Origin of the sequence: Hydrogenophaga bisanensis, assembly GCF_042665135.1 — a bacterium.
In the GTDB taxonomy this organism is placed as follows: domain Bacteria; phylum Pseudomonadota; class Gammaproteobacteria; order Burkholderiales; family Burkholderiaceae_C; genus Hydrogenophaga; species Hydrogenophaga bisanensis.
Genome location: NZ_JBHTBX010000018.1, coordinates 1 through 55,925, shown reverse-complemented (window position 1 = coordinate 55,925; position 55,925 = coordinate 1). Strand labels below are relative to the sequence as shown.

General features: G+C 64.5%; 51 protein-coding genes (1 of these 51 running past the window's edge). 17 read left to right on the top strand and 34 right to left on the bottom strand.

Annotation, left to right across the window (positions count from 1 at the left end; translation table 11 throughout):
* Positions 1-543, top strand: the 3' portion of a protein-coding gene (locus ACFQNJ_RS18250; protein ID WP_382260102.1) for a hypothetical protein. The gene continues 510 nt to the left of window position 1, outside the view; only the last 543 of its 1,053 coding nucleotides appear in the window; its start codon lies beyond the left edge, outside the window; its stop codon occupies positions 541-543.
* Between the two features lie 512 nt (positions 544-1,055).
* On the opposite strand, the gene ahr is transcribed toward ACFQNJ_RS18250, so the two are convergent.
* Together ahr and ACFQNJ_RS18240 are read right to left on the bottom strand one after the other, a co-directional pair.
* A complete protein-coding gene (gene ahr / locus ACFQNJ_RS18245) occupies positions 1,056-2,072 on the bottom strand; it encodes an NADPH-dependent aldehyde reductase Ahr (protein ID WP_382260100.1) in 1,017 nt (338 codons plus the stop codon).
* Between the two features lie 201 nt (positions 2,073-2,273).
* Positions 2,274-2,918 carry a cation efflux transmembrane domain-containing protein gene (locus tag ACFQNJ_RS18240; protein ID WP_382260098.1) on the bottom strand — a complete coding sequence of 215 codons (645 nt, stop codon included), beginning with the start codon at positions 2,916-2,918 and terminating at the stop codon, positions 2,274-2,276.
* Positions 2,919-2,993: 75 nt separating this feature from the next.
* Here ACFQNJ_RS18240 and ACFQNJ_RS18235 point away from each other — a divergent pair, with 75 nt between their 5' ends.
* The 3 genes from ACFQNJ_RS18235 (at position 2,994) to ACFQNJ_RS18225 (ending at position 5,754) form a co-directional block, all read left to right on the top strand.
* Complete coding sequence (locus tag ACFQNJ_RS18235; protein ID WP_382260096.1) at positions 2,994-3,443, top strand: Cd(II)/Pb(II)-responsive transcriptional regulator; 450 nt, start codon at positions 2,994-2,996, stop codon at positions 3,441-3,443.
* A gap of 195 nt (positions 3,444-3,638) precedes the next feature.
* Complete coding sequence (locus tag ACFQNJ_RS18230) at positions 3,639-4,547, top strand: carbohydrate porin (protein ID WP_382260094.1); 909 nt, start codon at positions 3,639-3,641, stop codon at positions 4,545-4,547.
* A gap of 118 nt (positions 4,548-4,665) precedes the next feature.
* Positions 4,666-5,754 (top strand): LacI family DNA-binding transcriptional regulator, encoded by a 1,089-nt coding sequence (locus tag ACFQNJ_RS18225; protein ID WP_382260092.1) that lies wholly within the window; start codon positions 4,666-4,668, stop codon positions 5,752-5,754.
* A gap of 20 nt (positions 5,755-5,774) precedes the next feature.
* On the opposite strand, the gene gloA2 is transcribed toward ACFQNJ_RS18225, so the two are convergent.
* On the bottom strand, positions 5,775-6,164 hold the full coding sequence (gene gloA2, locus ACFQNJ_RS18220) for an SMU1112c/YaeR family gloxylase I-like metalloprotein (RefSeq protein WP_382260090.1): 390 nt from the start codon (positions 6,162-6,164) through the stop codon (positions 5,775-5,777).
* Between the two features lie 105 nt (positions 6,165-6,269).
* Between gloA2 and ACFQNJ_RS18215 the strand changes: the two genes are divergently transcribed.
* On the top strand, positions 6,270-7,058 hold the full coding sequence (locus ACFQNJ_RS18215; RefSeq protein WP_382260088.1) for a hypothetical protein: 789 nt from the start codon (positions 6,270-6,272) through the stop codon (positions 7,056-7,058).
* A gap of 31 nt (positions 7,059-7,089) precedes the next feature.
* Here ACFQNJ_RS18215 and ACFQNJ_RS18210 read toward each other — a convergent pair whose 3' ends face one another.
* A complete protein-coding gene (locus ACFQNJ_RS18210) occupies positions 7,090-8,022 on the bottom strand; it encodes a cyanophycinase (protein WP_374643200.1) in 933 nt (310 codons plus the stop codon).
* A 104-nt stretch (positions 8,023-8,126) separates the two neighbouring features.
* On the opposite strand from ACFQNJ_RS18210, the gene ACFQNJ_RS18205 reads away from it, so the two are divergent.
* Complete coding sequence (locus tag ACFQNJ_RS18205; protein WP_382260086.1) at positions 8,127-12,614, top strand: CHASE domain-containing hybrid sensor histidine kinase/response regulator; 4,488 nt, start codon at positions 8,127-8,129, stop codon at positions 12,612-12,614.
* Positions 12,615-12,620: 6 nt separating this feature from the next.
* Here the strand turns inward: ACFQNJ_RS18205 and ACFQNJ_RS18200 are convergent, their stop codons facing one another.
* The 3 genes from ACFQNJ_RS18200 to ACFQNJ_RS18190 form a co-directional block, all read right to left on the bottom strand.
* Positions 12,621-13,310 carry a response regulator gene (locus ACFQNJ_RS18200; protein ID WP_382260084.1) on the bottom strand — a complete coding sequence of 230 codons (690 nt, stop codon included), beginning with the start codon at positions 13,308-13,310 and terminating at the stop codon, positions 12,621-12,623.
* A 117-nt stretch (positions 13,311-13,427) separates the two neighbouring features.
* Positions 13,428-15,014, bottom strand: coding sequence for an ATP-binding protein (locus ACFQNJ_RS18195; RefSeq protein WP_382260082.1), 1,587 nt, complete (start codon positions 15,012-15,014; stop codon positions 13,428-13,430).
* Positions 15,011-15,937 carry a transporter substrate-binding domain-containing protein gene (locus tag ACFQNJ_RS18190; RefSeq protein ID WP_382260080.1) on the bottom strand — a complete coding sequence of 309 codons (927 nt, stop codon included), beginning with the start codon at positions 15,935-15,937 and terminating at the stop codon, positions 15,011-15,013. The genes ACFQNJ_RS18195 and ACFQNJ_RS18190 overlap by 4 nt, the downstream gene beginning before the upstream one ends.
* Positions 15,938-16,162: 225 nt before the next feature.
* On the opposite strand from ACFQNJ_RS18190, the gene ACFQNJ_RS18185 reads away from it, so the two are divergent.
* The 8 genes from ACFQNJ_RS18185 to ACFQNJ_RS18150 all read left to right on the top strand — a co-directional run bounded on the left by ACFQNJ_RS18185 (position 16,163) and on the right by ACFQNJ_RS18150 (position 26,665).
* Entirely contained in the window at positions 16,163-17,176 is a 1,014-nt protein-coding gene (locus tag ACFQNJ_RS18185) for an ABC transporter substrate-binding protein (protein ID WP_382260078.1), read from the top strand.
* Positions 17,173-20,568, top strand: a complete 3,396-nt coding sequence (locus ACFQNJ_RS18180) for a PAS domain-containing protein (protein ID WP_382260076.1) — start codon at positions 17,173-17,175, stop codon at positions 20,566-20,568. Before ACFQNJ_RS18185 ends, ACFQNJ_RS18180 begins: the two co-directional genes overlap by 4 nt.
* A 15-nt stretch (positions 20,569-20,583) precedes the next feature.
* The gene (locus ACFQNJ_RS18175; protein ID WP_382260074.1) at positions 20,584-22,905 is read left to right on the top strand and encodes a PAS domain S-box protein; all 2,322 of its coding nucleotides are present in this window, start codon (positions 20,584-20,586) and stop codon (positions 22,903-22,905) included.
* Positions 22,902-23,333: a response regulator gene (locus tag ACFQNJ_RS18170; protein ID WP_374642361.1), complete on the top strand. Its 432-nt coding sequence runs from the start codon at positions 22,902-22,904 to the stop codon at positions 23,331-23,333. Before ACFQNJ_RS18175 ends, ACFQNJ_RS18170 begins: the two co-directional genes overlap by 4 nt.
* A gap of 21 nt (positions 23,334-23,354) precedes the next feature.
* Positions 23,355-23,795, top strand: a complete 441-nt coding sequence (locus ACFQNJ_RS18165) for a universal stress protein (RefSeq protein ID WP_382260071.1) — start codon at positions 23,355-23,357, stop codon at positions 23,793-23,795.
* Between the two features lie 159 nt (positions 23,796-23,954).
* Positions 23,955-25,652, top strand: a complete 1,698-nt coding sequence (locus ACFQNJ_RS18160; protein WP_382260069.1) for an FAD-dependent oxidoreductase — start codon at positions 23,955-23,957, stop codon at positions 25,650-25,652.
* Between the two features lie 17 nt (positions 25,653-25,669).
* Positions 25,670-25,894 carry a DUF2783 domain-containing protein gene (locus ACFQNJ_RS18155; protein ID WP_374642367.1) on the top strand — a complete coding sequence of 75 codons (225 nt, stop codon included), beginning with the start codon at positions 25,670-25,672 and terminating at the stop codon, positions 25,892-25,894.
* A 138-nt stretch (positions 25,895-26,032) separates the two neighbouring features.
* Positions 26,033-26,665, top strand: coding sequence for a hypothetical protein (locus ACFQNJ_RS18150; RefSeq protein WP_382260067.1), 633 nt, complete (start codon positions 26,033-26,035; stop codon positions 26,663-26,665).
* An 83-nt stretch (positions 26,666-26,748) separates the two neighbouring features.
* On the opposite strand, the gene ACFQNJ_RS18145 is transcribed toward ACFQNJ_RS18150, so the two are convergent.
* The 8 genes from ACFQNJ_RS18145 to ACFQNJ_RS18110 form a co-directional block, all read right to left on the bottom strand.
* Positions 26,749-29,049, bottom strand: coding sequence for an ATP-binding protein (locus ACFQNJ_RS18145; RefSeq protein WP_382260065.1), 2,301 nt, complete (start codon positions 29,047-29,049; stop codon positions 26,749-26,751).
* A complete protein-coding gene (locus tag ACFQNJ_RS18140; protein WP_382260063.1) occupies positions 29,049-29,558 on the bottom strand; it encodes a putative pterin-binding protein in 510 nt (169 codons plus the stop codon). The genes ACFQNJ_RS18145 and ACFQNJ_RS18140 overlap by 1 nt, the downstream gene beginning before the upstream one ends.
* Before the next feature lie 40 nt (positions 29,559-29,598).
* The gene (locus ACFQNJ_RS18135) at positions 29,599-30,702 is read right to left on the bottom strand and encodes a protein-glutamate methylesterase/protein-glutamine glutaminase (RefSeq protein ID WP_382260061.1); all 1,104 of its coding nucleotides are present in this window, start codon (positions 30,700-30,702) and stop codon (positions 29,599-29,601) included.
* A 15-nt stretch (positions 30,703-30,717) separates the two neighbouring features.
* Positions 30,718-31,338 carry a chemoreceptor glutamine deamidase CheD gene (gene cheD, locus ACFQNJ_RS18130; protein ID WP_374642376.1) on the bottom strand — a complete coding sequence of 207 codons (621 nt, stop codon included), beginning with the start codon at positions 31,336-31,338 and terminating at the stop codon, positions 30,718-30,720.
* A gap of 64 nt (positions 31,339-31,402) precedes the next feature.
* Positions 31,403-32,281, bottom strand: a complete 879-nt coding sequence (locus tag ACFQNJ_RS18125) for a CheR family methyltransferase (protein ID WP_382260059.1) — start codon at positions 32,279-32,281, stop codon at positions 31,403-31,405.
* Positions 32,282-32,332: 51 nt separating this feature from the next.
* Positions 32,333-34,537, bottom strand: coding sequence for a chemotaxis protein CheA (locus ACFQNJ_RS18120; protein ID WP_382260057.1), 2,205 nt, complete (start codon positions 34,535-34,537; stop codon positions 32,333-32,335).
* 30 nt (positions 34,538-34,567) lie between these two features.
* Complete coding sequence (locus ACFQNJ_RS18115) at positions 34,568-34,930, bottom strand: response regulator (protein ID WP_382260055.1); 363 nt, start codon at positions 34,928-34,930, stop codon at positions 34,568-34,570.
* A 53-nt stretch (positions 34,931-34,983) separates the two neighbouring features.
* Positions 34,984-35,427 carry a hypothetical protein gene (locus tag ACFQNJ_RS18110; protein ID WP_382260053.1) on the bottom strand — a complete coding sequence of 148 codons (444 nt, stop codon included), beginning with the start codon at positions 35,425-35,427 and terminating at the stop codon, positions 34,984-34,986.
* Positions 35,428-35,596: 169 nt separating this feature from the next.
* On the opposite strand from ACFQNJ_RS18110, the gene ACFQNJ_RS18105 reads away from it, so the two are divergent.
* Positions 35,597-36,730: an ATP-binding response regulator gene (locus ACFQNJ_RS18105; RefSeq protein WP_382260051.1), complete on the top strand. Its 1,134-nt coding sequence runs from the start codon at positions 35,597-35,599 to the stop codon at positions 36,728-36,730.
* Positions 36,727-37,356 carry a response regulator gene (locus tag ACFQNJ_RS18100; protein ID WP_374642388.1) on the top strand — a complete coding sequence of 210 codons (630 nt, stop codon included), beginning with the start codon at positions 36,727-36,729 and terminating at the stop codon, positions 37,354-37,356. Before ACFQNJ_RS18105 ends, ACFQNJ_RS18100 begins: the two co-directional genes overlap by 4 nt.
* A gap of 15 nt (positions 37,357-37,371) precedes the next feature.
* On the opposite strand, the gene fliR is transcribed toward ACFQNJ_RS18100, so the two are convergent.
* The 13 genes from fliR to fliF form a co-directional block, all read right to left on the bottom strand.
* Positions 37,372-38,139 carry a flagellar biosynthetic protein FliR gene (gene fliR, locus ACFQNJ_RS18095; protein ID WP_382260048.1) on the bottom strand — a complete coding sequence of 256 codons (768 nt, stop codon included), beginning with the start codon at positions 38,137-38,139 and terminating at the stop codon, positions 37,372-37,374.
* A gap of 34 nt (positions 38,140-38,173) precedes the next feature.
* Entirely contained in the window at positions 38,174-38,443 is a 270-nt protein-coding gene (fliQ, locus tag ACFQNJ_RS18090) for a flagellar biosynthesis protein FliQ (protein ID WP_374642394.1), read from the bottom strand.
* Positions 38,444-38,450: 7 nt separating this feature from the next.
* Entirely contained in the window at positions 38,451-39,227 is a 777-nt protein-coding gene (gene fliP, locus ACFQNJ_RS18085) for a flagellar type III secretion system pore protein FliP (protein WP_382260046.1), read from the bottom strand.
* Entirely contained in the window at positions 39,224-39,562 is a 339-nt protein-coding gene (locus tag ACFQNJ_RS18080; protein ID WP_382260044.1) for a FliO/MopB family protein, read from the bottom strand. The genes fliP and ACFQNJ_RS18080 overlap by 4 nt, the downstream gene beginning before the upstream one ends.
* A 13-nt stretch (positions 39,563-39,575) precedes the next feature.
* Positions 39,576-40,013, bottom strand: a complete 438-nt coding sequence (gene fliN, locus ACFQNJ_RS18075) for a flagellar motor switch protein FliN (protein WP_382260042.1) — start codon at positions 40,011-40,013, stop codon at positions 39,576-39,578.
* The gene (gene fliM, locus ACFQNJ_RS18070; protein ID WP_374642399.1) at positions 40,003-41,007 is read right to left on the bottom strand and encodes a flagellar motor switch protein FliM; all 1,005 of its coding nucleotides are present in this window, start codon (positions 41,005-41,007) and stop codon (positions 40,003-40,005) included. Before fliM ends, fliN begins: the two co-directional genes overlap by 11 nt.
* Positions 41,008-41,034: 27 nt before the next feature.
* Positions 41,035-41,613, bottom strand: a complete 579-nt coding sequence (locus tag ACFQNJ_RS18065) for a flagellar basal body-associated FliL family protein (protein WP_382260039.1) — start codon at positions 41,611-41,613, stop codon at positions 41,035-41,037.
* A 161-nt stretch (positions 41,614-41,774) separates the two neighbouring features.
* Positions 41,775-43,145 carry a flagellar hook-length control protein FliK gene (gene fliK, locus ACFQNJ_RS18060; RefSeq protein WP_382260037.1) on the bottom strand — a complete coding sequence of 457 codons (1,371 nt, stop codon included), beginning with the start codon at positions 43,143-43,145 and terminating at the stop codon, positions 41,775-41,777.
* Complete coding sequence (fliJ, locus tag ACFQNJ_RS18055; RefSeq protein ID WP_382260035.1) at positions 43,142-43,615, bottom strand: flagellar export protein FliJ; 474 nt, start codon at positions 43,613-43,615, stop codon at positions 43,142-43,144. Before fliJ ends, fliK begins: the two co-directional genes overlap by 4 nt.
* Positions 43,612-45,090 (bottom strand): flagellar protein export ATPase FliI, encoded by a 1,479-nt coding sequence (fliI, locus tag ACFQNJ_RS18050; protein ID WP_382260033.1) that lies wholly within the window; start codon positions 45,088-45,090, stop codon positions 43,612-43,614. Before fliI ends, fliJ begins: the two co-directional genes overlap by 4 nt.
* Positions 45,077-45,790 (bottom strand): FliH/SctL family protein, encoded by a 714-nt coding sequence (locus tag ACFQNJ_RS18045; protein WP_374642406.1) that lies wholly within the window; start codon positions 45,788-45,790, stop codon positions 45,077-45,079. The genes fliI and ACFQNJ_RS18045 overlap by 14 nt, the downstream gene beginning before the upstream one ends.
* Positions 45,774-46,769: a flagellar motor switch protein FliG gene (gene fliG / locus ACFQNJ_RS18040; RefSeq protein WP_382260031.1), complete on the bottom strand. Its 996-nt coding sequence runs from the start codon at positions 46,767-46,769 to the stop codon at positions 45,774-45,776. The genes ACFQNJ_RS18045 and fliG overlap by 17 nt, the downstream gene beginning before the upstream one ends.
* A 30-nt stretch (positions 46,770-46,799) precedes the next feature.
* Entirely contained in the window at positions 46,800-48,491 is a 1,692-nt protein-coding gene (gene fliF, locus ACFQNJ_RS18035; RefSeq protein ID WP_382260029.1) for a flagellar basal-body MS-ring/collar protein FliF, read from the bottom strand.
* 181 nt (positions 48,492-48,672) lie between these two features.
* On the opposite strand from fliF, the gene fliE reads away from it, so the two are divergent.
* Positions 48,673-48,993 (top strand): flagellar hook-basal body complex protein FliE, encoded by a 321-nt coding sequence (fliE, locus tag ACFQNJ_RS18030; protein WP_382260027.1) that lies wholly within the window; start codon positions 48,673-48,675, stop codon positions 48,991-48,993.
* A gap of 12 nt (positions 48,994-49,005) precedes the next feature.
* Here fliE and ACFQNJ_RS18025 read toward each other — a convergent pair whose 3' ends face one another.
* From ACFQNJ_RS18025 to ACFQNJ_RS18000, 6 genes are all read right to left on the bottom strand, one after another.
* The gene (locus ACFQNJ_RS18025; RefSeq protein WP_382260025.1) at positions 49,006-49,311 is read right to left on the bottom strand and encodes a flagellar protein FliT; all 306 of its coding nucleotides are present in this window, start codon (positions 49,309-49,311) and stop codon (positions 49,006-49,008) included.
* A gap of 2 nt (positions 49,312-49,313) precedes the next feature.
* Positions 49,314-49,748, bottom strand: coding sequence for a flagellar export chaperone FliS (gene fliS, locus ACFQNJ_RS18020; protein ID WP_382260023.1), 435 nt, complete (start codon positions 49,746-49,748; stop codon positions 49,314-49,316).
* 220 nt (positions 49,749-49,968) lie between these two features.
* A complete protein-coding gene (fliD, locus tag ACFQNJ_RS18015) occupies positions 49,969-51,393 on the bottom strand; it encodes a flagellar filament capping protein FliD (protein ID WP_382260021.1) in 1,425 nt (474 codons plus the stop codon).
* A gap of 125 nt (positions 51,394-51,518) precedes the next feature.
* Positions 51,519-52,658, bottom strand: coding sequence for a flagellin (locus ACFQNJ_RS18010; protein ID WP_382260019.1), 1,140 nt, complete (start codon positions 52,656-52,658; stop codon positions 51,519-51,521).
* Positions 52,659-52,712: 54 nt separating this feature from the next.
* Positions 52,713-53,942, bottom strand: a complete 1,230-nt coding sequence (locus ACFQNJ_RS18005) for a flagellin (RefSeq protein WP_382260017.1) — start codon at positions 53,940-53,942, stop codon at positions 52,713-52,715.
* A gap of 54 nt (positions 53,943-53,996) precedes the next feature.
* The gene (locus ACFQNJ_RS18000) at positions 53,997-55,157 is read right to left on the bottom strand and encodes a flagellin (RefSeq protein WP_382260015.1); all 1,161 of its coding nucleotides are present in this window, start codon (positions 55,155-55,157) and stop codon (positions 53,997-53,999) included.
* Between the last annotated feature and the right edge of the window lie 768 nt (positions 55,158-55,925).

Genomic DNA, 55,925 nt, shown 5'->3' with positions numbered 1-55,925 from the left:
CTCTCAGCGGCATACAAGGGCTTGCAAGCACTGCTGCTGCGACAAGGGGCCATTGATTTCAGAAGTGGCCAGGCCTTCGACCAAACGGTGTTCTTCGACGAAGACGTCGATATCCATCACATCTTTCCGCAAGATTGGTGTGGCAAGCAAACCCCAAAGATCTCGCCAAGTCTTTACGACTCCGTCATCAACAAGACGCCGCTCGGCTACCGCACCAACCGCATCATTGGCGGCGTGGCACCCTCTATCTATCTGAGCAAACTGGAAGCTGGCAAGCTTGGCCCCAGGGGTCAAATCGTGGAGCCGCCCATAGCCAAAGACACGCTTTCTAGATATCTCCAAACGCACTGCATACCAGTGCCGGAGCTATACGCCGATGACTTTACCGGTTTCATGAAGGCACGCCAAAAGCTGCTTCTTGACTTGGTGGTCAGCGTCACCAAGAACGCCACTCCGGCAGGCACTATTGCCGACGATGAGGGCGAAGAACTTCCTCTGGCCATTGCCCACGACAGTGGTCTTGAACTTACTGAATCCGAATAATCAACCTGTTCAGCGTGACCGGGGCGCTCTACATCCGCCCCCCCGATTTGGTGGGCCTCATCAATGGCATGTCGATGCGCGTCATGTTCATCGTGGCCGTGTGGCTTGGGGGGATTTGCCGCCCAAGCTGAAGGCCGAGGAGCATGAATATTCGCGTGCATAGACCTGATCCGCCGCTGAAAGGCTATGCGCAGCAATCGGCTCAATTTACTTAGCGTAAGGCGAGAGCAGGCCTTGCTCGTCTCCAGTTAGGCTCCGAATTCCTCGAAGCCACGGCAGCACTGGTTCGAATGCACGCACAGCGGTCCCCGGCAGATGACCGAATGCTCTCCGGCAGGCAAAGCCGCGATAGCGAATGACGGCACCGGGTCGAAAACCGTCTTAGGCGGGTCAGGTACGACCGGCCGCTCTCAGCCTTGACCTGACATTCGGAACTTGAGTACCTCGAGATCAGGTTGCCGTCGCTGTTCGGCAGGCTCCTGCATCCCGGGGCCAAGGCGTTATCGCCCGGCTCAGGCAAAGTCCGCGTCTAGCACCACGCGGTAGCGCGCCTGGCCGTTTCGCAGATGGGCAATGGCGTCGTTGACCCGGGACATGGGGAAGTGCTCCACCTGAGGTGCGATGCCGTGGCGCACGCAGAAATCCATCATCTTCATCAGCGTCACTGGTGAAGCGGTTGGTGATGCAGACATGCTTCTTTGCCACGACAGCAGGCTGCCGGTGCGCAGCTTCATGGCTTCCGTCACCACCCCCACCAGGTGCATTCGTCCTTTGGGTGCCAGGGTGCCGATCAGCGCGTCCCATTCGAGGCTGGCACCGACCGTGACCATCAGAAAGCCCAGTTGGCCCGCGAAGGCTTTGAGTTCATTCTGGTCCACGCTGGAGATGGTGCGGTGCGCACCCAGGGCCAAAGCCTCTTCCCGTTTGGAGGCGCTGGAGGTGAACGCCGTGACCTCGCACCCCCAGGCCTTCGCGAACTTGACCGCCAGGTGGCCCAATCCGCCGATCCCCACGACACCCACGCGGTCGGTGGGCTTGATGTCATGAATCACGAAGGGCAGAAATGCAGTTCCACCGCCGCACATCAGCGGACCGGCGGATGCCGGGTCCAGACCCTCGGGCAGAGGCAATGCCCAGCTCCAGTGCGCGCGCACCTTGTCTGCAAAGCCACCATGGCGGCCGACGATGGTGGGCTGGCGTGTCGGGCACAGGTTCTGCTCGCCACCCAGGCAATACGCGCAATGCTGGCAACTGCTGCTGTGCCAACCCAGGCCGACGCGCTGTCCCAACGTGCGCCCTTTGACATGCGTTCCCGCCGCCACAATCGTGCCCACGACCTCGTGCCCCGGCACGACGGGATAGCTGACGGGAAACCACTCACTGTCGACCATGGCGAGGTCAGAGTGGCAGATGCCGCAGTGTTCCACGGCGATCTCGACCTCCTCCGGGCCCAGCGCACCGGGATCGAAGTCGAAACGTTGCAGCTCAGCCCCTTTGCCGGGCGCCGCCCAACCGCGAAACATGGTCATCACGCTCTCCTGAATCTGTCCGTTCACCTGAACGGCAGGCAAGCGTACCGTGATGGGAGGTGACCAAGGGTGGTCCTTGTAACCCGCGCGACTGGGCGGCGTGTGGCCCTTGGTTCACCAATGGCTTCAGGCGCTTGCGACCAGCGCATCCCGCACGCGCATCAGCAGTCCGATGTCGGGTCCGGCCGTCGTGCAATGCGCTCAATGGACGTGACCGCGGTGATCTCCGTTGCGCAGTTCGTGGCGGGCCTGCCGCAGCACCTGCCAGCCGCCTTGCAGCGCCAAACCCGCCATCAGGGACGCCACCAGCAGGTCCGGCCAGGACGCGCCGGTGCCAAAAACCCCCAGGGCGGCCAGAAACACCGCCAGGTTGCCGATGGCGTCGTTGCGCGAGCACAGCCAGACGCTGCGCATGTTGGCGTCGCCCTCGCGGAAGGCATACAGCATCCAGGCCACCGAGACATTGGCCAGCAGGGCGATCAGGGCCACGACGCCCATGGTCGGCGCGTCCGGCACTTCGCCGTGCCAGAGCGACCACAGGGCGCTGCCCAGCACGTAAAGACCGAATCCCATCATGCTGAAGGCCTTGAGGATGGCGGCCCGGGCGCGCCAGGCCAGGGCCGAGGCCAGCACGGCCAGCGATACGCCGTAGTTCAGCGCGTCGCCGGCAAAGTCGATGGCATCGGCCAGCAGCGACAGCGATCCGGCCGACAGGCCGGCGCCGATCTCGATCAGGAACATGGTGGCGTTGACCCACAGGGCCACCCACAGCACGCGTCGGTAGCGCCCCAGGTCGGCCACCTGGCCGGGAGCGGGGCATTCGTGTTCACAACAGTTGGCAGACATGGCAACTCCTTGACAATGCCTCTATTGAAAACCCTGTAGTGACTCCAGAGTCAAGTCATTGATGAGGTGAGGCTGATGCGCATCAAGGAACTGTCACAGGCCACCGGTGTGGACGCCGAGACGATCCGGTACTACGAAAAAGAAGGCCTGCTTCCGGCGCCGGCTCGCCAGGAGAACGGCTACCGCGATTACAGCGACCGCCATCTGGAGCGGCTTTCCTTCATCCGGCATTGCCGGGCGCTGGAAATGCCACTGGCCGATGTGCGGCGACTGCTGGGCGCCCTGGATGCACCGGGAGAGCCTCACCCCGATGTGGACCGTCTGGTGCAGGCGCAGATCGATCGGGTGCGGGCCAGGCTCGAGAGCATGCGCGCGCTCGAGAAGCAATTGCTGCTGCTCAAGGCCAGTTGCGGGCGTTGCGATGAAGAGGGTGCCGATTGCGGCATCCTCAAGGAACTGGTGGCCGCTGCCCATGGAGAGGCTTGTGCCTGCCATGGAAATGCTGCGCAAGTGACAGCGACATAACTCAATGCATACGTTTGCATAATTCACGTTTTCCCTGTCGTCCGTTACCTGCAACAGAACATTGGTTACGTACTGGTTACGATGCCGATTTGAGGGTTTTCACCGAAATGCAATCGTTTGCATGATTGGTTCAATTCGAGGGCTTTTCCAGCGAAGGAAAAGAGCCAACCATCCCAAGACCCTCGGAGACGCTTCATGCAGACCATCCTCAAGAGCGCGGCGCTGGCCGCCACCCTGGCCGCTTCGGCCGCCCACGCCCAGGTGGCGTTCGACGCCAACCTGGAACTGGACACCACCTACACCAACGAGGTGAAGAACGCCACCAACGCCCGCGACAGCGATCTGGCGCTCGGTGGCCGTATCGAGGTCAACGCCGGTGCCAAGGCCACCAACGGCGACGCCTTCGTGGCGGCACGCGCCAGCCTGCTGCTGAAAAAGGATGGCGACACCGGTGTCGATGACATGTGGGTGCAGTTCGGCAACAAGACGCTCGATGCCAAGCTCGGCCGCTTCGAGGCCGTGGATCTGTTTCCCCCCGGCAAGGATGTGCTGATCGAAGAGGCCGGCTACTCGGCCTACAAGGGCAACGCGCTGCGCGGCCGGTTCAGCAAGGACACCTTCCATGCAGCATTGGGCGTCAACGCGGGCACCGGTTTGCGCTTCGAGCTGGGCCTGGTGCAGACCAAAGAGCAGGGCGAGGCCAAGGGCGTGCGTCCGGTGCTGGTCTACTCCAACGGCCCGCTCACGCTCCGTGGCGGCTTTGAGTCGGTCAAGACCGTCGGCGGCGGTGAGTCCCAGACGGGTGTGGGTTTCTCGGTGGGCTACGCCCTGAACAAGGACACCACCCTCAACGTCAACCTGGCCAAGAAGGAAGACGACAAGGGCTTTGGCGTGAACATCGTGACCGGTCCGCTGGGTGTTGGTTTCATCCATGGCAAGGGCGCCACCGAGGCGCAGAAGGTCAACACGCTGTACGCCGGCTATTCCCTGCCGCTGATGGGCGTCAAGGGCGCCATGATCACGCCCGCGGTGAGCTACTCCAAGGGTGGCCCGGGCACGGATGACCAGGTCGGGGTGCGCGTGCGCATCAACTACGCTTTCTGAGGCGCACTGGACCTCGTACCGAGGTCCGCTCATTTTCTTCAAGGACAAGGTTTGTGGTCCGGTTCTCATGGGGGACCGGACCTTTTTTCATGCTGCAGTGCAATGGAATAATGAGCTCATGCCGCGCAAAGCCACCTCACCACCATCGGGCGCCACCACCGACGCTGCAGACCAGGCACGGCCCAGGGGGCCAGAGTCCGGGTCTGCGCGTCAACGTGTCCAGATGGCCGACATTGCGCGCATGGCGGGGGTATCCGCGTCCACCGTGTCACGCGCGCTCAGTGGAAGTCCGCTGATTCCCGAAGCCACGCGGCAGCGCATCACCGAACTGGCGCGCTCGCTGAACTACCAGATCAACGTCGGTGCCGCCAACCTTCGCAAGCGCGACACCCGCACAGTGGGCGTGGTGTTGCTGGGTGAATCCCTGCAGGCCATCTCCGACCCCTTCATCCTCAGTATCCTGGGTGCGGTGGGGGATCGCCTCGATGAACTGGACATGAGCCTGCTGCTGTCGCGGCTCAAGCACGGGCAGCCGCAGCAACTGGCCCAGCGCTATGACAGCGGCCAGGTGTTGGGGCTCATCGTCATTGGCCAGACGGGCTGGCACGACGAGCTCAATCGCCTGGCGGCGCGGGGCGTGCCGATGGCCGTCTGGGGCGCCTGCCTGTCCGACGCGCTGTACCCCGTGGTGGGCGGGGACAACGAGCAGGGCGGGTATCTGGCAGCCAGTCACCTGATCCGGCGGGGTTGCCAGCGCATCGCTTTTTTCGGCGACCGCGAACACCCGGAGGTGGCGTTGCGCCACCAGGGCTATCAGAGGGCGCTGGCGGAGGCGGGACTGACGGCCGATGCCGCCCTGTACCTGCCTTACCGATTCGGTGACGAGGGCATTCGCGCCACCGTGGATGCGTGGCTGGATGGACAGCCCGAATTCGACGCGGTCTTCGCCGCCAGCGACGTGGCCGCCATGGCGACGACGGCCGCCTTGGGTGACCGCGAATTGCGGGTACCTCAGCAGGTCAAGGTCGTGGGCTATGACGACATTGCGTTGGCCGGGCACCTCCGTCCTTCGCTCAGTTCGGTCCGACAACCCGCCCGCGAGGCTGGCCGGGCGCTGGTGGACCTGCTGATGGAAGCGGCAGACGGCTCAAAACACCGTACCGTCATGCTGCCAGCGGTGCTGGTCGAGCGGGAAAGCAGCCGCTGACCTCCGTGCCCTGGGGTCACTCAGGGCTGCTCGTACAGTTCGATCGGCAGCCCGTCCGGATCGGCCAGAAACGTGAACCGGCGACCGGTGTATTCGTCCACCCGAACCGGCTCCACGGGGATGCCACGATCTTCCAGCCATGCCTTGCAGGCGGCAACGTTGTCCACCGAAAAGGCCAGATGGCGCAGTCCCCGGGCCTCCGGCCGAGTGGGTCGTGGCGGCGGTGATGGGAAGGAAAACAGTTCGATCTGCTCGCCGGACGGCAGGGCCAGATCCAGTTTCCAGGACTGCCGCTCGGCCCGGTAGTGCTCGGCCACGATGCGCAGCCCGAGCACATCGACGTAGAAGGCCTTGGACACCGCATAGTCCGAGCAGATGATGGCCACGTGGTGGATGCGCTTCAGTTGCATGGTGGTCTGGGCAGCAAGAACAGATGGTCACAATTGTGGCGTTTTCTGCCGGAAATACCCTCCTATGATGCGCCGGTTACAGCCACATTTCGTTGGAGAGAAACCATGTCCCAGGCCGCTGTCCGCTCACTGCTGCTGTCTTCCCTGACCTTTGCCTGCCTGACCGCCGTGCAGGCCCAAAGTCTGTCGCCCAGCCTTCCCGACGCGCCAAAGCCGCCAAAGCCCTCCCTGCCGACATCACCGGCGGCGCCCAAGGTGGTCAAGGCGCCCAAGCAACCGGATACCGCGCTGCCGGCAACCACCCGGGTGACACCGGCCCAGCCCGCCAGCCTCAGCACGGAACTGGCCAAGGCGGGCCTGGCACAACAGGGCAACCTCTCGCCCACGGCTGACCAGGTGGCCGCTGCCTCGGCCAACGTGCAGTCCATGCGGGCCAGCGGCATGGGCTGGGGTGCCATCGCGAACTCCCTGGGGGTGCGACTGGGTGATGTGGTCAGCGGGTTGAACCGGTCCCCCAGGGCCACGCAGGTGCAGGAGGCCAAGGCTCAGCGCCTGTCAGCGCCCGGCCCGGTGTCCGGGGAACTGGATGCGGCCTCGACGTCGCCAGGCAAAGGGCTGGGCCTGACCCGCCGCGATGGCAGCGATGTGGGCAGCATGGGCCAGGGCGGCCAATCGGCTGGCAAAGGTAATGGCAACGGCAATGGCGCCTCGTCGGCGGGCGGCCGTCAGGGGGGCGCCAGTGCCGGTGGCGGAAATGGCGCGTCCAGCGGCGGTGGAAAAGGCAACGGGGGTGGAAACGCCGGAGGCCGAGGGGGTGCCGGCGGGGGCAACGGCAACAACGGTGGTGGCAAAGGAGGTGGTAACGGCGGCGGCAATGGGGGCGGCAAACGCTGATAGCCCCCCAGGAGGATCCGCCGTCGCGCCCTCAGCCCCGGATGGGGCCTGGCGTCACGAGCTGGTCCACCGCTTCGCGCAAGGCGACCGGCACCTTGGGTGACCAGCGTCCTCGCGCATCGGTGCCATAGTGGTGGCCAGCCGGCAACAGGTGCAGGCGCACACCGATCATTTCCAGGCGGGCGCGGCTTTCGATCTCGTCGTGGTTGGAATGCATGGCCCGGCCGTCGACGATGGTGACAGCACCTTTGCCGATCACCTCGATGCTCTGGCCGCGTTCGATCACCAGGGCCGTGTCCTCATCCACGCCCACCCCCAGCATCTGCGGGCGCTGGGCCATGACGGACAGCAGGCGACCCAGCCGGCCGCGCTCTGAAAAATGCTGGTCGATGATCGCTCCCGCGACGAACCCCAGGCCGATGTCCAGCTCGGCGGCCTCCTTTTCCGGCAACCGGGTGGCTTCACCCTGCACCAGCATGTGTCTAGACAGGGCGGCGGCGCCCGCGCTGGTCCCGCCGACGCAACAGCCCCGCAGGTGAAAGGCCACGTGCAGGGCACGGAAGGCATCGCTTTCCCAGATGAGATTCATCAAACGCCGCTGGTCGCCGCCGGAAATGAAGATGCCGTCGGCCTCCAGGATGCGGTCGGTCACGGCCGCGCTGTTGGCCGCGTCCCGGTCCGGAATTTCGATGGGGGCGCAATCCGTGACACCCAGGTCGGCAAACACCGCTCGGTAGGTTTCCCAGGAAGCCTGCGGTTCGCTGCTGGCGGCACTGAGCACCCGGATGCGGGCGGCAGGCCCGCCGCACAGTTCCACGAAGCGCCGCAGGATCACGCGGTCACGCAGCTTGTCTTCCGCGCCTCCGATGATCACCAGGCGGCCGATGCGGCGCTGACGTGCAAACAGGGGGGAGGAAGCAAGCATGGTGAGGGAACTCGTGAGCAGGACGCGGCGATCGATCATGGCGCGCGGATTGTAGTGACTCTGTCACGGTCGGGACGAAAACGCAGGGGTCTGAAGCATCCCGGCACGGGTATGCTCGGCACATCGCACCGTCCTGGCCTGCCATGGAATCCCCCTTCTTCACTCGACGCGAGATCCGCTGGACCACCTTCCTGTGGCCCCTGCTGACGCTGGCGCTGGGGTGGTCGCTGACCTGGTACCTGGTGGATCGCCAGATGGACCGCAATGCCCAGGTGATCCAGCAGCGGCTGACCGATGCACTGCAGCGCTACGTCAACGAGCTGGAAGATCAGCTCAGCCACTACCGGGTGGGACTTCGGGGCGCAAGGGGCTTCATCGAGGCGCAGGATTCCAGCTGGGTCGGACAGCAGGCCTTTCGCCGCTACGTGCTGTCGCAGGACCTGGCGGTCACCCTGGATGGGTCCCATGGTTTCGGCTTCATCCGCCGTGTCCCGCCCACCGAGGTCGGTGACTTTGTCCGCCTCGCGCAAGTTGATGGCAATCCGGCTTTCAAGCTTCATGAACGGGCCCCGAACCCCGGTGAGCGTCGGGTGGTGCAGCTGTTCGAACCCCGCGAGTTTCATCCGGAAGAGATTGGGCTGGATGTGGCCACCGTGCCCGAGCGGCGCCAGGCGCTGCAGCTGTCCCTGGAGTCGGGACAGGAGGTGATCACCCCCCCCTTGGCGCTGCTGCACCCCGATGGGCGAACCATCCGATCGTTTGGCGTGTTTCTGCCGGTGTTCGCTCCCAACGCGTTGCGCGGCACTCGCAGCGAGAGAGAGGACGCCACCATCGGCTGGGTCTACGCCATGCTGATGCTCGATGATGTGCTCAGGAGCATTCCCTTGCCCGAGGGCGTCTGGCTGAGGGTGGATGACCGCTCGCCCAGCGGGCTGTCGACCGTGTTTTTTTCCAGCCAGACCAGGGCGAAGGGGATTGCCTGGCAATCCCATCGGGTCTCGCGCGAGGTTCAGGTCTATTCACGGACCTGGACCCTGACGGTCGATGCCGGACCTCAGTTCATCGCTGCTCAGGACCTGAGGGAACCTGCGTGGGTGGCTCTGCAGGCCGGGCTCAGTGCCCTGATCCTGGCGCTCATGCACCTGGGTGCGATCCTGTTGCTTCGCCGGCAGCAGGAGCGACTGGCCTCTCAGGCCCTGCTGGCCACCATCACACGCACCACCACCCAGGCCGTGGTGGGTGAGGATGACCAGGGCAAGGTGATCATCTGGAACGAGGCGGCAGAGCGGCTGTTCGGAGCACCGGCGAGCCGCGCCATCGGGCGGACCTTCGACGATGTGCTGGCTGACCATCACATGGTGCTGCAGGAGCCCGAAGGCGACCGGCTGGTGCGCAGCAAGTCTCTGGCAGATCCCGCCGTCGAGGCGCAGCTGCTGATGCAGGGCGTGATTGCGCATCATCTGGCCATCGCACGCAGCCCGATCGTCAATCAGCGCGGCGCCAGCGTCGGCCGCGCCATGCTGTTCCTGGACATCACGCAGCGCAAGCAGTTGGCCGAACAGGTGGAGGCCGCCAACCGCGACCTGGAGGCCAAGGTGGCCGAGCGTACCTGGCAGCTGACCGAGGCGCACGATGCCCTGAGCGACCAGCAGCGCCGCATGAGCAACATCATCCAGGGCACCCGGACGGGCACCTGGGAATGGCAGGTGGCCACCGGTGAGCTGATTGTCAACGACCGCTGGCTGGAGTTGATGGGGTACACACGCCAGGACATGGCCTCGGTCGACATCCACTTCTGGTGGGACCATGTGCATCCCGACGATGCCCAGCGGGTCGATGACCTGCTGCAGAGCCACTTTGCCGGGGTTCATCCGTTCTACGAGACCGAGCTTCGCCTGCGGCACAGGGACGGTCACTGGGTCTGGGTGCGCGATGCGGGCCAGGTGCACACCTGGGGTTCGGACGGCAAGCCCGAGTGGATGTTTGGCTCATCGGTGGACATCAGTGCGCAGAAGCAGGCCCAGATCGAGCTGGAGAACACCTCTCGTTTCCTGGCGCGCACCGGACGTGCCGCCGGGGTAGCGGGCTGGGCCATCCTGTTCAAGGAGAACCGGTTTGTCTGGACCAAGGAAATGTCCGAGCTGACCGAGGTGCCCGAGGGGTTCGTGGTGGACAACGATGTCTCCCGGCACTTTCTGTCGGTGGAAGACCATCGGCGCTACCAGGAAGCGGTCGAGCGGCTCATCGCCCAGGGCCAGGGCAGCTTCGAGCTGGAGTTCCAGATGATCACCGCCAAGGGGCGCCCCCTGTGGGTCCGTGTGGTCGCCGAGATCTTTCGCGATGGCGACGATCAACGCGGATCGCCCGCGGGTGTCATCGGTGCGGTGCAGGACATCACCGAGCGGCACCGCTATGAAGAGCAGCTGCAACAGGCCAAGGAAGAGGCCGAGCGCGCCAACGAAGGCAAGAGCCAGTTCCTGGCCAACATGAGCCATGAGATCCGCACGCCCCTCAACGCGCTGCTGGGCATCACGGACCTGATGCTGGCCAGCGAGTTGACGGCGGAGCAGCGACAGCTGATGGCCAAGTCCAAAACCGCCGGGCGTTCGCTGATGGCCATCGTGAACAACGTGCTGGATCTGGCCAAGATCGAGTCGGGGCAGACCCACCTGGTGGTGGGGGTGGTAGATGTGCAGTCCTTGCTGGAGGAAATCCGGACGCTGTATGCCCCCCAGGCACAGGCCAAGGGTCTGGCGCTGGTGGCCGACAAAACGGCCGAGGTGCCGCGCTACATCAAGGGCGATCGCGATCGCTTGCGCGAGGTGCTGGTGAACCTGGTGGGCAACGCCATCAAGTTCACGCACGCCGGGAAAGTCGAGCTTCAGGCGAGGCTGGTGACCGGCCCGGAGGGCACGGATCGCCTGCAATGGCACGTGACGGATACCGGCATCGGGCTGACGCCCGAGCAGATGTCCCGGCTGTTCCAGCCCTTTGTGCAGGCAGACGCCAGCACCACGCGCCGATATGGTGGTACCGGGCTGGGGCTGGCCATCGTCAAACGCCTGAGCGAACTCATGGGTGGCGGACCTGGGGTGGCCAGTACACCGGGTCAGGGCAGCGATTTCTGGGTGGACCTGCCGCTTCAGTTGCCGGAGCCGGAAGACATCGAACGCCTGGAGGCGGGGCGCCATGCCTTGCGCGTGCTGGTGGTGTCCCGCACACCGGAGCTGCGACAGCGTTGTGGCGACATCCTGCAGCAGTTCGGGTGGCGCACTGAGGCATGCGATCAGGGAAGCACCGCGCTTCAGCGTCTGGATGATCTGGTCCGTGAGGGCATCGGGGTGCCCGATGTGCTGGTGGTCGATCAGGTCAGTGACATGGCGCGCGAGGCGCTGCTGCCGGCTCTGCGCCGTCTGCTGCAGGGGACCCAGACCGTGATCCTGCTCACGTCCGAGGGGGCGGCCAACCCCCAACCCTCCGACCTTCCGAATGAAGGCGCCTTCCGGCTTCCTCTGGATCCCTCCGAGGTCTTCAATGCGGTGACCGACGTGCTGGCACGATCCGGTCACGCCAAGCGCACGGAACTGGAGGATTCGCTGCAATTCGGTGCCGGCCTGCGCTGGCTTGATGGCGTGCGCATCCTGCTGGTCGAGGACAACGAGATCAACATGGAGATTGCCCGTCGCCTCTTGGCCGAGCAGGGCGCCCAGGTGCACGGCTGCGTGCATGGCCGCGAGGCGGTCGACTGGCTCCAGGATCCCGCCCATGAGGTGGACCTGGTGCTGATGGATGTGCAGATGCCGGTGATGGATGGCCTGGAGGCCACCCGGCTGATCCGCACCGATGCACGGTGGCAGAAGCTGCCCATCCTGGCGCTGACGGCGGGTGCGCTGGAGGTGGAGCGCCGACGTGCCCTGGATGCCGGCATGTTCGATTTCCTGACCAAGCCGCTGGAGGCCGAACAGCTGATTCGCGCCATCCGGCACTGGGTGGCCGAGTACCGGGGAGAGCTGCCCGCCGTCCGGTCACAGACCGAGGTGCCTGCGGCCGCTGCCAAGGATTGGCCCGAGTTGCCCGGCATTGACGTGGTGGCGGCCAAGGCGCGCATGGGCAGTGACCTGGCCTTGCTGCACCGGATGCTGCACGTGATGCTGGCGGATCAGCCGCCCCACGAGCAGTGGCGGGATCCGGGCACGACCGATGAGCGCCAGCGGCTGGCGGCGCGTCTGCACAAGCTCAAGGGATCGTCAGGCATGCTGGGCGCGGTGAGCCTGTTTGAGGCCGCACGCCGGGCCGAACAGTCGGTCAGGGCCGGTGCGGCAGACATCGAGGAGGCCCTTGAAGCCACCTGGAATTTGCTGGAGCCCTTGCGAGCGTCCGCCAGGCAGCTGGACCAGTTGTTCAGCGCCGAAGATGCGGCCGGTGGCGAGGTGGCCGAGGTCTCGGCGGCGGATCGCCAGCGGCTGGTGGACCTGCTGCAGGCGCAGGACTTTTCAGCGCTGGCGTTGTACGCGGACCTGAGAAAAGGCCTGCGCCGGGCCATGTCGGGGCAGGCTTTTGAGCAACTCGATGTGGCGATGCAGTCGCTGCGGTTTCGCGAGGCTCAGGAACTGCTCAAGCCGGGCGCCTGAGCGGTCTCACCTGCCGTAACCGATGGACTGAGCGATCTTCCCGCACAACTGCTCGATGCCACCCAGGTGGTGCAGCACGGAGGAGTCCGCCAGCTGGGGGTTTTGTCGCAGGTGCGTGACATCGGTGCGCACGCGCTCGATGAAGCCGGTCAGCTCCGCCAGCAAGGCATCGTTTCGACCAGGGGCCAGTGCTTCGGCGGTGCTGGCCTTGCGCATTTCCTCGTCCAGGCTGTCCACCAGATCCATGTCGAACCCGTTGGCCACGGGCTGCAACGGCGAGGGGACCGGGGCCACCGGTTTGCTCAGCGCCTTGCCGACCAGGCTGCGCAGTTCGTTTTCATCGATCGGCTTGGACAGGAAACCATCCGCACCGGCGTGCTCGGCCCCCTCGGAGACGACCGCCGCAGAATGGGCTGAAATCATGAGCAGCGTGATGCCATAGAGTTCGCGGTCGTTGCGAAAGCGCTTGACGATTTCGAAGCCGGTGATGTCCGGCTGGTCAGCGTCGATCAGGGCCACCCGCGGGCGGTGCCTTGCCGCCACCTCCAGTCCGTCCAGGCCATTGGTGGCGAACACGACCCTCCCCAGCGGCGTCAGTGCCTTGGCCAGCAACTGCACGATGATCGGATCGTCATCAATGATGAGGATCGTGGCAGCGGTGTTGGCGGGGTCTTGCGCCGGTGTCGGATCGGTCATGGATTCACCTGTCTGAAGGACAGTCAAAAGATAACATGCCTGACAAGGGCCGTGAGCGCGCCGTTGGCGTTGATGCGACATTCCCCACAGGGAGAGGGGTGTGGAGGACTCATGTCTTCAGCCGAAGGGCAGCGAGATGTCGACCACGGCGCCTTGCCCCTCGCCTGGTCGGATGCCGATGGAGCCATGGTGCATCTGAACGATTTGCCGGCACACGGCCAACCCCAGACCGGAACCGTTGAACTGCCGTCGGGTGGTCAGGCGGGCAAAGGGTTTGAAGAGACGGTCCGCGTAGGCGGGATCGATGCCGATGCCGTTGTCGGCAATCCGGATGATGGCGGTGCCTTTGGACAATTGCGCGTCGATTTCGATGACCGGGGTCCGGTCGGCGGGAACGAACTTCAGGGCGTTGTCGAGCAGGTGGGTCAGCAGGGTTTCCAGCAGGGCTGCATCGCCCATGACCACCGGGAGCGTCCGTGAGCTGATCAATGCCCCCCGGGTCGCCACCACAGGTCCGAGCTTCTGTCGGGCGGCCATCAGGCAACTGTCCAGATCCACGGGTGTCATGGCGATCGAGGTTTGCTGGGCCAAGGACGCGAACTGCACGACATCATCGAGGAGCACACGCATGCGCTGGGCGCCGTGGCCAATGCGCTGCAGATGCGCCTGAGCGGTGGCGGGCAGGTGGGCCTGGTGGTCTTCCTGAAGGAGTCCCGCGAACTGGCTGACCGTGTTGACGGGTTCGCGCAGGTCGTGCGAGGCCATGTGGATGAATTGCTGCAAGCCCTGGTTGGCCTTCTCCAGTGAACGCGCGGAGCGTTCCAGGTGTGCCTGCGTGCGGCTGGCGGCGGCTCTGGCGGCCGCCAGCACCTGGGCGGGGACCAGTGCTGCGGCCAGTGCCAGGTAGACAAACATCTGTTGCCATTCCCAGGTGGTGGGTGGTGGCACGAAGGCGCCCACCGCCAGCATCAGCCCCAGGGTCAGGGACACGGCCAGTGTGATGACCGCGGTACCCAGCATCGGCAGTGTCATGGCGGAAACCATGAGCGGCAGAACGGTGTAGACGAAGGGGTAGGGCAGGTAAGCATGCACCAGCAGGGTCATGCCCACCGCCGTTGTCAGCAAGCCCCAGAAGAGAGGGGTGGTGCTCAACGCTCTCAGCGGGCCGACCCCCTCCCGGTGGACCATCACACTCAGCGGCAGGGCCGATGCGCCGCCGACCACGGCACTGGCCATCCAGGGCAGTACGGTGGCATACAGGGACTGTTCCAGACCGTCAGCGAGCAGCAGTGAGCCCAGCAATGCGCTGGCCGCAGGTGCCACCACGCATCCCAGAACCACCAGTGATAACAGGTTGGCAGGGTTTTCCAGGCTTTGGCGATCCAGGCCCGCGCGCCGGATCAAGGCGGCCGCCAGCACAACTTCCAGCAGATTGGGTGGTACGAACCTCAGGGCTGTCACCCAGGGGTCGCCCCAGGCCAGGTTGGCCAGGGCATTGGCGATGCCGACCGCTGCGAGCAGCCAGGGCCACTGCGGCGCCGGGCGGTGCATCAGAAACGCGATGGCAATGGCGTTCGCGTACCACAGTGTGGCGATGCTGCCAGCGGTCCGCGTCAGGCTCAGTGACACCAGTGCCGCCAGACCATACAGCAAGGCCAGCAACAGAGATGCCTGACCGATCGAGAGCGACTTGTGTGGGGTCATGGCCTGGTGATGTCGTCCTCAGTCGGGGGCCGGTCTGGGCTGCCACGCTGGCGCCAGCGCCAGGCGGTGACTGTCGCGCCGACGACCATCAGGGTCATCCCGCTCCAGAGCAGCCAGCGGGGTTGGCGGTCAAAGGCGTCGAGGTCCAGATCGCCCATCCAGCGGTCGATGACGGCTTGCCGCGCGGCCGGTGCGATCGACTGGATGCCCTGGTCAATCCGGGGCATCAGCGCCGCATGGGGCTTGGCCAGTGCGAAACTCAGCGGGTAGTCGAATCCGACACGACCGGCAGGTTGCAGGTCCATGAAACCGTCGCGCCGGATGAGGAAGGCCACGCTCGCGGCATCGGCCACGGCTCCCGTGTAGCGTCCCTCGGACACGCCGCGCAAGGCGGCTGCGTCGTCTTCCACCGCCTGCCAGTGGATCTCGGGGTATCGCTGGCGCATGGGCGCCTCGACCCCGTAGCCCTTGCCGACGGCCACCGGCTTTCCCGCCAGCGCCTTCAGGCCTTTACGGGCTTCCGCAGCACTGACAGCTGCGCCCAGCACCAGGATGGCGGGCACTTCGATATAGGGCCGAGAGAACACCAGGAATTCGGCACGTTCGGGCGTGCTGCGCAGCGAGGTGATCAGGTCTGCGCGCTGGCTGCGCAGGTCTTCGAGCAGGGTGGCCAGCGGCTGGGGAGGCTGCGCCAGCGCGGTCAGTCCGGATTCGGCCAGCACCAGGGACAGCATGTCGATGGACAGGCCCTGGGGCTGGCCATCGGCGTCGGCAAAGACAAACGGGGCATAGTCCCGTTCGACGGCCAGCCGAAGTGGCTGGGGCTCGGCACGGGCGGGCAACAGCCCGGCAGACAGCAGCCCCGCGCCCAGCACGAGCAGCAGTCGACGCCGGGCAGTCGGGATGCGGAGTGTGGTAAGCATGGCGCAACCTGCAAATGGCGGGTCACCTCACTCTCATTGTAGGGGCCGTCAGCACGTTGTTGCGGACCCCAGAGGCGTTAAGCAGCGCGGATCGGTGTCGCTGGAGCCCGCTACCGTGACAGGGTTGGCAGTTTGCCGCTGGCGGATTGGCCGAGGCCATGCACAATGGTGTGTGCGTGGTACATCCCTGCCCGCTCAATACCAGGCCGAGTAACGATGCCGCCGATGCGAAATCCACGACCGACGTCGAACGAATGGAGCCGCCGCCGCCTGTGCCAGGCGATGTTTGCGGGCATGCTGGTTCCCACGCTGACCGCCTGCACCCAACTGGTGAGGTTGCCATTGACGGTGGGTTCCAATGCCTGGGTGGGCTATGACCCCCTGGCGCTGGCCCGCGACCAGCACCTGTTCGACAGCCAGCGGATCAAGGTCGTCGGCCTGTCGTCCAGCTCGGAAACCCTGCGCTACCTGCGCAACGGGCTGCTGGATGCCGGGGCACTGACGCTGGATGAGGCCCTGCGCCTGAATGACGAGGGCTTCGATGTGAGGGTGGTGGCCCTGCTGGATGCCTCGACGGGTGCCGACGTCGTCATGGGCGATCCGTCGGTCAGGCAACTGGCCGACCTCAAAGGCCGTGCGGTGGCCGTGGAGAGCACCACCGTGGGTGCCCTCATGCTGCGTCGCCTGCTCAAGGCGGGCGGAATGACGACGGCCGATGTGCAGGCGGTGCATCTGGAGGCCACCCAGCATCTCGACGCCTTGCGGGCGGGCCGCGTCATCGCGTCCGTGTCCTACGAGCCGATTGCCTCGGTGCTTCGGGAGGCGGGGTACGCCAAGCTGTTTGACAGCGCGGACATGCCCGGGGACATCGTCGATGTGCTGGTCGTCCGCAACCTGGTGTTGAAGGAGCGACCCGACGACGTCGCGGCCCTGGTGGCTGGCTGGAACCGGGGGGTGCAGGCCTTTCTGCAGGAACCCGAAGAGGTGGCCCGCATCATGGGTCCGGCCTCCGACCTGTCGGCGCAAGACTATCTGAAGGTGCTCAGGCAGTTGCACTTCATCGATCCCCAGGAGTCTTTGCGTGAGCTCAGTGGCAGTCTCCCCCGACTGGCCCAGTCTTCAGGACCCTTGAGCGCCACGCTGCTGGAGATGGGGCTGATCCGTCAGGCGCCGGACTGGGCAGGCCTGGTCGACACGGGGCCGGCCATGGCGGCCCTGGCCATGGGGGGGCAGTCATGAGCCGCTGGACGATTCGTCTGGCATCACGCCACTGGGTCATCTTGCTGGTGTCGGTGGTGGCGGCCACCATTCTGGCGTCCAGCTACCTGACACAGGTTCGTGTGCTGGAGGCTTCGTTGCTCGAGCAGGAGTCCCTGCGCCTGCGCGAGCGCCTGAGCCTGGAGCAGAACCAGCTCGATCTCTTGACGGCCGCCGACAACCGGCTGGCCTTGCGGCGTCAGGTCAGCGCGATGGCGCTGTACACCGGGTTGCGGCACGCCTTTCTGGTCGGGCCCGATGCGCAGGTGCTGGCCTCGCTGTCGCGGGCCGATGTCGGGCGCAGTCTTGAGCAAGCGCTCGATGCGCGGCCTGACCTGGTCGGTGATGCCCGGGAGTCGCTCCTCAAGGGCAAGACCAGCGTCATTGACGTCGCGGTTACCCGGGAAGCGGGCACGCTGCTGGTGGGGCAGGTGCCTATTCAGGATGGCAGCCGCCTGGCGGTGGTGGCCGATCTGGAGTATCCCCGGACCCAGCGCATGGTGGCGCTGGAGAATGAGCTGATCCGTGAGACGGTGGTCCTGGTCGTGGTCATGGTCATCCTGACGGCCTTTCTGCACCTGATCTGGTTCCGTCGCGCGCAGCGCCTGGTCAAGGTGCTGGATTCCATCGGCATGGGGCAGTTGCAGCTGCGGGCCGACATGAAGGGCGCCGACGAGCTGGCCTTCATCGGGCGAGCGGCCGACAAGATGGCCGAGCGTCTGCAGGAAGACCAGCAAAGCCTGCGGCAGATGCAAGAACTGATCAACCGGTCGCCCGCGGTGGTGATCGAGTGGGAGCCCGCGCCGGGTTGGCCCATTCTCAAGATCAGCGAGTCGGTGTCGCAGTGGGGCTATGCGCCGGCGGACCTGACCGAAACGCGCCTGCCGTACCTGCAGCTGATCCATCCGGACGACCTGACGCGGATCGAGTCGGAGGTGGGCGAGAAGGCCAACTCGCGCGAGGATGTGTTCGTGCAGGAGTACCGCATCCGTTGTGCCGATGGCCGGTGGGCTTGGCTGGAGGACCGGACGCGCTTCGATCGGGACGAACGAGGGCACCTGCTTCGCATCACGGGCGTGCTGATGGACATCACTGATCGCCGGGAAGCCCAGCGCGCGCAGCGCGAGCAGGCCGACCAGATGCGGCGCTTCTTCGAATTGCCCTTCATCGGCATGGCGATCTCCGACCCCGTCACCAAGACCTGGGTTCAGGTCAACGACCGGTTGTGCCAGATTCTGGGCTACCGGCGCGACGAGCTGGTGGGTGCCAGCTGGGCCGAAATGACGCACCCGGACGACCTGGTGTCCAACGTCGCGCTGTTCGACGAGGTGGTCCGGGGGCAGCGGGATGGCTACCAGTTGGCCAAGCGCTTCGTGCGCAAGGACGGATCGGTCGTGGACGTGGAGATGGATGTGCGGGCCGTGCGCGAAGCCGATGGGTCCCTGCGCCACCTGTTCACCACGGTGGAGGACGTCACCGAGCGCAAGCGCGCGCAGCAGCTGGTCGCCCAAAGCGAGCATCGTCTGCGTGAAGCGCAGCGCATTGCCCGCATGGGCCACTGGGAGATTGAGGTGGCCACGGGTGCCACCCACTGGTCGGACGAGACCTACCGAATTCACGGGTTTGACCCTGCGGACCCCGCACCGGCGTTTGACCGTGCCATGTTGCTGGTGCATCCCCAGGACAAAGATCGTCTGGTGCAGGCCTTCGATCGGCTCACTGCGCATCAGCAGGCGTTTGAGTCGGACTACCGCATCGTGTTGCCTGACGGGCAGCCAAGGCACCTGCATGTCAAGGCCGAGCCGGTGGTGGAGTTCGGACAGGTCCGGCGTCTGGTGGGCACCGTGCAGGATGTGACCGACCTGGTGGAGGCGCGCCAGGCCCGTGACCGGCTGGGGCTGGTGCTGGAATCGACCACCGACCTGGTCAGCATGACCGACGCCGATGGCGAAGCGTTCTATTTCAATCGCGCGGCCCGGGACTTCTGGGGCATGACCGATGAAACACCTCTGGATTCGGTGCTGCATCGCGTTCACCGGCCGGAGGTCGCCCGCTACATCGCCGAGGTGGCCATTCCTGCCGCCATTCGCGACGGTGTCTGGCGGGGAGAAACGCCCACGCTGGCGGCGGACGGGCGCGAAGTGCCCATGTCGCAGCTGATCATGGCGCACCGAGACAGCGAGGGCAAGGTGCTGTACCTGTCGACCATGATGCGCGACATCAGCGACGTCAAGCAGGCGGCGCGCGAGATCGAGCAGCGCGGTGAGATGCTGCAGCAGGCCGAGTCGATTGCCCGTCTGGGCAGCTGGACGCTCGACCTTGAAAAGCAGGAGTTGCGCTGGTCGTCGCAGATGTTCATCAACGTGGGCCTGCCGGTGGCCGACCAGCCTCCCTCCATGGAAGGATTCTGCGCCCGCATACACCCGGACGACGTGGCACAGGTCCGTGCCGCGATCGATCTGACCCAGCAGGGACAGGACGTGCCGGAGGTGATCTTCCGAACCCATCCCGAGCACGGTCCGCTGCGCTGGCTGCGCCGCACCGTGCGCCGTGTTGACCGCAGCGCCCAGGGGCTGGCACCCCGCTACATGGGTACCTTGCTGGACATCACCGAGGCAGTGCACTCGGAGGAGCGTCTGCGGGACATCAACCAGGAGCTGGAGCAGCGCGTGGCCGAGCGCACCGAGCAGCTCTCCCGCATCAACAAGGAACTGGAGTCGTTCACCTATTCGGTGTCGCACGACCTCAAGGCCCCGTTGCGCGGCATCGATGGCTACAGCCAGTTGCTGGAAGAGGAGTACGGGTCCAGACTGGATGAAGAAGCCCGCCAGTTTCTGCGGCGCATTCGCCGGGGCGTGCAGCAGATGGGCGACCTGATCACCGATCTGCTGGACTATTCCCGCATGGAGCGGCGCACCATGGAACGCCACGATGTGGAGCTGCAGCCTCTGGTGGATCAGATGCTGGAGTTCCATTCGGCAGACATTGAGCGCCTGGGCACCCAGGTGACCAACCATGTGGAGCCCATGCACCTGGCCATCGACCGGGACGGTCTGGCGGTGGCGCTGCGCAACCTGATTGGCAACGCCATCAAGTTCAGTCAGGACCGCCAGCCTCCCCAGATCGAGATCGGGGCCCACGCGGAAGCAGGCAAGAAGCACATCTGGGTGCGTGACAACGGCGTGGGATTTGACATGAAGTACCACGACCGCATCTTCGGCATCTTTCAGCGCCTGCACCGGTCCGAGGAATATGCCGGCACCGGCGTGGGGCTGGCCATGGTCGCCAAGGCCGTCGAGCGCATGGGCGGTCGCGTCTGGGCCGAGAGCGTGCCGGGGCAGGGCGCCACCTTCCACATGGAATTTCCCGATTGAGGGGTAGACATGTCGATGAACCCGCGATCTGATGCGCAGAATGTGCCAGGCCATCTCGGGCCAGAGAATCCGCTGGACGCTTCCGGCCGCGAACCCACCCAATGGCAGACCCTGTTCTATGAGCTGCCCTTCATCGGCATGGCCATCTCCGATCCCGTCAATCGTTGCTGGGTTCAGGTCAACCAGCGCCTTTGTGACATCCTGGGTTACACAGAGGAGGAGCTGGTGGGTCGCAGCTGGATCGACACCACCCATCCCGATGATCTGCCCGCCAACCTGGAGCTTCTGGAGAGCCTGCTTGGTGGAAGTCGCGACAGCTTCCGCATGCGCAAACGCTTCATCCGCAAGGATGGCAAGGCGGTGCATACGCAGGTGGACGTGAGGGCGGTGCGACGGCACGATGGCAGTGTGGACCGCTTCCTGACGACCATCGAGGACATCACCGACCGCATTCGCCAGGAGACGCTGCTCCAGGAGCATGCGCGCCAACTGGAGGCCGCCCAGCGCATTGGCCGGATGGGCAGCTGGGTCATGGATGTGGCTTCCCGGGATATCCGCTGGTCGGCCGAGACCTTCCGCATTCATGGGTTCCCCCCTGGGAGCCCGGCCCCCTCGCTCTCGGACGCCATGGGAATGGTGCATCCGGATGACAGGGAGCGGGTCGCGCAGGCACTGGAAGACGCCGTCCGTGGCACGGTGTGTGAAGTGGAATACCGAATGATCCGGCTCGGTGGCGAGCAGCGTCACCTCAAGCTCAGGGCCGAACCGGTGCTGGAGCGAGGGAAGCCCGTGCGGGTGGAAGGTACCGTCCAGGACGTGACCGAGCTGATGCAGGCCCTGCTCGAGCGCGACCGGCTCACCGCCGTGCTGGAGAACACGACCGACATCGTCAGCATGGCCGACCCACAGGGCCGGGTGTTCTACTTCAACCGGGCGGGCTATGAGGTGCTGGGTCTGGACCGCGGCCAGCCGCTGGATGATGTGATCCGTCACGTGCATCCCCCCTGGGCGGCCCAGTTGGTGCACGATGAGGGAATCCCGACCGCCATCCGTGAAGGGCGCTGGCTGGGCGAGACGGCAGTGATCGGTGCGGACGGCCAGGAGATACCGATGTCGCAGCTGGTGATGTCGCACCGCAATGCCGATGGTGAACTGGAGTACCTGTGGACCGTCCTGCGGGACATCTCGGACCGCAAACGGATCGAGCAGGCCCTGTCGCGCAGCGAGCAGCGTTACACGCTGGCTGCTCGCGTCGGACGGTCGGCGGCCTGGGAAATGTGGCCCCTGGAGGGCAAGGCCTTCTCGGACGAGAACCTGGCGAGACTGCTGGGGTATGAGCTCGAAGAGCTGGGGGAGAACCTGGCCGCCTGGATGCAGACCATTCCCGAGGAGACCCGCGCGGCCGTGGCCGAGGCCATGCAGCCGGTCATCGACGGCCGCACCGACACCTATCAGGTGGAGCACCCGGTGCTCCGAAAGGACGGATCCCGGGGCTGGGTGAGGGTCCGCGGGCAGCGGGTGACGCCGCCCGGCGAAGAGCCGCTGCGGATCGTCGGCTCTTCGCTGGACATCACCGACGCAGTCCATGCGGCCGAGCAACTGCGCCAGGCCAACCAGGTGCTGGAGCAGCGCGTGGCGGAACGCACGGCGCAGCTGCTCCAGGCCAATCAGGAACTGGAAGCTTTCTCGTACACCGTCTCGCATGACCTGAAGGCACCTCTGCGCGGCATCGACGGCTACAGCCAGTTGCTGGTGGAGGACTACGCTGAGCAGCTGGACGAGACGGGGCGTCAGTTCGTGCAGCGCATCCGCGATGGTGTCCGGATCATGGGCGACCTGATCGGCGATCTGCTGGAGTATTCGCGCATGGAGCGCAGAGACATGGTGCGCGATCCTGTGGCCGTGCAAACTCTCGTGCAGCAGGTGCTGGACGGTTATGAGTCGGATGTCCGGCAGCAAGGCGTCTGCGTGGACATCAGTCTTCCCGCCGTGACGCTGGCGCTGGATCCGGAGGGCATGGCGGTGGTGCTGCGCAACCTGGTGGGCAATGCGATCAAGTTCAGCCGCGACAGCAAGCCTCCTCGCATCACGATCGGCGGTGAGCTGGTGGACGGGCGCTGCCGCCTGTGGGTGCGTGACAATGGCATCGGATTCGACATGAAATATCACGATCGCGTGTTTGCCATGTTCCAGCGCCTGCACCGGGCCGAAGAGTTTTCGGGGACCGGCGTGGGGCTGGCCCTGGTGGCCAAGGCGGTTCACCGCATGGGTGGGCGCGTCTGGGCACAAAGCGCGCCTGGTGAAGGTGCCACTTTCTATCTGGAGTTCTCAGCATGAATGCCGCCATCAATGTGCCTCCGATCCTGCTGGTGGAGGACAACCCCATGGACCTGGACCTGACGCTGCGGGCGTTCAGCAAGAAGAAGTTCAGCAACCAGGTGCATGTGGCCAGGGACGGGGAGGAGGCACTGGCCTTCATCCACCGGTGGGATTCGGGCGAAACGGTGCCGGCCGTCATCCTGCTGGACATCAACCTGCCCAAGGTCAATGGCCTGGAGGTTTTGCGGCAGCTCAAGGGGCATCCGGTCTATCGTCGCATCCCGGTGGTGGTGCTGACCTCGTCGCGCGAAGACCGGGACCTCAAGACCGCCTACGATCTGGGGGTGAACTCCTACATCGAGAAGCCGGTCAGCTTCAGCAAGTTCATGGAGGTGGCCGAACAGATCGAACTCTACTGGTGCGTGCTCAACGAGCGCCCCCGCTGATCCTCCCCCAGAAAGGACCCCATGTTCAAGATTCTCATCCCTGTCGACGGTTCTGACCTGGCCCTGGAGGCGGTGCGTCATGCACTGACCCTGGTGGGGCATGGCTTGAAGGCGCGCTTCTTGCTGGCCAACGTACAGGAGCCCGCCAACCTGTACGAGGTGGTGGTCGCCCATGACCCGAACGTGCTGCGCGAGGTGAGCGAGGCCGCCGGCCGTGATGCGCTGCGCGCTGCTGTGGATCTGCTGCAGGCCGCCAGCCAGACGGTGGAGGCGGTGGTGGTCCAGGGCGACCCGGCACAGGAACTGCTGCAGCTGATCGAGGCGCATGCCCCGCAGGCGGTCATCCTCAGTGCCCGCGGCGCGGGCGCCCTGCGCTCGGTGCTGCTGGGCTCGGTCTCCCAGGCCCTGCTGGGCAGCAGCCCGGTGCCTGTGACGGTGGTCCATCCGGTCCAGACCGACTGAGGCGGCGCCCGGTTTTCTCGACACAGCCCTGAGCGTGATGCCCAGGGCTTTTTTCATGGTGGTTCAACATCCGACAATTACGCTTAGGTAAATGAATTTACGGATATGGAATTTTGAGCTACAGTCTGCAGCCAACAGGAACCCGATTGGAGACAACTGATGGGCACGTACACCTATCCCACCTTTCCCTACCGGGCGCCCGCCGACCTCATGGCCGGCGCGCCCCAGCGCAAACCCCTGGTGATCATAGGTGCCGGTCCGGTGGGGCTGGCCGCCGCCATTGACGCGCGGCTGCAGGGTCTGGAGGTGTTGCTGTTCGACGAGGAAGACAGCGTGTCCTTTGGTTCGCGGGCCGTCTGCTATGCCAAGCGGGCGCTGGAAATCCTGGACCGCCTGGGCGTGGGTGACACGGTCTGCGAGAAGGGCGTGAGCTGGAATGTCGGCCGCACTTTCCTTCAGGAAGACGAGGTCTACCGTTTCAACCTGGTGCCCGACGCCGGCCACAAGCGTCCGGGCATGATCAACCTGCAGCAGTACCACCTGGAGGAAGCCCTGGTCAAACGTGCCACCGAACTGGGCGCCGATCTGCGCTGGAAGTACAAGGTGGTGGGCGTGCAGCCGCTGGACGATGGCGCGCGGGTAATGGTGGAAACGCCCGATGGCGGCTTCGAGATCGAGGCCGACTGGCTGATCGTGGCCGATGGGGCCCGTTCCAATGTGCGGCGCCAACTGGGTCTGGACATTGAAGGGCATGTCTTCAAGGACCGTTTCCTGATCGCCGACGTGATCATGAAGGCCGACTTCCCCGCCGAGCGCTGGTTCTGGTTCGATCCGCCCTTCCACCCCAACCAGAGCGTGCTGCTGCACAAGCAGAGCGACAACGTCTGGCGCATTGACTTCCAGCTGGGCTGGGACGCCGACCCGGAAGAAGAAAAGAAGCCCGAGAACATCATTCCCAGGGTGAAGGCCATGCTGGGCGATGAACGGGAGTTCGAGCTGGAGTGGGCCAGCATCTACACCTTCCAGTGCCGCCGCATGAAGAACTTCCGCCATGGCCGCCTGCTGTTTGTGGGCGACGCGGCGCACCAGGTCTCGCCCTTCGGCGCGCGCGGTGCCAACTCCGGCTTCCAGGACACCGACGACCTGATGTGGAAGCTGGCGCTGGTGATGAAGGGTCAGGCGCCCGATGCGCTGCTGGACACCTACGACGCCGACCGGATCTATGCGGCCGACGAGAACATCCGCAACTCCACCCGCTCGACCGACTTCATCACGCCCAAGAGCAAGGTCAGCCGCCAGTTCCGCAATGCGGCGCTGCAACTGGCCCGTCACCACCCCTTTGCCCGCAAGCTGGTCAACTCGGGGCGCCTGTCGGTGCCGGCCTTTCTGGTGAACTCGGCCCTGAACACGCCCGATGCCGATGCCTTTGACGGGAACATGGTGCCTGGCGCCCCCATGGACGACGCGCCGGTGCGCCTGGGCGGCCAGGATGCCTGGCTGCTGGACCAGCTGGGCAACCGCTTCGTGCTGATGGTGTTCGCCGACCGGGCCGACACGCTGGATCCTTCGTTGATCACCCTGGCCGGCGAGTTGGCCGCAGGGACGATGCCGGTTCAGACCTTGCTGGTCACCGCACACCCGGGGGCAGCCCCGTCGGGCATGACGGTGTTGCATGACCGCGACGGGCTGGTCGCCCAGCGCTACGACGCGCGCCCGGGCACCGCCTATCTGGTGCGGCCGGACCAGCACGTGGCCGCGCGCTGGCGCCGGACCGAGGGCGGCCTGGTGCGCGCCGCACTGGCCCGTGCCACCGGTCAGACCGCCGCGGTGGCCGTCGACGACACCGTGCCCGCCTGAATCCCGAGGAGACCCCGATGCCGCTGCAACTGCAACCGAACCTGGCCGAGGCCGGCCAACGCTATTTCCGGGATTTCACCCCGGGAGATGACTTCTACCAGGCACTGATCGATGCCCACCGCGATCTGAGCGACGAACAGAGCGAAATGCTCAATGCCAGACTGATCCTGATCCTGGCCAACCACATCGGGGACATCGGCGTCCTGCGCGAGGCCCTGGCGGCAGCCCGTGACGGGGTCTGAATCCCTGCGGGGTTGCCGCTAAGCGGGAAAACCCCGATAAGAGGGTAGATTTCCCCTCAAGTCTGGTGACAGACGGCCGAAACTTCTAGAAAAACGGGGAAAGCATTTGTCCGTAATTCAGATGAGCGGAGGCTTGTCATGCTCAGTATCAATACCACACCCTCTGCCCCTTGGCCGGTGACCACCGGGCAGACGACGGTGCAACCGGTTCAGCCGGTCGCCGCGCCTTCTGCGAAGCAGGGTTCCACCAACGACTCACGTCAGCAGGCTGACGATGGGAGAGGGGCTGCATTGCCCAGCGCGTCGGTGAAGGTCAGCACCGCTGCGCGTGAAAAAAGCGCGGAGCCGCAGGCAGCGCCCTTGCTGCCGCGCGAGCGTCCACCAGAAGAGCAGGAGCGTGCGCAGAACGAGGTGGACGACGCCAAGGCCGAAGAATCCGAACGACAGCGGGAAGCCGAACGGCAGCGGCCACAGCCGCAGCAGCTGCTGTCCACCATCTGGAAGGCCAGCGCAGCGGTCGTGGACCAGGCGCTCGGTGAGCCGCAGGTGGCCACGTCGTCGGTGGAAGAGCCCCAGGCGGCCGCCGAGTCCTCAGGTGTCGTGGTCGTGGCGACCGCCGGTCGCATGGTGACTGGCCAGCAGGACACTGCCGAGGCGCCGACCGGCGCGACCCAGGTTGCCGATGCGCAGGAAGTGGTTGCTTACGACGAACGCGGCAACGGCGAGACCGCGCCCGTCGAACTGGGTGCCATCATCAGCGAGAGAGTCTGACGAAGCACCGGGACCTCGCGGTCCCGGTGCCGGCATGAGAAAGGGGCCGTCAAGGCCCCTTTCTCATGCCTGTAAGGGCCTGATCAAGCTTTCGCCTCGAAGACCCGGACGGCGTCGCGGGTGGCCTCGGCTTCCCGGCGCAACTGCTCGGCATACTCCTGACCGATCGGTTCCTCGGTCTGAGTGGCCAGGTACTCGATGCGGGCCGAAGTGTCCACCAGTGCCTTGAACCCCATGAGCATGGACGTACCCTTGAGCTTGTGCGCGTTGTGGCCGATGGTCTTGCGGTCACCGTCAGCGATGTTCTGCAGCAGCACCGGCACGGTGCCCTCCGGGGGCCTGAACAGGGTGTCGAGCATTTCCTCCAGGGAGTCTTCCGGCATCATCGACACGATTTCGCCGTAGGCTTCCGGATCGATCAGGACTTGCGCCGACATCTCCGGCGTGGGCAGGATCACGGGCATTTCGTAGCTGGAGAGCGTGAAGGGGCGCGAATCGAGCGGAATCCCGGAAGACCCGCCGGTATCGTCGCCCGGGATGGCCTGTGCCCCCGCCTGCGGTTCAAGCAAGCCACAGCGAGCCAGCGCACGTTTAAGGTCCTCTGCCTGCAGTGGCTTGCTGGCGAACTCGTTGATGCCCACTTCCAGGGCCCGTTTGCGGGTGTCGTTGACCACGTCGGCCGTGACCAGAATGATCTTGGTTTCCGAGGCAGGGCCGGGCAGGGCACGGATGGCCTCGGTGGCGGCCAGCCCGTCGAGCACCGGCATGTGGTAGTCCAGCAGGACCACGTCGTAGCTGTTGCGCTGCACCAGTTCCAGCGCTTCCTGCCCGTTTTCGCAGAAGGTGGCATCGTGGCCCATCTTCTCCAGCAGGATGTTCATGTACTTCAGGTTGATCGGGTGGTCTTCCGCGACCAGGATCTTCAGGCGCCGTGGAGCCCCCAGGCCGCCGGAACCCGTGCCGGTATCGCTCGCCGGTGCATCGCAGTGGGGCAACTGCAGGATGACGGTGAACACCGATCCCACGCCCGCCTGGCTGCTGACATGGATGTCGCCGCCCATCATCCGGGCCAGGTTGCGCGAGATCTCCAGACCCAGGCCGGCCCCACCGATCCGCCGGCGCAAGGAATTGTCGGCCTGGAAGAACCGGGTAAACAGCCGTTCGACCGTCTCGGCATCCATGCCGACACCGGTGTCGCGCACCGTGATCACCACGCCGTCCGGCATGGCGTCCGAACGGGCCACTTCCACCATGATCGATCCCTCATGGGTGAACTTGATGGCGTTGTTGATCAGGTTGTACATGATCTGCCGCAGCCGCGTGGCGTCGGCCATTACCCACTCGGGCAGGTTGGCCGCTGCGTAAATGTGGAACTGCAGGCCTTTGTCCTCGGCCGACACGCGCATCAGGTTGTCGACTTCATCGACCACGGTGCGCAAGTGGGTCGGGGCGGTCGACAGCTTGAGCGTGCCGGACTCCATCGTGGTCACGTCCAGGATGTCGTTGAGTACGCCAAGCAGGTGCAGGGCCGAGTCGCGCGCGGTTTGCAGGTAGTCGCGCTGCTGGTTGCTCAGTGAGGCGTCGCCCAGCAGATTGAGCATGCCCAGCAGGCCCTGAAAGGGTGTGCGGATCTCGTGGCTCATGTTGGCCAGGAACACGCTCTTGCCGTGGTTGGCGGCCTCTGCCTGATCCCTGGCTTCCGTCAGTTCCTTGCTGAGCTTCTGCAGACGCGTGTACTGCTGCTGCTGGCGGCGGATGTGGCGGATCAACAAGCCCACGAACAACAGCATGACCACGCTTTGCACGGAGGCCATGCCGATCACCAGCATGCTCTGCTGCTGCAGTTGCTGGTTGCGCTCGTCGACGAAGACCGCCACCGCGCGGTTGGACTCCCGGGTGACATCGCCCAACAGGGGCGTCAACTGCTCGATCCGGCGATCCATGTCCGACAGCACCGCCGGCGATTGAGCCAGCTCGTCGGGTTTGGCAAACAGAGGATCGGCGTAGGTGACGAACTTCTCAAGCTCGGTCAGTGCCTGCGTGTAGACCTCTGAGCGCTCGAGGAGGTCACGGCGGGGAATTTTTCTCAGCAGATCGATGCGGCTGATGAAAATTTCGTAACGCTCCTGCAACTCATAAGGATCGGCGCTGCCTGGCGACAACTCTGCGTTGTGCACCACCTGATCCAGTCGGCCCAGTTCGCGTTCCAGTTGGTAGGCCTGCCACATGATGGAATCGACCTGATTGCTCGACAGGTCCTCGAGCATCTGGAACTGGCGCCACTGGATCCATGCCAGCGGGCCGATCGTGACCACCAGCAGCGCTGCAATGGCCAACACCCACTCGCGACGACGCCAGCGGGAAATGTTCTGAATGGAAAACATCACTGGATGTCCAGGGCCTTGAGCTGCCAGATGGAGCGTTCGTAGTAGGTGGAGGAACGAAGGTCGGTGTCGCTGTCAAACGGGTAGATGACGAACAGCGGTCCTTTTTCACGCACCGGCATCGGCTGGTCGTCCAGCAGTCGGGCCACAAGCACCTTGTATTTCTGGGTGTCGCTGACCGGAATCGTGATCTTGTAGTCGTTGATGGCGATGGCCGAGATGGTGGTGCCGCTGGCCTTGACCGCCGCGAGCACGTCGGACAGCAGAGGGCCGGTGAACTTGACGGGACGGTCGTACCAGGGCGTGCGGGTGGTGAAGCTGTGCTGGGGCAGGGCCTCCAGCATCTTCATGTCGAATCGGGCCTTGTCCCCGGCGTTCTTCTCGCCGATCTTGCCCGAGACGGTCAGGATCGGGCGTTCCTTGGGAGCATCCAGCGCGAGGCAGGGGCCCGCCACGAGCAGGCCGGACAACGACGCAACGAGGGTGAGGACACGGCGGCGTGATTTCATGGGAAGCATTCTCCTAGGCAGCTGAGGAAGCTGCCTGACATCATATGCGGTGCCGAACCCCGGCGGGGCTGTTGGCGAGGCGTGTGAGCAACGCCGGCGTGATCTGCTTGAGGGGCAGGACTTCGTTGGCCGCACCCGCCTGGATGGCCATGCGGGGCATACCGAAAACCACGCAGCTGGCCTCGTCCTGCACATAGTTGTAGCTGCCGGCGTCCTTCATCTCGCGCATGGCCTGGGCGCCGTCGGCCCCCATGCCGGTGAGCATCACGCCAATGGCGTTGGGGCCGAGCACCCTTGCCGCGGATTTGAACAGCACCTCGACCGAGGGCTTGTGGCGGTTGACGGGCTCGGTGTCCTCGACCACGGCCACATAGTTGGAGCCGCTGCGGTCGATGCGAAACTGCATGCCGCCCGGTGCAATGTAGGCATGACCCGGCAGAATGCGCTCGCCATGGCGGGCTTCGGCCACGCTGATGCGACACAGGCTGTTGAGCCGGGCGGCAAAGCTGCTGGTGAAGCCCGGCGGCATGTGTTGTGTGATGACGATGGCCGGCGCGTCGGCGGGCATGGGCACCAGCACCTCACGGATGGCCTCGGTGCCCCCGGTGGAGGCGCCGATGCAGATGACCTTCTCGGTGGTGGCCAGCCGTGGCAGCGGCACGCTGGGTACCGCACTGGCCGTGTGGGAGCCGCTGCCGGCGCCAGCCGCTCCGCTGGCCGGTGTGGCCGCCAGGCGGCGCACCTGCGCGTGCGAGGCGACCCGGATCTTGTCGACGATGTCGTGGGCCAGTTCGTTCAGTCCGCTGGTGATACCGATGCGGGGTTTGGCCACATAGTCCACAGCGCCCAGTTCCAGGGCGCGCAAGGTGATATCGGCCCCCTGCTCGGTCAGGGTCGAGACCATGACCACCGGCATGGGGCGCAGCCGCATCAGGCGGGAAAGGAACTCCAGCCCGTCCATCCGGGGCATCTCGACATCCAGCGTGATCACGTCCGGGTTGAGCTCCCGGATCATCTCGCGGGCGACCAGCGGGTCGGCGGCGGCGCCCACACACTGCATGTCGGGCTGCCGGTTGATGATTTCGGTCAGCAGGCTGCGCACGAGCGCCGAGTCGTCGACGACGACCACGCGGATCTTGGCCATGTGTTGTATCTCCCCTCAGAACAGGTCCACCGAGCCACCGGCGTTGGTCTTGGCCACCACGGCGGCATTGCCCTTGCGTTCCTGGGTCTCCAGATTCTCGGGGTGAGAATGGGCCAACCGTTTGACCATGGCCTTGCCGGTCACCGGGAAGTAGCAGACCTTGCGCGGATGGATGTCCAGCACGTCCTTGGAGACCACCGAGATGCGCTCGGTGGCCAGGTAGTCCAGCACGAACTCGGTGTTGCGTTCGCCCACGTTCATGGTGGTGAAGCTGTGCATGACCTGTCCGCCACCAAACACCTTGGCCTGCATGTACTCCCGACGGGCGCCGAGCTTGATCATCTCGTTGATCAGCAGTTCCATCGCGTACGAGCCGTACCGTCCCGAAGTGTCAGCTCCCCCTTCGGGCAGCATGAAGTGGTTCATACCGCCCACGCGCACTTTCGGGTCCCAGATGCAGGCGGCGATGCACGAGCCCAGCACGGTCATGATGACCATTTCCTGGTCGGTCACGAAGTACTCACCGGGCAGCACCTTGACGGCGTCGTGCTTGAAGTTGTGGTCGTGGTAGAAAAAGGATGCCTCGCCAGGCTTGCGCGGCCGGGACTTCAGCACCTCCAGCGTCGAGCTGCGCATGGCGGCGCCGCTGAGACCCGTGCTGCCAAAAGGCCTTGGGGCAGGGGGCGTCGGGAGCGAAGGATTAAATGCGCTCATAGACCGTCTTTCCTCGCAAGGCAAACAGGGACCGGGCGTCGCTGAAGTTCTCGGCATGGCCGACGAACAGCATGCCACCCGGTTTCATCACGCGATGGATGCGCTCCAGCACCTGTCGCTGGGTGGGCCCGTCGAAATAGATCATGACGTTGCGGCAGAACACCACATCGAACGGTTCGCGCAGGGGCAGATCGTGGATCAGGTTGATGGTCATGAACTCCATGTGCTTCTGGAGCTCAGGCTTGACACGGACCATGCCGGCGTTGGCGCCCTTGCCTCGCATGAAGAAGCGCTGCAGCCGCTCCTGGCTCAGTCCCTTGATGTTCTCGGCTTTGTAGACACCGCGTGCGGCCGTAGCCAGCACCTTGGTATCGATGTCGCTGTTGACGATGTGGAAGTTGCCATTGGCGCCCAGCACCTCGGTGCAGGTCATGGCCAGCGAGTAGGGTTCCTCGCCGGTGGAGGCCGCCGAGCACCAGATGCGCCAAGGCTGGGTCCGGTGGGCAGCCAGCAGGTCGCGCAGGATATCGAAATGGTGCTGCTCGCGGAAGAACGAGGTCAGGTTGGTCGTCAGCGCATTGATGAAGTCCTGCCACTCATCCCCGTCGTGCTGCTCCAGCCAGTCCAGGTAGGACGCAAAGCTGGTGTGCCCGGTCTCGCGCAAACGGCGGGACACCCGGCTGTAGACCATGGCGTGCTTGCCGTCGTGCAGGCTGATGCCGGCCTTCTTGTAGATCAGGGCCTTGATTCGGGCAAAGTCGGCATTGGTCCAGGCGAATTCGCGCCCCTGCGCCACGGGGCCGTCGTCCTGGGCCACCGGTGGCGTTGCCGGCCGTGGGCGGTTCGATGGGGTGGATTGCAGCATGTCAGGTCCTGACCTTGACGAAGGTGGGCCAGGCCCACCGGGCAGTGAATGTCAGTGTCGCGAGCGGCGCACCAGGCCGGAGGTGTCCAGGATCAGGGCAACCTTGCCGTCACCCAGGATCGTGGCACCCGACACATTCGGCACCTTGCGGTAATTGGTCTCCAGGTTCTTGATCACCACCTGCTGCTGGCCGAGCAGTTCATCGACCATGAGCGCCACGCGAGAGCCTTCGGACTCCACCACCACCATGATCGGGCTGGTGTTGTTGAACTCGAAGCGCGGCACGCTGAAGATCTTCTCCAGCTCGATCACCGGCATGTATTCCTCGCGCACCTTCACCAGTTGCGCACCCTGCGCCACGGTGTTGATGTCGGCCGGGTTGATCTGGAAGGACTCGATCACCGAGGACAGCGGCAGGATGTAAACCTCGTCGCTGACGCGCACGCTCATGCCGTCCATGATGGCCAGGGTCAGGGGCAGGCGCACCTTGACGCTCATGCCGTAGCCTTCGGCCGAGTCGATCTCGACCGTGCCGCCCAGCGAGGCAATGTTCTTCTTGACCACGTCCATGCCGACACCGCGTCCGGAGACATCGGTCACTTCCTCGGCGGTGGAGAAACCCGGGGCGAAGATCAGGCTCCAGACCTCCGCATCGGTCAGGCTGTCTGGCGCGTCGATGCCCTTCTCGCGGGCCTTGGTCAGCAGTTTTTCGCGCGAGAGGCCCTTGCCATCGTCGCGCACCTCGATAAGGATGCTGCCGCCCTGGTGGGATGCCGACAGGGTGATCGTGCCATGTTCGGTCTTGCCTTTGGCCAGACGGTCGGCCGGCATCTCGATGCCGTGATCGCAACTGTTGCGGATCAGGTGGGTCAGCGGGTCGGTGATCTTCTCGATCAGCCCCTTGTCCAGTTCGGTGGCTTCGCCGTGGGTGATCAGCTCCACTTTCTTGCCCAGCTTGCCGGCCAGGTCGCGCAGCATGCGCGGGAAGCGGTTGAACACCACCGACATCGGAATCATGCGGATGGACATGACCGCTTCCTGCAGGTCGCGGGTGTTTCGGTCCAGGTCGGCCAATCCGGCCAGCAGAGCCTGGTTGTGGGTCACATCCAGTTCCCGGCTCTTCTGGGCCAGCATCGCCTGGGTGATGACGAGTTCACCCACCAGGTTGATCAGTTGATCCACCTTGCTCACAGAGACGCGCAGCGTGCTGGACTCCATCGAAGCCTGTGCACCGGCGGCGGCTTTGGGCTCTGGGCGTGTGGCGGCTGGGGCGGGCTTGGCCACGGCTACTGGCGCAGGTGCTGGGGTGGCCGCGGGCGACGGCGCCACAGGTTCTGGGGCGACCGATGCCGGTGCCGGTGAGCCGGGGGTTCCCGGGGCGTCGTCGAAGAATCCGAAGTCACTGCCCTCACCGGCAATGCCAGTGCCTTGGGTGGCGGCGGGTGCGGGTGCGGGGGCGGCCGGCGCTGCGGCATCCAGATCGACGATGCGGATCAGCTCCTTGTTCACGTGGAAGGTGAACAGATCCATCAGGTCGCCATCGGTCGACGTGGTGATCACCTGATAGACGCGGTGGTCTTCCTGGTCACACGGCAGGGCTTCGATCTGGCCCAGACCGGTGATGTCGCGGAACAACTCGGCGATGCTGTCGGCCTGTGCCGGGTTGGTCATCGGACCAATGTGGATTTCCAGCTGGCGCTGGCCGTCGGCACGCGGTGCCCGGACGGCCACTGGCGCGGGGCTGGCCACCGGCGCGGCGATCACCGGCGCAGGTGCTGCCACGGGTGCCGCTGCGGCAGGAGCGGGCGTCGGTGCTGGTGCGGCGGCAGGGGCCTGTCCGTTGGCCAGGGCATAGATGCGCTCGACCAGCGACGCAGTTTCCGGCGGGTCCATCGGGCGCCCCTGGTGTCGGGCCAGAAGCACTTTGAGTGCATCGGACGATTCCAGCAGCACGTCGACCATGGGGGGCGTCGGTTGCAGCTCATGACGGCGCAACTTGTCCAGCAGCGATTCCATCTGGTGGGTCAGTTCGGCCACGTCGGCAAAGCCGAAGGTGGCCGCACCGCCCTTGATCGAGTGGGCGCAGCGGAAGATGGCGTTGAGCTCTTCGTCGTCGGCCGCCTCCACATCCAGCGCCAGCAGCATCTGCTCCATCTGTTCCAGGTTTTCACCAGCTTCCTCGAAGAAGATCTGGTAGAACTGGGTCAGGTCGATGTTGCCGCCCAGGGCTTGTCCTTCATTCATCATTTCACCCATGGATGACTCCTGGTCGTTGCTTCGTCACGGTCAGCGGATGACCTTCTGGATCACCTCGATCAGGCGGCCCGGATCAAAGGGCTTGACCAGCCAGCCCGTGGCACCGGCCGCGCGGCCGGCCTGCTTCATCTGGTCGCTGGACTCGGTGGTCAGGATCAGGATGGGGGTGGTCTTGAATTTGGGGTGCTCGCGCAGTTTGCGCGTCAGTCCCAGGCCGTCCAGGCGCGGCATGTTCTGGTCGGTCAGCACCAGGTCGATGGCATGAGTCTGGGCTTTTTCAAAGGCGTCCTGCCCGTCCACGGCTTCCACGACGTGAAAACCCGCTCCGGTCAGCGTGAAGGACACCATTTTGCGCATGGAAGCCGAATCGTCGACGGCGAGAATGGATTGCATGGAGTACTCCGTAGTTCGTACCAATATCGGCAAAGAGGGGCTGGGCTTGAGCGTCAGAAAAGTTCGACGGATCCGGCGTCCATTTCCCCTTGGGTCACGGGGCTGGGGCGATCGGGCATGGGGTCATTGGCAAGAGGAATCTCGTCTTCCTCGGGTTCCATGGCTTCCTCGGCCAGTCGCCAGGCGCAACCCTGCAGCACTTTGCCGGTGTGGACAATCAACTGGGTGGCCATGTCGTGGAACTGCAACTCGGTGACGGCCTGGTGCAACGCCTGGCGGATGCTGTCGATGTCGCCGTCTTGGCTGTTGGACAGGTGGGCCAGTGCCTGGTTGGCGGTGGAAAACCTCTCCAGCAGGTTGGCGGTGGCGTGGTCCAGCAGGCCTTCCAGTCGCTGAAGGTCGGTCATGGCCATCAGCAGCGAGTCCTGTAGATCGGCCACCACGTTCACTGGCAGAGGAACCGTCGGGGGTGTCTGTGTCAGTGTTAGGTGTTCCATTTGAAGTCCTGAATGACGGTGAAGGGCCACACTGGCTGATCGGGTATTACAATTTTCTCGAACCGGTTTGTTGTGTATCGGCCGAATACGCGGCAAATTCAGCGTCTTTTTCTGCAGGCGGCTGCGCGCAGTGGCGGTGACCTGTGACGAGCGTGACAAATCCAACACCATGCCATCAGCGCCTCACGCCCCCGACATCGCCGCCAAACCCACCCGTATCCTGCATCTGGAAGACTCGCGGGTCGACCACACGCTGGTGAAGTTCGCGTTGCAGCGCGCCCAGCTGCCGTCCGAGCTGGACCTGGTCGATACCCTGGAAGATTTCCAGCGGCACCTGTCCGAGCAGGTCTATGACCTGGTGCTGGCCGACTACCACTTGCCCGGTTTCACCGGTCTGGATGCCTGGCAGACCATGCGAACCCAGGGGCATGACCTGCCATTCGTCATCCTCTCGGGGGCGATCGGTGAGGAGGCCGCGGTGGAGGCCTTGCACCAGGGCGTGAGCGACTACCTGCTCAAGGACAACATGGCACGCCTGGCGCATGTGATCCGGCGTGCCCTGGAGGTCAGTGCCGCGCGGCGGGCGAAGGCCAGGGCCGATGCCGCGCTGGCCGAGTCGCGCCATCGGCTGGCCGAGCTGGCCGAGCACCTGCAGGTGTCGATCGAGCACGAGCGGGCCGACATTGCGCGGGAGATTCACGACGACATCGGTGGGGCGCTGGCGGCCGTTAAGCTGGACCTGGCGTGGCTCTCGCGGCGGACGCTGGACGAGGACATGCGCCAGCACCTGGACACCGCCCTGGAGATGCTCCAGCACGCGCTGGGTGCCAGCCAGCGCATCATGATGAACCTGCGCCCGCCCATCCTGGACCAGGGCCTGGTGGCCGCGGTGCAGTGGCTGGGGGCCAGCTTCGAGCGCCGCACCGGTATCCGGGTGGCGGTCCGGGCGTCATCCGAGCGCATCGAGGTGCCCCGGGAGGTGCAGCTGGTGGCCTACCGGACCGCCCAGGAGGCACTGACCAATGTGGCCAAGCACGCCAGCGAGGCCAGCGCGGTCGACATTGATCTGAGCGACCGTGAGGGCGTGCTGACCCTGGAGGTGTCCGACAACGGCCCGGGCATGAGCGCCGAGGCGCGCCGCAAGGCCAAGTCGTTTGGGTTGCTGGGCCTGTCCGAACGGGCGTCCAAGGTCGATGGCTGGCTCGACGTCAGTTCCTCGTCCGCTGGCACGTCCATCATCCTGTCGGTGCCGCTCGAAGGTGGCGCCGGGACCCATTCCGATCCCGAGGAGAACCATTCATGATCCGCGTGATCCTGTGCGACGACCATGCCGTGGTGCGTCGCGGCATCCGAGACACGATTTCCGAGGCGGTGGACATCCGCGTGGTCGGTGAAGCCGGCAGCTACCCGGAGTTGCGCGAGCAATTGCGCAAGAACGAGTGTGACGTGCTGGTGCTGGACCTGAACATGCCCGGCCGTGGCGGGTTGGAGGTGTTGCAGGCCCTGCGTGAGGAGGGCTCGCCGGTCAAGACGCTGGTCGTCTCGATGTACCCGGAGGACCAGTACGCCATCCGCTGCCTGCGCGCCGGTGCCCGCGGTTACCTCAACAAGGCGGGGGAGCCGGCCGAGCTGATCGCCGCGATCCGCACGGTGTTCCAGGGGCGCAAATATGTGACACCCGAGGTGGCGGAGATGCTGGTGGACAGCCTCAACGCCCCCGAGGACCAGGCACTGCATGCCAGCCTGTCCGAGCGGGAGTTGCAGACCTTGCAGAAGATCGCCTCGGGCAAGAAGCTGTCGGACATTGCCGATGAACTGATGCTCAGCCCCAAGACGGTGAGCGTCTACCGGGCGCGGGTGCTGGAGAAGCTGCACCTGGCCAACAACGCCGAGCTGACCGTCTACGCCATTCGCAACAACCTGGTCTGAAGTTGCGACAACGGTTCACCCACCGGTGAACAGGTCGGTGGCCACCTTCAGCAGGGAGACCACCGGTGCTTCCAGCATGGGCACGGTGAAGGCAATGCCCAGCAGACCCGCCGACAGGGTCAGCGGAAAGCCGATGGCAAAGACGCTGATCTGGGGCGCGACGCGGGAGATGACGCCCAGCACCAGGTTGATGAACAGCAGCATGCCGATCATGGGCAAGGCAATCCACAGGCCATAGTGGAAGACCACCGCGCCCAGCTCGTGCAGGCGCAGCCGAGCCACCGATTCCATGGCGCTGCCGTCCACCGGAAATGCCTCGAAGCTGGCGGCCACCGCCTGCAAGACCATGAGGTGTCCGTTGATGACCACGAACAGCAGCATGGTCAGGTTGCCGAAATAGCGGCCCACGGCGCTGGTCTGCGAGTTGGTGGACGGATCGAAGAAGCCGGCAAAGTTCAGACCCATCTGGAGGCCGATGATCTCGCCGGCCAGCTCCACCGCTGAGAACACGATGCGAACGGCCAGGCCGATGGCCACCCCCACCACGATCTGTTGCATCACCACCAGAAAAGCGCGGCTGTCGTTCAGGGCGATCACGTCCTGCGGCGGCAGCACCGCCTGGGCGCAGATGGCGATCAGGAAGGCCAGGCCCACGCGGGTGCGCATGGGCACCGAGCGGGCCGAAAAAATAGGCGCACTGGAGAACACGGCCAGCACCCGCAGAAATGGCCAGAAGATCGGCGAGATCCAGGCCATGAGCTGGGCCTCGGAAAAGGTGATCATGGGGTGATCGTGGCCAGACCCGGGATGACGCGCGTCAGACGGCGTACTGAGGGATCGAGAGGATGGTGGAGCGGATGAACTCCACCATGGTGGTCAGCATCCATGGCCCCGCGATGGCAAACACCGCGATGGCCGCGATCAGTTTGGGCACGAAGGACAGCGTGGCTTCGTGGATCTGGGTGATGGCCTGGAACAGGCTGACCACCAGGCCGACGGCGAGCACGACACCCAGCACCGGGGCGGCCACGGTCAGGATCAGGAACAGGGCGTTCTGGCCCATCGTCAGGGCGGCTTGCGGGTCCATGGGAGTCCTAGGTGTTGAAAGAGGCCGCGAGCGAGCCGAGCAGGATGTTCCAGCCATCGGCGAGCACAAACAGCATCAGCTTGAAGGGCAGGGCTACCAGCACGGGCGACAGCATCATCATGCCCAGCGACATCAGCACGCTGGCGACCACCATGTCGATGACCAGGAAGGGGATGAAGATCATGAAGCCGATCTGGAAGGCGGTCTTCAGTTCGCTGGTCACAAAGGCAGGCACCAGCACGCGAAACGGCGCGTTGTCGGCCTTGACGTCGGCCGGCAGCTGGGCCAGGCGGGCAAACAGTTCGAAGTCGGACTGGCGGGTCTGGCGCAGCATGAACTCGCGCATGGGGGCCTGGCCGCGCTCCAGCGCCTGGTCAAAGCTGATCTGGTTTTGCGTGTACGGCGCGTAGGCCTCGTTGTAGACCTTGTCGAGGGTCGGGCCCATGACGAACAGGGTCAGGAACAGCGAGAGACCCACAATCACCTGGTTGGGCGGTGCGGTCTGGGTGCCCAGTGCCTGGCGCAGCAGCGACAGCACGATGACGATGCGGGTGAAACCGGTCATCATCAGCAGCACGGCCGGCAGGAAGGACAGGGCCGTGAAGACCAGCAGCGTCTGGATGGGCACCGAATAGCTGGTGCCACCAGCACCCTGTCCGATCACCAGCGGGACGCCAGGTCCGGCGGCGGGTGCGGCGGCCACCTGGGCCATGGCCGGTTCGGCCAGCAGCAGGGAGGCCAGGGCGCCGGTGATGGCCAGCGCGGTGGTCATGGCGCGGTTCATGCGCGCTCCTTCGGACTGGCAAGCGCCGCCAGCTGCTCGGCAAAACCCGGGCCAGACGATGCCGGTCCGGCGGTATCGCCGGAGGGAAGGGTGGTGACCGTGGTGATGCTGCCGGGCGCGACACCCAGCACCATGTGCACCTGACCCGGACCTTCGCCAATGCGGACACTGACCAGCCGGTGCTGCGGCCCGAGCGACAGGCCTCCGGTCACCTGCATGGGCACTCCGGTCTGGCCCAGGCGACCGGGCAGGTGTCGCTTGTAGCGCTGGAGCATCCAGGCCACCAGCATCATCAGGACCAGCAGGCCGATGGCGGGCAGGGCATTCTGAAACATGGGTGGTGTCCCGTCAGGTCCGGCTGAGGCGGCGCATGCGTTCGGATGGGGTCACGATGTCGGTCAGGCGGATGCCGAACTTCTCGTTGACCACCACCACCTCGCCCTGGGCGATCAGGTAGCCGTTGATCAGCACGTCCATGGGTTCGCCGGCCAGCGCATCGAGTTCGACGATCGAGCCCTGCGCCAGCTGCAGGATGTACTTGATCGGCACGCGGGTGCGTCCCAGTTCCACCGACAGCTGGACCGGGATGTCCATCACCATGTTGATGTCGCCGGCCATGGCGGCGGCACTGCCACCGCCCGACCCTCCGCCGGGGATCGGTGAGGCGGGCGTGCTGACCGCGTCGAAGGCCGGTGCGCCGTCGGCGCCCTTGGCTTCGGACTGGGCCTGCTCTTCCAGGGCCTGAGCCCAATCGTCCATCATGCTTGCTTCGTCTTCAGTTGACATAGCTGTCTCCCAACCAGTGCATTTCGGTTCCGCGCAGACCACGCTCTACGCGCAGTGCGTACTTGCCGTTGTGGGTGCCGTACTGGCACTCGAAAATGGGGACTCCGTCGACATGCGCCTTGATCAGGGGCTGTCGGTCGAGTTCGATGAAGTCGCCGATCTGCATGGCCAGCAGCTGCTCGACGGTGATGTCCGTCTCTGCCAGCTCGGCCACCATGGTCACCTCGGCCGCCTGGATCTCATGGCTGAGCAGCTTGACCCAGCGGCGGTCGACCTCGATGGCATCGCCCTGCACGCTGGAATAGAGCACGTCGCGAATTGGCTCCAGCGTGGCGTAGGGAATGCAGATGTGCAGCGACCCGGTGATGTCGCCGATCTCCAGCGTGAAGCTGGTGGACACAACGATTTCGCTGGGCGTGGCGATGGTGGCGAACTGCGGCTGCATTTCCGAACGCTGGTAGGACAGCTCGATCGGATACACGCCCTTCCAGGCCTTCTTGTACTCCTCGCTGACCACGTCCACCAGGCGGTTGATCACGCGCTGTTCCGTGGCCGAGAAATCACGACCCTCGATGCGGGTGTGGAATTTGCCGTTGCCGCCGAACAGGCTGTCGATCACGCCGAACAGCAGGGTGGGTTCGCACACCACCAGACCGTTACCTCGCAAGGGCCGGATGGCCATGATGTTGAAGTTGGTGGGTACCACCAGGTCGCGCAGGAAGGCGCTGTACTTCTGCACCTGGACGGCGCCGACAGAGATTTCCGGGCTGCGCCGGATCATGTTGAACAGGCCCAGCCGCAGGTTGCGAGAGAAGCGCTCGTTGACGATCTCCATCGTCGGCATGCGTCCGCGGACGATGCGTTCCTGGCTGGAGAGGTTGTAGTCGCGGATGCCACCAGTTGGTGTTTCCTCCTTCTGGAGCTTCTGGCTTTCGCCAGTGACGCCTTCCAGAAGGGCATCCACCTCTTCCTGGGAAAGAAAGGAGTCGGCCATGACTTTCTTCGCCTGTGAGGTTTCGGTTTACTGCACCAGGAAGCCCGAGAACAGCACGTCCTGGACCGGGTTGGGGGGCGCGCGGCGACGCTTTTTGGCCGGCTTCTTGCCGCTGTCGTCATCCGCCTCGTCGATCTCGTAGCCCATCTCTTCGGAAATGGCCGCGATGATGTCGGCAACCAGCGCCTGCTTGCCATTGACCGACAGCAACTCCTCGGCGGTGCGCTGCGAGATCAGGATGAGGAGGCTGTTGCGGATGGAGGGCATCCGCGACTTGACGGCCGTGGCGGTTTCCTCGTCCTGCAGCTTGAGGGTGATGCCCAGCTGGGCAAAGCGGTTGCCGCCGGGGTCGGCCAGGTTGACCACCATGCTGTCCAGGGGCAGGTAGGTCGGGGGCTTCTTGGGGTCCACCTTCTGGATGGCCGCCACCGGCTCTTCCTCCAGCTCCTCGTCGTCCTCTGCGGCGTTCTTCTTCAGCAGGATGAAGGCCGCTGCTGCACCGGCCAGGGCCAGAACGAGCACGCCAATGATGATGAAGAGCAGCTTCTTGCTCTTCTTGGGCTTTTCACCGCCTTCCTCGGCGGTCTTGGGAGCGGGTGCGGACATGTTTTCCTCCAGAACCGGCCCCGTCCGGAGGACGGGCCGCAGCGGGCCGACGGGCCCGGGTCATGGAGGTCATTATTCGGCGGCGGTGCGTGGGCCTTAGGCCTGAAAAGCGCCGGTTTTCCCGGCTATTCGGCGTTCATGCACCGCGTTCGATCGTGCTTTCAGACAAACAGGTCCAGCGGTCGTCCGGGGTCGGCGAGTGGCCTCAGGCCCTGCGATCCAGACACAGACGTGTCCGTCGCCTCGCCGCCGCGTCGCAGCGGGGATGTCCGGCCCAGCTCCACGGTAGACGGGTTGCCCGGTTTTCCCTGTGGGTTGCCGGAACCCTGGCGACCACCCACCGAGACATCAATCAGGGACAGACCTTCCTGCTCCAGTCGACCGGAGAGCTCACGGCCACCGTCCTGCGAGAGTTGCTGGCGGGCGTTCTCGTCGTCGGTGCGGAACTCCACGTTCACCGAATCGCCGGCCAGCTGGAGTTGCACCTCGATCGATTCGCCAGACTCACCCGCGATGCTCAGCCGGGCCTGCTGCAGCTGCCCCGCGTGCCAGTGCTCGGCGGCCTCATCATCCAGCGCGGCCTGGGCGTCGGCGAAATGCTCCATGTCAGGGTCGCTTGCGTCGGACTTGCCGAGATCCGTCGGCCCCGATTCGCCCGGCATGGGCTGTCCTGGCTCGCCAAATTGGCCGGATCCCTGGGCTTGTGCGCCCCCGATCAGACCCGAGGTTCCCAGGCTGTCCAGATCACCCACCGACAAGGGGCTGGCGTCCTGGGACGACAGGCGCGCATCCAGTTGCACGGTGCTGCGCATGGGCAGGCCCCCGCTCCAGGTCATGGCTTCGCCCGATCGGCTGGCAAGGGTGACCGCGGCTTGGGCGCTCATCTCGGTCATGGCCCGGGTGGCGATGTGCGACGTGGCGGCATGGGCGCCGGCCGGCAGGCGGATCGTCTTGGTGGAGAGCATGTCCTGACGCTGCATCGACAGGCCTGGCGCTGGCCGGTTGGTGGCTGGTGGCTCTGCCGGCCTCAGGTCCGACGGGAGTGTCAGGCCATCCGGCAGCTCGCTGTCGGTGGTGGCCTGCATGCCCAGTTCGGCGATATCGATGTTGCCCGTGCTGTTGGCTCCTGGTTCCGGGCCGGAGATGCCTGCCCGATCCAGTCGGCGCTCCAGCGGATAGCGGGATGCCAGCATGGCTTGCACCGGGTCTGTGTCGGTCTGGCCCAGCCCGGTCGGGGCGAAAGCGGACGGTGTCACGGCGCCGGCGGATAACAAGGCAAGCTGCGGGTCCTCGGTAGGCACGCCGTCGGCCTGCAGTAGGTCGTCCTCCCCCGGTCCTGTCCCGGCATCAGGCGCCAAGGCTGCTCCGTCGCCCAGCATCATCAGCAGCATGGCGAACACGTCACCCTTGGGGGCCTGGCTGGCCCCTGCCTTGCCTGCCTTGTCACCTGAGGCGCCCGAAGACTTGCTGCTGGCGTGCGTGCCCGACGAGGCGCTCTGGCCTGTGCCGGACGAAACGGCTGTGGTGCTCATGGGCGTACTCCTTCGTTCTGCCGACGCAACTGCAGCAGATAGACATTGCGGGCCATTTCGTCCATGCTCTTCTGATCCTGTCGCTGCTGTCGCTGGTCGATTTCGTGCTGCTTGCGCTCGTGGTATTTGCGCAGACCGGCCAGGTCACGCTCGGCCTCGTGCAGCTGGGCCTGGGACTTGTCGATCTGTTCCTGTCGGCTGCTCAGCACGCTGCGCTGGAAGTCCATGGCATGTTCGATCTTGAACATGAACTGACGGTGGTGGTGCAGGAGGTTGGCATCCACGCCCTGCAGGCTGCGCGCGTGCCAGCGCTCCTGGGCCTCACGCGCGTAGTTGCTCAGCTGGTCCATCTGGTCCTGGGCCTGCTGCATCTCGCGCTGCAACTGGGCCAGCTGGGCCAGCGCGTTGTCTCGTCGCTGCAGGGCCAGCTCAACCACTTTTTCGATGGTGCGGATCTGGTTCATGCTCATGCGACACCTCCTTCACGGGCGGTCTGCTGGGGGCGAGCCTGTCGCCCCGGGTTGGGTCGGCGGCCGCGCTCGTCCTGCAAGGCCTGGTTCATCTGTTGCAGGCTCTGCTCATAGCTGGCGCTCTCGTGCATCCCTTGTTGCAGGAAGGCCTGCAGCGCAGGATACAGGCTGATGGCGCGATCGGTCTCCGGGTCGCTGCCGGCCACATAGGCCCCCAGCTGAATGAGGTCGCGCGTCTTCTGGTAGCGCGACCAATTGGCCCGGAAGTGCCGCGCCATTTCCAGATGCTCGGGGCTGGTGACGTTGTGCATCACGCGGGAAGCGGAGGCTTCGATGTCGATGGCGGGGTAGTGACCCGACTCGGCCAGCGAGCGGGAGAGCACGATGTGACCATCCAGAATGGCGCGGGCTGCATCAGCAATCGGGTCCTGCTGGTCGTCGCCTTCGGACAGCACGGTGTAGAAGGCGGTGATGGAGCCGTGGCCATTCAATCCGTTGCCGCTGCGCTCCACCAGCTGCGGCAGTTTGGCAAAGCAAGAGGGCGGGTAGCCTTTGGTGGCCGGGGGCTCGCCAATGGCCAGGGCGATCTCGCGCTGGGCCATGGCATAGCGGGTGAGCGAATCCATGAGCAGCAGTACATCCAGGCCATCGTCTCGGAAGCGCTCGGCAATCGCCGTGGCGTAGGCGGCGCCCTGCATGCGCAGCAGCGGTGGTGCGTCCGCCGGCGCCGCCACCACCACCGACCGCTTGCGTCCTTCTTCGCCCAGGATGTCCTCGATGAATTCCTTGACTTCCCGGCCGCGCTCGCCAATCAGTCCCACCACGATGACATCGGCTTTGGTGTAGCGGGCCATCATGCCCAGCAGCACACTCTTGCCCACGCCGGAGCCGGCAAACAGACCCAGACGCTGCCCCCGGCCGACCGTCAGCAGGCTGTTGATGGCGCGCACACCCGTGTCCAGCGGTTCCCGAACCGGGTCACGGTCCATCGCGTTCAGGGGCGCACGTTCCAGCGGCGCGATATCGACGTTGGCAATCGGTCCCTGGTGGTCCAGCGGGTTGCCGTGGGAATCGACCACCCGGCCCAGCAGACCGGCGCCCAGCGGCAGGCGCAGCACACCCCGGTCTCCGGGCATGGGCGGCTTGTTCACCTGACCCACCTTGGGAATGGGCCGGTACGGCGCCAGAGGCGTGACGCTGGCGCCGCTGGCCAGGCCATGGGTGTCCCCGGCCGGCATCAGGTAGGCCTTGTCGCCCGAGAAGCCGACCACCTCGGCCAGTACCGGTTCCTTGGGGCCGTTGGAAATCAGGCACTGCGATCCCACCGGCACTTTCAGGCCGACGGCTTCGAGCACCAGCCCCGCCAGACGGGTGAGCGTGCCGCTGACTTCCAGCGGCGTGTGCACCGTGGCGCAAACGCGCAGGTCATCCATGAAGCGTTCCCAGCGCGCGTCCTGAACGTCAGACATCGACATTCTCCGGATGCCAGGGCGTCTCCAGACCCAGGTTGCCCACGGCGCGCGTCCAGCGCTTCTCGATGGTGGCGTCCACGGTGGTGCTGGGCGATTCCACCACGCAGCCCCCGGGGCTGATGGACACGTCGCCCACCAGTTCCACCTTGTGCTGGCCCAGGGTCTCCTCAATGGAGCCTTGCAGCAGCACCAGATCATCGGGGTTCAGGCGCACCGTGGCCGGCAAGCCATCGTCCACCAGCTGGGCCAGGGCCTCGCTGATCACCGGCTTGAGGTGGGCGGTGGGGGTCTGTAATTCCTGCCGCAGCACCTGGCGGGCCAGGTCGCAGGCCAGTTCCAGGATCTGGCGGGAGATCTGTTCCTCGCTGCGTTGCAGCTGCTCACGCATACCGTGCATCAGCTGGGCCATGCGCATGCCGGTTTCCTCGGCCATCTTGCGGATGGTGGCCTCCAGCGCCTGGCGCATTTCCTGGGCGCCAGCGTCATGGCCGTGGGCGAAACCGTCGTTGTAGGCCTGCTGGCGCACTTCCTCCAGCCTGGCCTCATCGATCAGGTTCTCGGGCTCGGCCGGGACGGCGTCGATCTCGGGTGAAGGCAGGTCATCGCTGCCATCGACCGACGAAAAATGCCAGGCGGACACTCCCTCGATTTCCTCTCGCGGAATGAAGCGCGAATGGGTCTTCGGCTTAGATGAAGGCTTCATCGTCACCACCACCGATCACGATCTGGCCCTCGTCGGCCAGACGACGCACCACCTTGAGAATCTCCTTCTGCTGGGTCTCGATTTCCGACAGGCGCACCGGACCACGGGATTCCAGATCCTCGCGCAGCGCCTCGGCGGCGCGCGAGGACATGTTGTTGAGAATGAGATCCTTGAGCTCGTTGGACACCCCTTTGAGCGCAATGACCAGCACATCCGAGGAGACTTCCTTGAGCACCATCTGCACCGACTTGCCGTCGAGCTTGGTCAGATCCTCGAAGGTGAACATCTTGTCCATGATCTTCTGGGCCAGATCCGGATCGAACTCCCGAATCGATTCGAGCACCGAGCTCTCCACCTGGCTGCCCATCATGTTGATGATCTCGGCCGCCGTCTTCACGCCACCCATCGAGGTCTTGCGGATCTTGTCGCCGCCGGCCAGCACCTTGTAGAGAACCTCGTTGAGGTCTTTGAGCGCGGTCGGCTGGATGCCTTCCAGCGTGGCGATGCGCAGCACCACGTCGTTGCGCAGCCGGTCATTGAAGTTCTTGAGCACGCCAGCCGTCTGGTCGAACTCCAGATGCACGAGGATGGCCGCGATGATCTGCGGATGCTCGTTGCGCAGCAGTTCGGCGATGGACAAGGGGTCCATCCACTTCAGGCTCTCGATGCCGGAGACGTCGCCGCCCTGCAGGATGCGGTCAATCAGCAGGGCGGCCTTGTCATCGCCCAGCGCGCGCTTGAGCACTGCGCGAACATAGTTGTCGGTGTCTGACACCAGCAGCTTCTGGGAGGCTGCGGCTTCGGTGAACTTGTGCATCACCTCGCCCACGCGCTCGGTGGATACCGCGCGTGTGCGGGCTATGGTTTCGCCCAGCTTCTGCACCTCCTTGGGTGACAGATGCTTGAACACCTCGGCGGCCTCGGCTTCGCCCAGGGACATCAGAAAGATGGCGGCATCCTGAAGGCCTTGTTCTTCCATGGTGTGCTTCCTCCGTTCAGCGGGCGGCCGTCAGGCCGGCGCCTCGCCGTTGACCCAGGTCTTGACGATGTTGGCCACGGCGGCCGGGTTCTCCAGCGCGAGGCGGCGGGCCTCGGTCAGGCGTACCTCCTCCGGGCTCATGACATCGGTGCCGGTGCCAGACGGCATGGGCAGTCCTGGCCGCTCCGGCGCTTCGTTGATCAAGGCATTGAGTTGCTGGGGCTGGGGTTTGTCCAGCGCCGGGGCTGGCGAAGTCATCAGCTTGACCCCAGGGCGGATCAGACCCATGAGCACCAGCAGACCCGCGCCCACCATGGCCAGTGGCCAGGCCAGACTGCGGCCCATCTCCAGCACATCGGGCTGCTGCCACCACGGCGTCGGCTCGGCGTCGTCTTTCTTGGGCGCCGTGAAGGGGGCGTTGACCACGTTGACAGAGTCGCCGCGGGTCTGGTTGAACCCGATGGTCTCGCGCACCAGCGCCGTCATCTGCTCGATCTGCTCGGCCGGAATCGGGGCGGCCACTTCCTTGCCTGACTTGTCCTGCGTGCTGCGGTGGTTGACCACGACGGCGGCGCTCAGGCGGCGGATCTGCCCGACCGATTCGCGCACCACGCGCACCGTCTTGTCCACCTCGTAGTTGATGACCGACTCGCGGCGCATGTTGCCGGGCTTGTCGCTACCGGGCGCGTTCACGCCGGTTTGCTGGGCCTGCCCGTTGATGGGCGCCTGACCGGTGGCGGGCGGCTGGTTGGTTACCGCACCGGGCACACCTGCGGGTTGTGCCGTGGGTGGGGTGCCGTCCTCCACCATCTGCTGGCTGCGGATGGTGCCCGGTTCGCCACCCTGATTGGGGCGGTGCTGTTCACTGGTGGACTCGGCCAACGAGAAGTCCACATCGGCGCTGACCTGGGCCTTGACGTTGCCCGCACCCACCAGCGGCTCGATCATGTCGAGGATGCGGCGGGTGTACAGGGCCTCGATCTGCTGCACATACTGCAGCTTCTGCAGGTCCACACCGCTGCTCTGGCTGTCGGGGTTGGTCGACAGCAGGTTGCCGGCATCGTCAATCACGCTGACGGCCTTGGGGTTCATCTCCGGCACGCTGGAGGACACCAGGTGCACGATGCCCGCCACCTGCGCCTTGTCCAGTGTGCGGCCGGGGTGCAGGGTCAGCAGGATGGAGGCCGACGGTTTCTGCTGTTCGCGAAAGAAGCCGTTCTGGTTGGGCAGGGCCAGGTGCACCCGGGCCGACTGCACCGACGACAGCGACTGGATCGAGCGGGTCAGTTCCCCTTCCAGGCCGCGCTGGAAGGTCAGTCGCTCCTGGAACTGCGTCATGCCGAAGCGGTTGCTCTCCATCAGCTCGAAGCCGGTGACCGACCCCTTGGGCAGGCCTTGCGAGGCCAGGCGAAGGCGCACATCGTGCACGCGGTCGGCCGGCACCATGATGGCGCCGCCGCCCTCGGCGTGCTTGTAGGGCACGTTCATCTGCGTCAGCTGGGCGACGATGGCGCCGCCGTCCTTGTCACTGAGGCTGGTGTAGAGAATGCGCCAGTCGGGCTGGCGGCCCATGAAAAAGACGGACAGGGCAATGGCCAGCAGGGCCAGCACACCCAGACCCAGGCGGATCTTCTGGGTCTTGTCCAGGCGCGCCAGACCGGCACCCAGCGCATTGCGCGGGGCGGCGGGTTGCAGTTCCATGTCGGCGACGGCGTTGCTCATGGCGAGGGGCTCAGGTGCATTGGACAGGGCGGACTTCGCCCTCCTTGCAACCGATTATTCGGGGGCAGCCCCCCCGACATAGCCATGAAAAGCCCCCTCTTTGGCCCCTTATTTCACCGGCAGCGTGGCCATGCCACGCCTAGCATCGGGGGGACATCACTTTGGTGTGAAAGGATTTCCCATGGACCTGCGCATTTCATCCCTCAACAGCCAGGCCCTGCAGAAGGCGGGGCAGACCCAGTTCAAGCGGCCGGCCACCGGTGCGGCTCAAGGGGTCGGCTCGGGTTTTGCCGACAACTTCAAAACTGCCCTGAAATCGGTCAGTTCCGCCCAGAATGAAGCCTCGCGTCTGCAGACCGAGGTCCAGATGGGTAACCCGAAAGTCAGCCTGGAAGAAACCATGCTGGCCATGCAGAAGGCCCAGATCGGCTTCCAGGCCACCTTGCACGTGCGCAACCGCATGGTGCAGGCCTATACCGACATCATGAACATGTCGGTGTAACCACTTTTCTCCTCAGTGCATCGACTGGCCCTGGCGGTCCAGCAGCTGTTCCAGGTCATTGAGCCAGGGCTCGGCCAGGCAGCGGATCTCGGCATCGGTCTTGAGGATGCGCTGCATGATGCGGTTCTTCTCCTTGCGCTCCTCAAGGTCCAGCTCGTCGGTGCGTGAGCGGTGGCGCAGTTGGGCAATCAGCACGGCACAGGCACCTTCGAGTTTGACCACCTGGTCCCAGTCTTCGGCCTGGGCAGCTTCCAGCATCTTCAGGCTGGCGTTCTCGATGGCCCGGTAGTAGTCGAGCAGGGTGTGCGGCGCAGCCATGGTCAGGCTCCCAGGGCGGTAGCGGTGCGTGCGGTGGCAGCTTCGGCGCTCTTGATGCTTTTCCATGATTGTGCAATCGGTTCGATGAGTTGTCGGACTTCGTCCAGGGCGGCCACGTCGTTGCGCAGGTTGGCATATGTCAGGCGCACCACGCTGTAGCTATACAGGCCGTGCAGGTTGGCCGCGATCTCGCCACCCTCGGCCAGGTTAAGCCCCGCTTTCAGGCCTTCTTCCAGGATGCGCACGGCCTTGCCGATGGCCTCGCCTTTAGCGGCAATGTCCTGGCGCTCCAGCGCGCCCTGGGCGGTGTTGATGTTGCGCAGCAGCGCGTCAAACAGCAGACCCACCAGATCGTGCGGCGAGGCTGCATCCACGCTGGTGACCGCGGCAATGCGGCGATAGGCGGCGGCGGCTCTGGCGTTGACGGAGGTGAACATGGTGTCGATTCCTTGATCCTGATGCCTTTCTGTATCGGCACCCGCCGGGCCGACTGAAGCCTTTGACGCAGCGAATTGCAAGGATTTATTGGGCTTCATTTGGATAGCGACATGACACGGTTGAAGGGCGCGAAAAAAAGGCCTGTCGACTGAACCATGGGGTGTTGTCGCAGGCCTTGATAGGACCAAAGTCCTGAGGAAACAGGTTCAATTGAACAAATCAGCCACTGCTTTTGTTCCACAAGGTGATCTGCTGCGCAACGAAGGCGTTCAGGGAATTCAGTTGCCCCACCGAGGCGTCCATGGCGTTGTACTGGGCCAGGTAGCGCGCTTCAGCGCGCGTGGCTCGGTCATTGACCCGCTCCTGCTCCTTGTCGTTGCGTTTGAGCGCACTTTGCAACGAGCCAGTTCTTGTCGTCAAGCTGCCGTTCGCACTGACCAGTCCATCGGTGAACGCCTTGACCTTCAGGCCAAATCCCTGGTCGGTGCTGCCGCTGCCCCCACCGGCGGCGGTGAACAGGTTCTGCAGACCCTCCAGGTTCTTCATGGCGTCACTCAGCTTGGCGCTGTCAATCGTCAGTTTGCCGTCTTTCTGGGCTTGGATGCCTACGTCCAGCAAGCGGCTGAAGGGGCTGCTGGCGGTCACGGACCGCATCATGCCGCGCAAGGCATTTTGCAGACCCACCACCGTGCTGTCGCCTTGGAGCGTGCCTGCCACCTTGGTGGCCGCATCGTATTTGGTGGTGGTGTTGATCAGCTCATTGATGCTGTTGTAGGCATTGACGAAGGCCTCAATGTTCTTCTTGATGGCCGCCTCGTCGGTGCTGACCTTGATTTCCACGGGAGCCGTGGTTTCCTTGGTCAAGGTCAGCGTCATGCCGGGCAGATTGTCCGACAGGGTATTGCTGGCAGAACTGACCGCCACATTGTTGATGGTGGCCAGCGCGTTGATACCCGCCTGGCTCAGGCTCATGCCGGTGGCGGTGCCAGGGTCGTAAGCCAGACGGGAGAGCCCATTGGCATCGTTGGGGGTGCCGTCGTCGTCGGTCACCTGAATGCGAAAACCGCTGGTCTCGCCCGTGTCGTTGGAACGGATCAGCAGGCGCTCGCCCGTGCTGTCGCGCAGCACCGTGGCGCTGACGCCCGCCTCGGCATCGTTGATCTTGGCGGCAATATCGCTCAGGGTGTCGTCGGCCGCCACGGTCACGTTGACGGCGGCCGCACTTCCTGGCGCAAAAGTGCCGCTGGCCCAGCTCCCGATCTGGATGCTCAGTGTGCCACTGCCCATCGAGCTGTCCTTGGCGATGGCGGTGGACGCCGTGGACTGGGCTTTGGCCAGGCGTTGCACCTCGACGGAAAGGCTGGTGCGTGCGGCGGTGCCGCTGGCACTGACGGCAACTGCACTGCTGTCCGACGACGTGGCGGTGACGCCACTCCAACTGCTGGCCTTTGAAAGCTTGTCTGCGGCGTCACCCAAGGCCGTGGCCATGGACTTCAGGCTGCCGTAGACAGACACCTTGTTCTGCAGTGAGGTGGCCTGTGTCTGCAGGGCTTGCAGCGGGGCACGCTCCAGCGCCACCAGTTGGGACACGATGCTTTTGACATCGATGCCGCTGGCGATACCCGGGGAAGTGATGGTGGCCATGGCAAATAACTTTCAGCTGGATAGACACAAGGCACGACCACGTGGGTAGCCGCCATGCCTTGTGTGCATCCGCCGCAGTCGGGCGGATGGGCAGCCTGCCTGGTCAGACAGGCTGCCAGAGGCGGTCAGCGCAGCAGGCTGAGCACGCCCTGGGGCAGCTGGTTGGCCTGGGCCACCATCGCGGTACCCGCCTGCTGCAGGATCTGGGCGCGCGAGAGGTTGGCGGTTTCCTTGGCAAAGTCGGCGTCGACGATGCGACCGCGGGCTGCGGAGAGGTTCTCCGAACTGGTCTGCAGGTTCTGAATCACCGATCCGAAACGGTTCTGGATGGCACCCATGTCGGCTCGGGCCGAGTTGATCGTGGTCAGGGCCGCTTCCATGATCCCAATAGCACGCTGAGCACCAACAAAGTCTTCAATATCTACGTCGCTCACGTACACCTGAGTAGCAGCAGAGGCATCTGAAGTCGGTGCTGCTGCTGTATCTGAATAAGTAGTCGCACCTACTGTTCCAGCACTGACTACCAAATCTTTGTCTGCGATGAGAGATTCGAGCGTCACATCATCGCCACTCACACTGGCGTACACACCAGACTCACCACTCTTTGCGTTGATAGCTTGTGCAAGTGCTGCTGCTTGAGCATCAGCGTCTGCGGCAACTGCAACATCGTCTATCACAACGCCGTTGATGGTAAGGCCGGTAATGGCGGCTGCATTGTCGGTGGTCATTACTTCGTCTCCAGCGAAGTAGGACCCGCCGAGTTGGGCAGTCTGCGCATTCGTGACTGCATCGACGGTGATGAGCTGTCCTGCGTTGGCGCCGACCTGGAAGGCCTTGCCAGTAAAAGAGCCGTCCAGCAGCTTGGTGCCGTTGAACTCGGTCTGCGTGGCCACGCGCTGGATTTCGGCCTGCAGCTGGGACACTTCCTTTTGCAGGGCTTCGCGGTCGGTGGCCGAGTTGGTGGCGTTGGACGACTGCACGGCCAGTTCGCGGATGCGCTGTAGGTTGTTGCCGATCTCGGCCATGGCGCCTTCGGCCGTCTGGGCCAGCGAGATGCCATCGTTGGCATTGCGGATGGCCACATTCAGGCCCTTGACCTGCGAGTTCATGCGCTCGGAAATGGCCAGGCCGGCGGCGTCGTCCTTGGCGCTGTTGACGCGAAGGCCCGAGGACAGGCGCTGCATGGACGTGGCCAGCGAGCCGGTGGACGCAGACAGGTTGCGCTGCGCATTGATGGACATCACGTTGGTGTTGATGGTCGACATGACTGACTCCTAAATTCGGCTTGGTGGTTTTCTAGCGCGAGACTTCAGCGCGCCTTAGCGCAGCAGGCTCAACACGCCTTGGGGCAGCTGATTGGCCTGGGCCACCATGGCGGTGCCGGCCTGCTGCAGGATCTGGGCCCGCGAGAGGTTGGCCGTTTCCTTGGCGAAGTCGGCGTCGACGATGCGACCGCGGGCTGCAGAGAGGTTCTCCGAGCTGGTCTGCAGGTTCTGGATGACCGAGCCGAAACGGTTCTGGATGGCACCCATGTCGGCGCGGGCAGAGTTGATCGTGGTCAGAGCCGAGTCCATGATGCCGATGGCCTGCTGAGCGCCTGCGAAGGTTGAAATATCAACACTGCTAACGAAAACTTCATCGCCGGCTGCTAACGCAACGGCAGTGTCTGCGCCGCTGAGTGTTGTTGTAAGAGTGTCGCCCACTTCACCTGATATCAGCGACTGAATAGTGACTTCACCGGTTGTTTCGTCTAGTGATGCAATGACGCCAGCCTCTCCAGATTTGGCATTAATTGCACTCACAAGTGCAGCGCCGACAGTGTTCTGACCGCGAAGCTCAGCTGCGGCTGCATCTCCAGTGCCGGTGCCAGCGGTCTCTGCTGCAATGCTTATTGCATCGAACGAGACCAATTCACCATTACTTGGGTTGGTAATGGTAAATGCCGAAATGTTGACTGCGCCGAAATCAAAAGCTCCGTCTGTGTTTGTGTCAGATGTGGTTACCGTTGCTGTGAAGGTGCGTTCAGCAAAAAGGCTACCACCCAAACTGTCTGTCTGCGCATTGGTGACGGCATCGACGGTGATGAGCTGGCCAGCGTTGGCACCGACCTGGAAGGCCTTGCCGGTGAAGGAGCCGTCCAGCAGCTTGGTGCCGTTGAACTCGGTCTGCGTGGCCACGCGCTGGATTTCAGCCTGCAACTGCGAGACTTCCTTTTGCAGGGCTTCGCGGTCGGTGGCCGAGTTGGTGGCGTTGGACGACTGCACGGCCAGTTCGCGGATGCGCTGCAGGTTGTTGCCGATCTCGGCCATGGCGCCTTCGGCCGTCTGGGCCAGCGAGATGCCATCGTTGGCGTTGCGGATGGCCACGTTCAGGCCCTTGACCTGCGAGTTCATGCGCTCGGAAATGGCCAGGCCAGCGGCATCGTCCTTGGCGCTGTTGACGCGAAGGCCTGAGGACAAGCGCTGCATGGACGTGGCCAGAGAGCCGGTGGACGCAGACAGGTTGCGCTGCGCGTTGATGGACATCACGTTGGTGTTGATGGTCGACATGACTGACTCCTAAATTCGGGTGTATGGCGATATGGCGCGTGGCTTCAGCCTGGATCAGCGCAGCAGGCTCAACACGCCTTGGGGCAGCTGATTGGCCTGGGCCACCATGGCGGTGCCGGCCTGCTGCAGGATCTGGGCCCGCGAGAGGTTGGCCGTTTCCTTGGCGAAGTCGGCGTCGACGATGCGACCGCGGGCTGCAGAGAGGTTCTCCGAGCTGGTCTGCAGGTTCTGGATGACCGAGCCGAAACGGTTCTGGATGGCACCCATGTCGGCTCGGGCCGAGTTGATCGTGGTCAGGGCGGAGTCCATCAGGGCTATGGCCCGTTGGGCGCCCAGAAAGTCGGAAATATCTACGTCCTCAACCACAGTTGCGGTAGTCGGAGCGCTTGCAGTTAGGGTGGCAGTGCCGTTCGTCGCTGTAGCCGTAGTTGTTATCGCCGTAGTCCGGTTTGCGATACCGCTCAGCGTGATTCCAGCTGGGCCGCTTGCCTCTGCGTACACACCCAATTGAGCTGCCTGCTCGTTAATTGCACTGACTAGAGTTTCCTGCATAGCAGTCAACATTGCAGCACTCTGGCCAGCTCCCGCGGCTTCCACAGTGAAACTACCGATGTTGACTCCATTGATAGTCACATCTTCAAGTTCAAGGTCTGCAGTCGGATCCGTAACTGCGAGAGCGATGCTTCCATCAGCAAAGAGCGTAGACCCGAGGTTGTCTGTTTGCGCATTGGTGACTGCATCAACAGTGATGAGCTGACCGGCGTTAGCACCGACTTGGAAGGCCTTGCCGGTGAAGCTACCGTCCAGCAGCTTGGTGCCGTTGAATTCTGTCTGCGTGGCCACGCGCTGGATTTCAGCCTGCAGCTGGGCCACTTCCTTTTGCAGGGCTTCTCTGTCACTGGTGTCGTTGGTGGCGTTGGACGACTGCACGGCCAGTTCGCGGATGCGTTGCAGGTTGTTGCCGATCTCGGCCATGGCGCCTTCGGCTGTCTGGGCCAGCGAGATGCCGTCATTGGCGTTGCGGATGGCCACGTTCAGGCCCTTGACCTGAGAGTTCATGCGCTCGGAGATGGCCAGGCCGGCGGCGTCGTCCTTGGCGCTGTTGACGCGCAGACCCGAAGACAGGCGCTGCATGGACGTGGCCAGTGAGCCGGTGGACGCAGACAGGTTGCGCTGCGCGTTGATGGACATCACGTTGGTGTTGATGGTGCTCATGTGTAACTCCTAACGGTGGAAAGGTGCTCCGGCATTGCTGCCGATCTCAACGTTACTGACATCACTGCCAGCGACCATGACCGGGTTCAGTGAAGCTGCCTGCCGGACGACGAACCTTGATAGAAGTTCGTTGAAGTCTTTTTCGGAGGCACGTCCTGATTCTTGAGCGTCTGCGCTGGGGACTGCACCCAAAAAAGCAGTGCGATGACCTTTCATTTCGCGCCTTTGCGGCGCCTGTTTTTCGCAAGGGCATAGGGCTATCGGCGTGGGGTTAGGAAACCTTTAGGGACAAGTGGGCTGGCGGCATCAAAACACCGTCATCTGGCACGTCGGCGCGCCGTTCTGCGGCATGCACACTACATCCACACTGCTTGAATGACCGTTCGTCGGATTTGTCAGATGGCGTGTGACATCTGTACGTGCAGGCGGTGTCCTTGATCGTCATCATGGGTAGGTGGTTCATCCGGACGACCCTGGAGGACTCATTCAGGGGCTGCGCCGGCGTTCAGGACTGCCGCCTCGGCCTGCAGGCCGATCCCCTCATCCGATGTGAACCTTGGTTGTAGGAATAAGGATGACAAGGCCTCAGACGAAGCCTGACCCTTCAAACAGACATCCGCCGATTAAAGATTTTTTTCCCCGGCGGAATCAATAATCAAGTGCAACACCCAACCGGTAAGGTACCGCGATGGGCAAGCACTACGAACAACTCACGGCTGAAGAACGAGCGGCGATCATGATGATGAAGGCGGACAACTGCTCGGCGCG

Excerpts from the sequence above, each read along its gene's own strand:
- ahr (WP_382260100.1), bottom strand. The coding sequence starts at position 2,072 with ATGACCATGTTTCGCGGTTGGGCGGCGCCCGGCAAAGGGGCTGAGCTG.
- ACFQNJ_RS18240 (WP_382260098.1), bottom strand. The coding sequence starts at position 2,918 with ATGTCTGCCAACTGTTGTGAACACGAATGCCCCGCTCCCGGCCAGGTG.
- ACFQNJ_RS18235 (WP_382260096.1), top strand. The coding sequence starts at position 2,994 with ATGCGCATCAAGGAACTGTCACAGGCCACCGGTGTGGACGCCGAGACG.
- ACFQNJ_RS18230 (WP_382260094.1), top strand. The coding sequence starts at position 3,639 with ATGCAGACCATCCTCAAGAGCGCGGCGCTGGCCGCCACCCTGGCCGCT.
- ACFQNJ_RS18225 (WP_382260092.1), top strand. The coding sequence starts at position 4,666 with ATGCCGCGCAAAGCCACCTCACCACCATCGGGCGCCACCACCGACGCT.
- gloA2 (WP_382260090.1), bottom strand. The coding sequence starts at position 6,164 with ATGCAACTGAAGCGCATCCACCACGTGGCCATCATCTGCTCGGACTAT.
- ACFQNJ_RS18215 (WP_382260088.1), top strand. The coding sequence starts at position 6,270 with ATGTCCCAGGCCGCTGTCCGCTCACTGCTGCTGTCTTCCCTGACCTTT.
- ACFQNJ_RS18210 (WP_374643200.1), bottom strand. The coding sequence starts at position 8,022 with ATGATCGATCGCCGCGTCCTGCTCACGAGTTCCCTCACCATGCTTGCT.
- ACFQNJ_RS18205 (WP_382260086.1), top strand. The coding sequence starts at position 8,127 with ATGGAATCCCCCTTCTTCACTCGACGCGAGATCCGCTGGACCACCTTC.
- ACFQNJ_RS18200 (WP_382260084.1), bottom strand. The coding sequence starts at position 13,310 with ATGACCGATCCGACACCGGCGCAAGACCCCGCCAACACCGCTGCCACG.
- ACFQNJ_RS18195 (WP_382260082.1), bottom strand. The coding sequence starts at position 15,014 with ATGACCCCACACAAGTCGCTCTCGATCGGTCAGGCATCTCTGTTGCTG.
- ACFQNJ_RS18190 (WP_382260080.1), bottom strand. The coding sequence starts at position 15,937 with ATGCTTACCACACTCCGCATCCCGACTGCCCGGCGTCGACTGCTGCTC.
- ACFQNJ_RS18185 (WP_382260078.1), top strand. The coding sequence starts at position 16,163 with ATGCGAAATCCACGACCGACGTCGAACGAATGGAGCCGCCGCCGCCTG.
- ACFQNJ_RS18180 (WP_382260076.1), top strand. The coding sequence starts at position 17,173 with ATGAGCCGCTGGACGATTCGTCTGGCATCACGCCACTGGGTCATCTTG.
- ACFQNJ_RS18175 (WP_382260074.1), top strand. The coding sequence starts at position 20,584 with ATGAACCCGCGATCTGATGCGCAGAATGTGCCAGGCCATCTCGGGCCA.
- ACFQNJ_RS18170 (WP_374642361.1), top strand. The coding sequence starts at position 22,902 with ATGAATGCCGCCATCAATGTGCCTCCGATCCTGCTGGTGGAGGACAAC.
- ACFQNJ_RS18165 (WP_382260071.1), top strand. The coding sequence starts at position 23,355 with ATGTTCAAGATTCTCATCCCTGTCGACGGTTCTGACCTGGCCCTGGAG.
- ACFQNJ_RS18160 (WP_382260069.1), top strand. The coding sequence starts at position 23,955 with ATGGGCACGTACACCTATCCCACCTTTCCCTACCGGGCGCCCGCCGAC.
- ACFQNJ_RS18155 (WP_374642367.1), top strand. The coding sequence starts at position 25,670 with ATGCCGCTGCAACTGCAACCGAACCTGGCCGAGGCCGGCCAACGCTAT.
- ACFQNJ_RS18150 (WP_382260067.1), top strand. The coding sequence starts at position 26,033 with ATGCTCAGTATCAATACCACACCCTCTGCCCCTTGGCCGGTGACCACC.
- ACFQNJ_RS18145 (WP_382260065.1), bottom strand. The coding sequence starts at position 29,049 with ATGTTTTCCATTCAGAACATTTCCCGCTGGCGTCGTCGCGAGTGGGTG.
- ACFQNJ_RS18140 (WP_382260063.1), bottom strand. The coding sequence starts at position 29,558 with ATGAAATCACGCCGCCGTGTCCTCACCCTCGTTGCGTCGTTGTCCGGC.
- ACFQNJ_RS18135 (WP_382260061.1), bottom strand. The coding sequence starts at position 30,702 with ATGGCCAAGATCCGCGTGGTCGTCGTCGACGACTCGGCGCTCGTGCGC.
- cheD (WP_374642376.1), bottom strand. The coding sequence starts at position 31,338 with ATGCGCAGCTCGACGCTGGAGGTGCTGAAGTCCCGGCCGCGCAAGCCT.
- ACFQNJ_RS18125 (WP_382260059.1), bottom strand. The coding sequence starts at position 32,281 with ATGCTGCAATCCACCCCATCGAACCGCCCACGGCCGGCAACGCCACCG.
- ACFQNJ_RS18120 (WP_382260057.1), bottom strand. The coding sequence starts at position 34,537 with ATGGGTGAAATGATGAATGAAGGACAAGCCCTGGGCGGCAACATCGAC.
- ACFQNJ_RS18115 (WP_382260055.1), bottom strand. The coding sequence starts at position 34,930 with ATGCAATCCATTCTCGCCGTCGACGATTCGGCTTCCATGCGCAAAATG.
- ACFQNJ_RS18110 (WP_382260053.1), bottom strand. The coding sequence starts at position 35,427 with ATGGAACACCTAACACTGACACAGACACCCCCGACGGTTCCTCTGCCA.
- ACFQNJ_RS18105 (WP_382260051.1), top strand. The coding sequence starts at position 35,597 with ATGCCATCAGCGCCTCACGCCCCCGACATCGCCGCCAAACCCACCCGT.
- ACFQNJ_RS18100 (WP_374642388.1), top strand. The coding sequence starts at position 36,727 with ATGATCCGCGTGATCCTGTGCGACGACCATGCCGTGGTGCGTCGCGGC.
- fliR (WP_382260048.1), bottom strand. The coding sequence starts at position 38,139 with ATGATCACCTTTTCCGAGGCCCAGCTCATGGCCTGGATCTCGCCGATC.
- fliQ (WP_374642394.1), bottom strand. The coding sequence starts at position 38,443 with ATGGACCCGCAAGCCGCCCTGACGATGGGCCAGAACGCCCTGTTCCTG.
- fliP (WP_382260046.1), bottom strand. The coding sequence starts at position 39,227 with ATGAACCGCGCCATGACCACCGCGCTGGCCATCACCGGCGCCCTGGCC.
- ACFQNJ_RS18080 (WP_382260044.1), bottom strand. The coding sequence starts at position 39,562 with ATGTTTCAGAATGCCCTGCCCGCCATCGGCCTGCTGGTCCTGATGATG.
- fliN (WP_382260042.1), bottom strand. The coding sequence starts at position 40,013 with ATGTCAACTGAAGACGAAGCAAGCATGATGGACGATTGGGCTCAGGCC.
- fliM (WP_374642399.1), bottom strand. The coding sequence starts at position 41,007 with ATGGCCGACTCCTTTCTTTCCCAGGAAGAGGTGGATGCCCTTCTGGAA.
- ACFQNJ_RS18065 (WP_382260039.1), bottom strand. The coding sequence starts at position 41,613 with ATGTCCGCACCCGCTCCCAAGACCGCCGAGGAAGGCGGTGAAAAGCCC.
- fliK (WP_382260037.1), bottom strand. The coding sequence starts at position 43,145 with ATGAGCACCACAGCCGTTTCGTCCGGCACAGGCCAGAGCGCCTCGTCG.
- fliJ (WP_382260035.1), bottom strand. The coding sequence starts at position 43,615 with ATGAGCATGAACCAGATCCGCACCATCGAAAAAGTGGTTGAGCTGGCC.
- fliI (WP_382260033.1), bottom strand. The coding sequence starts at position 45,090 with ATGTCGATGTCTGACGTTCAGGACGCGCGCTGGGAACGCTTCATGGAT.
- ACFQNJ_RS18045 (WP_374642406.1), bottom strand. The coding sequence starts at position 45,790 with ATGAAGCCTTCATCTAAGCCGAAGACCCATTCGCGCTTCATTCCGCGA.
- fliG (WP_382260031.1), bottom strand. The coding sequence starts at position 46,769 with ATGGAAGAACAAGGCCTTCAGGATGCCGCCATCTTTCTGATGTCCCTG.
- fliF (WP_382260029.1), bottom strand. The coding sequence starts at position 48,491 with ATGAGCAACGCCGTCGCCGACATGGAACTGCAACCCGCCGCCCCGCGC.
- fliE (WP_382260027.1), top strand. The coding sequence starts at position 48,673 with ATGGACCTGCGCATTTCATCCCTCAACAGCCAGGCCCTGCAGAAGGCG.
- ACFQNJ_RS18025 (WP_382260025.1), bottom strand. The coding sequence starts at position 49,311 with ATGGCTGCGCCGCACACCCTGCTCGACTACTACCGGGCCATCGAGAAC.
- fliS (WP_382260023.1), bottom strand. The coding sequence starts at position 49,748 with ATGTTCACCTCCGTCAACGCCAGAGCCGCCGCCGCCTATCGCCGCATT.
- fliD (WP_382260021.1), bottom strand. The coding sequence starts at position 51,393 with ATGGCCACCATCACTTCCCCGGGTATCGCCAGCGGCATCGATGTCAAA.
- ACFQNJ_RS18010 (WP_382260019.1), bottom strand. The coding sequence starts at position 52,658 with ATGTCGACCATCAACACCAACGTGATGTCCATCAATGCGCAGCGCAAC.
- ACFQNJ_RS18005 (WP_382260017.1), bottom strand. The coding sequence starts at position 53,942 with ATGTCGACCATCAACACCAACGTGATGTCCATCAACGCGCAGCGCAAC.
- ACFQNJ_RS18000 (WP_382260015.1), bottom strand. The coding sequence starts at position 55,157 with ATGAGCACCATCAACACCAACGTGATGTCCATCAACGCGCAGCGCAAC.